This is a genomic window from Mesorhizobium sp. J18, assembly GCF_007829525.1.
In the GTDB taxonomy this organism is placed as follows: Bacteria; Pseudomonadota; Alphaproteobacteria; order Rhizobiales; family Rhizobiaceae; genus VLJP01.
On sequence record NZ_VLJP01000014.1, the window covers coordinates 2,266 to 59,936 of the forward strand.

Genomic DNA, 57,671 nt, shown 5'->3' on the forward strand with positions numbered 1-57,671 from the left:
GGCGCTCCTGCGCCGCATCGCCGACGGGCTGGCCGCTCGGCGCGAGGAACTGGCTTATATCCTGACCATGGAAATGGGCGCGCCCATCTCCCGCACGCTTAACTACCAGGCCGCCACCGCCATTGCCCATATCGAGGAGGCGATCCGCGTCCTCGACGACTACCCGTTCGAGCAGGTGCGCGGCGGCACTCGCATCCTGCGCGAACCCGTAGGCGTGTGCGCGCTCATCACGCCGTGGAATGCGCCGATCATGCAGATCGTGTCCAAGGTCGCGCCGGCACTCGCCACCGGCTGCACCATGGTGCTCAAACCAAGCGAGGAGTCGCCACTCAGCGCGATCCTGTTTGCCGAGATTCTGCAAGAGGCGGGCACGCCGGCGGGCGTGTTCAACCTGATCCACGGCGAGGGGCCCGTGGTCGGCAGCGCCCTGTCGCAGCACCCGCTCGTGCGGATGGTGTCTTTCACCGGCTCCACCCGCGCCGGCATCGAGGTCGCCCGCGCGGCGGCGGCGGGTGTTAAACGGGTTCATCAGGAGCTTGGTGGCAAGTCTGCGAACATCCTTCTCGACGATGTCGATCTCGAAGAGGCCGTGAGCCGCGGCGTCCTCGGCTGCTACGGCAATAGCGGCCAGTCCTGCGTCGCGCCGGACCGGATGCTGGTCCCGGCCCATCTGTACGAGCAGGCGGTGGAGATCGCCGCGCGCACGGCGTCGGCCATCGTCGTTGGCGATCCCTCCTCCTTCGACACCCAGATGGGTCCGCTGGTCAACCAGGCGCAGTTCGACAAGGTGCAGGCCCTCATCGCCACGGGAATCGGGGAAGGCGCGCGAATCGTCGGCGGCGGCCCCGGCCGTCCTGAAAACTGCCCCGTCGGCTATTTCGTCCGTCCCACCGTTTTTGCCGACGTGCGCCCGGACATGACCATCGCCTGCGAGGAGATTTTTGGCCCGGTCCTCTCGCTCATCCCCTACCAGGACGAGGAAGAGGCTATCTGCATCGCCAACGGCACCGAATACGGGCTAGCCGCCTATGTGCAGTCGGCTGATCCGGCGCGCGCGACGCGCATCGCGCGACGCCTGCAGGCCGGCTATATCTATGCCAACTACGCGCCCCCTGACTATTCCGCGCCCTTCGGCGGCTACAAGCAGTCCGGTAACGGGCGCGAATATGGCGCGTGGGGCTTCGAGGCCTTTGTCGAGATGAAGACCATCGTGGGCGGGGGCGACGACCGCTGAGCGGCTCTCATGGCGCAATCATTCTGGAGCAGGATGATTTTGGGCTGCATCAAGGTGGTCCGGCTGAGGCACCCAATCTGATTCATCGTGCCGAGGGTGAAGGAGCGGGCATGGATGAGCAGACCATATTGAGACGATCTCGGCATCTGGCTGTTGCTTCGGCTGAGCAGAAGGGCTTTCGCGGACGGCAGACGGCGCCGTGCTTCTAGTTAGCATCGGAACGGTAATCCGGTGGGTTGAGCGCCGCATGTCGACGCGTCTCCAGCGCAAAACGCCGTCGCCACTCCACATGACAATTGACAACTAGAAATTATAATGAAAACGTTATCATGAAAACGTTATCATTATCTGAATAGGTCGGAACCTGTCATGACGGCCCATTAAAATGGAGACGCATTTGAGTTCACCTCTGCCGCTTATCGTCGATGCGCTCGAATATCCCGAGCCGGACCGCCGCTGGTTCGAGGAGTGGCGCCAGGGCAACGTGTCCTGCGTGCATGTGACAATTGCGGTCTGGGAAACGGCGCGCGAAACGCTGGACCGGATCGGCCTCTGGCGCCGCAAGCTACGCGAGAATGCTGATCTCGTTCGCCTCAGCACAACGGGTGCCGACATTCACAAGAATGCGGCCGAAGGTCTGACGACCGTCATTTTCGGTTTCCAGAACACGGCGCCTATCGAGCATGACATCGAGCTCATCGAGACTTTCCGGCAGCTCGGCGTCTGCGTGATGCAGTTGACCTACAATCTCCAGAACTACATCGGCTCCGGCTATTGGGAGGCCGAAGACACCGGAATTTCCTCGCGCTTCGGAAAGCTCGCCATTGAGGAGATGAACCGCGTCGGCGTTCTGATCGATCTCTCCCATTGCGGCGAACGTACGACACGCGAGGCCATCGACCTCTCCTCGCGCCCCGTGGCCATCACCCATTCCAACCCGCGTGAATATCACGCGAAAGTGGGTTTCGGAGAAAAGCGCCTGAAGGAAACCGAGGCTATCCGTGCACTGGCCGAACGTGGCGGAATGTTCGGGCTGTGCCCGAACCGGTTCATGATGGAAAACGGCGTCCAGACAACTTTGGAGCAGTTCTGCGACCTGGTCGCATGGACGGCTGATCTGATCGGAGCTCGGTCAATCGGGCTTGGCACCGACTATTGCCCTGGCCATCCTCCATCCGTCCGGACATGGTGGCGCTATGCCAAATGGTCCCGCGAGAGCGCGCCGCACACCACGCAGGCTCCCCATGAAGGATGGCAGGACTGGCTGCGCAATCCCTCTGATCTCAACAACATTCGTGATGGCCTTTTGCGCCGCGGTTTCTCGACACAGGAGGCCGATATGATAATGGGCAAAAACTGGGCACGGTTCTTTACCGAATCCTTCCGACCTCAGGATGCCGGCTTGGCCGAAATGCCTGCGCAAGCTGAGAGGGTGGCATCGTGACAGTAGCTGCGGAGCGTCTAGACGCGCCCGCCACAAGCGGTGAAATCGTCCTGCGGCGGATGGAGAAGGTATATGAAGGCACGCAGGGCGCTGTCCGCGCGCTGCTGCCGGTGGATCTTGACATCCAAGCGGGTCAGAATGTCAGCATTGTCGGGCCGAGTGGCTGCGGCAAGAGCACGCTCATGCGCATGCTGGCGGGGCTCGAATCCATCACTTCCGGCACCGCCCATATCGACGGACACAGGGTCTCCGGCCCGATCCCGGATGTTGGCATCGTGTTCCAGCGCGACCTGCTGCTCGACTGGCGAACCGTCATAGACAATGTCATGCTGCCGGCCGAATTTCGGCCCAGCCCCCATGGCACGCGCGAACGCGCGCGTCAGTTGCTGGAGCAGCTGGGGGTCGGTGGATTCGAGGATTCCTATCCCTACCAGCTGTCCGGCGGCATGCGGCAGCGAGTGTCCATCGCCCGCGCCCTTCTGTGCAAGCCGTCGATGCTGTTTCTGGATGAGCCGTTCAGCGCGCTGGACGCCCTGACGCGGGATCAGATGAACGTTCTTTTCCAGGAGGTTCAGGGAGAACAGAACGTCTCAACCCTTCTGATCACCCACTCCATTGCCGAAGCAATCTTCTTGGCCGACCGTGTAATCGTGATGTCGGGGCGCCCCGGTTCCGTTCTCGACGACATCGAGATCAATTTTCCCAGTCCCCGCACGCTGGCATTGCGCGAGACTCCGGAGTTCACGACGATCGTCAGCCGCATTCGTACCCAATTCGAGAAAGCAGGGGTGTTCGCGGCATGACCATGGAGCATCAGCACACTGCGGTAGCCACCCACCTGCCGCGCAGCCGTAGAATGCCGCCCTGGGTCGGTGCCGTCATGACACCCGTCCTCAGCGGCATCGGCGGCATTCTACTGTGGGAGCTCGTCGTCCAGCTACGCGGGATTCCGCCCTATCTCTTGCCGGCGCCGTCCCTGGTTTTTTTCGAGATCGTCGAAAACTGGTCGCGGCTGATGCGGCAGCTCGGCTTCACCGCCTTTGCCTCGCTCATCGGCTTCGTGGTGGCGCTGGTGCTTGGCATCGGGCTTGGCGCTCTCTTCACCTCTTCGCGAATCGTTGAGCGGGTCGTTTATCCGTGGCTCGTGATCTTCCATGCCATCCCGAAGGTGGTCATCGCGCCGCTTTTCCTGGTGTGGATCGGCTTCGGCATGAAATCGGAAACGATTTTCGTGGTGATCTTCACGATTTTCCCGATCCTCGTGAACACGGTGACGGGGCTGAAGGCGGCCGATCCAGATCTGCTCCAGCTCGCCCGTTCCATGGGCGCGACACGTGCTGGCGCGCTCTGGAAGATCCGCGTGCCGGCCGCCCTGCCAACCATCATGGCAGGCGTCAAGATTTCCGCCACCATGGCCCCTGTCGGAGCAGTGATCGGCGAATTCGTCGCCTCGAATGTCGGTCTGGGACATCTTCTCATCCAGGCGGTCGGTTCCCTGGAGACGCCGCTGGCATTCGCCGCGGTCGTGGTGATCTCGGTCTTCGGCATCGCGATCTGGTATCTGGCCGAACTGGTCGAGCGCTGGCTTCTGCCCTGGCATTCGAGTGTTCGAAACACCGCTGGCTTCTGATCTCCAGAAAGAAAGTTTCGGGTTGCGGGGTCCTTTCCCGCGCCTCGGGTGAAATGCACGACAAGAAAAACTCAACCAGAGGGAATTCAGATGAATATCCTACGCAGCTTCTCAAGCTTTCTTCTTGCAGCAGGTTTTGGCGTTCTCTGCGCGGCCCCGACCGTGGCTCAGGAGCAACAGACCGTCAACGTGATTCTCGACTGGGCTTGGAGGCCGCATCACGCTCCTTTTGCCGTGGGTATCCAGCGCGGCTTCTTTGCGGATGAGGGCATTGACCTGAAGGTGGAGCAGGGGCGCGGTTCCGCCACGGCTGCTACCCTCCTCGGCCAGGGTCAGTTCGACATCGCCCACATCAATGTCACCAACGCCGCGCAGGCGATCTCGAAGGGCGTGCCGATAAAGTCGATCGCCGTCTATCAGACGCGCAGCGCCGCAGCCTTCATCGGCGTGAAGGGGCGAGTGCAACTCGACAGCGTCGAGGCGTTGCGACCGCTACGGATCGGATCGACTCCGGGTGGTTCGGACGGGCTGAGCCTCAGCGTATTCGCGCGTGCCAACGGTCTCACCGTGCAGGATTTCAATGTCGTGGGGATGGAGGGCAGCGGAAAAACTACCGCTCTTCTGCAGGATCAGGTGGATGTGGTCAGCGGCGATAGCTACGCCTATGACGCGCTGGTTCGCGCAGCTGGTGAAAAGCCCGAGATCATGCTGCTGGCGGATTTTGGCGTGCCGCTCATGGGCTTCGGTTTCGCCACCAACGAAACCTTCGCCGCGGAGCATCCCGACATCATTCCCGGTTTCCTGCGCGCTGCTCACCGCAGCTATGCCGCTGCTGTGGAGGATCCCGAAGGGGCGTGCGAAATCCTGCGCACCACCTATGAGGTACCGGGCACGAACGAGGCCTGCGTCGCCTACTTCATGAATCTCGTGGATCTCTCGCAGTCGCCCGACGACCCGCAATGGGGCGTGCAGTCCGCCGAGGCGTGGGACGCGCTGGTGGGGGCGCTTCAGGAAGTCGGCGAAATCGGAGCGGACCTCTCCCCGGCAGATTTCTGGACGAACGACTTCCAGCCGACGGAAAACTGAAACCACTCAGGAGCGAAATGCCATGCGGCGCTTCGATGTTATCGTGATTGGCGGCGGACATAACGGATTGGTCGCCGCCGGCTATCTCGGCCGGGCCGGACTGAAGACGCTGGTGCTCGAATCAAGCCCCCGCATCGGAGGGCCGGCCGCCAAGGTCGAATGGATGCCCGGATATTCGAGCGCCGTAACCAATTCGCCCGGTTCGCTTGAGCCAAAAATCGTCAACGAACTGGAGCTTGCGTCCCATGGCCTGAGCTTCACGCGGCCGGATCCGACGCTCGTGCATCCATTCGACGACGGCAGCCTCTTTGTCGGCTATCGCGACCCGGCCCGCTCCGCCGAGCAGCTCGAGAGCTTTCGGAAGGGCGAGGCCGCACGCTACCAGTCGTTGTTCGAGTATCTGCAGAATTTCGCGAACCGGCTGGGCATTTCGATGTTCAGCCGGCCGCCCACGCTTCAGGAACTGGTCCGCAACCTGACCCGGCCCGAAGATCAGGAGGCGTTCTCCCGCGTCTTCTTTGGAAGCGTGCGCGATCTGCTCGATGATTTCCTTCGCTCCGAAAAGGCGAAGACCGTGGTGGCACCCCTGGGCGTGGTGAGCGGCCAGGCAGCTCCTTCCACGCCGGGGACGCCGATCAACCTGATGATGCGCCCCCTCTCGCTCGCGTCCGTGCGGCTCGACGCCGGTTACGATCCTCGGCGGATGCCGCTGCGAGGCTCCACCGGACTTCCCATAGGCGGCATGAACGCCGTCATCCAGGCCATGGCAGCCAGCGCACGTTCCGTTGGTGCTGAAATCCGTACCGAGGCGCGTGTCAGGCGGATCCGCATCAGGGACGGAGCCGTGCAGGGCATCGTTCTCGACAATGGCGAGGAAATCGAGGCGGGGATCGTCATCTCGGCGATCAATCCTCGCACGACCGTCCTCGACCTCGTTCCGGAAGGCGAGGATGGCTGGACGGAGATTCAGGAGAAGATGTTGACGCGCAAGATGCGGGGCAAGGCCTACAAGCTGGTTCTCGCGCTCGACGACATGCCGCGCTACGCTGCTGCCCGGGATGACGAGGAGGCCCGTGCCCTTGCCAGTGCGCAGTTCCGCATAGCGCCGAATCTCGATTATCTGGAGGAGGCTCACGCGGACATGGTGCTCGGCCGCACCCCAGTCAATCCGGTCATCTGGGGCCTGTGCCCGTCCATGACGTCTCCGGGCCATGCGCCTGAGGGAAAGCACATTCTCAGCCTCAACATTGCCAATGCGCCTTACGAGCTCAAGGATGGCAACTGGGCGGAGGAGGGGGACCGGCTGGCCAAGCGATGCATCGAGGCGGTGGCGCGCTGGATGCCAAACGTGCCGGACATCATCAACGGCTATCGCTTCATCGGCCCACAGGAGTTCGAGCGCGATTTCGGCCTGGTCGAGGCCAACATCACACATGGCGACGCACTGCCCTGGAACCAGTTCTGGATGAGGCCCGCACCGGGCCTTTCCGATTACCGGACACCGACGCGCGGCCTGTATCTGAGCGGAGCGGGCACATGGCCCGGCAATTTCGTGTCCGGCATTCCCGGGCACAACACGAGCCAGGTTGTTCTGGAAGATCTGCGTGGCGAGGCGAATGGACTTGCGCCCGCCACCGCAATTGCCCATTGATCGACAACATAAAGGAGAGGCATCTTGGAATTCCTGATCAATATCTCTTTCCAATGGAGCCCTGACGTTCCGGAAGAAGAGCGCGAAAGGCTCAGGGTGGAAGAGCGCGCCCATGCCGCGAAGCTTGCCGAAAAGGGCCACCTCGTGCGCATGTGGAGGGTTCCAGGCCGTCGTGAGAACTGGGGGCTTTGGCGAGCCAAGGACGCCACCGAAATGCACGAGATCCTGACCTCGCTGCCGATCTGGCCCTGGATGAACGTCAAAGTTCTTCCGCTCGCCGACCATCCTGTCGATCCTCTGAAAAGAGCGGCGAAGGAATAGTGGATTGGTGACACTGCGGGAAGTTGCGCGGGAGACCGGGCTGTCACCGGCGACAGTGTCGCGGGTGCTGCGAGACAGCGGCCCCGTGTCGGCCAAGACGCGCAACCTGGTTCTCAGCACGGTGGAGAGGCTGGGCTACCGGCCCAACTCCCTGGCCCAGGGGCTGCGCACGGGGCGCAGCACCGCGGTCGCATTGGTGGTCAGTGATATCGAGCAGGGCTGGCATGCTTCGCTGACAAAGCACCTTCAGGTCTCGCTCGAGGAAATAGGCATCGATCTGATCCTCATGAATCTCGGCCATGAGCTCCGCCGCCTCGACATGGTGGTTGAGCGCGTGCAGGCCATGCGGCTGCGGGGGGTCATCCTGGCGGCGTCCGATCGCATTCCCCCGAAGCAGGTCAAACGTGTCGTCGGTAATCTAGACAAGGAGGTCCTGATCGCCTCCATCGGCCAGCGGCTCGATCGTTACGGCATTCCCTCCTTCGTCCATTCGGATACCGAAGCAGCAGAAGCAGCGGTGGAATATTTGCTGCAAAAGGGCTGCTCGCCCGTGGCCTTCTGCAGCCGCATTCGCACCTCGACGATGGGTAAGGAACGTTTTCAGGGTTACCTGAACGCGATCGAGCGGGCCGGGCTGGCAATCGACGAGAATCTGGTGTGGGATTATTCCGACACCTCTTTCTTCCGCCAGGCTGCCGGCTACAAGATGCTAAATGACGCGCTCGATCGTGGCGTGAAGTTCAAGTCCGTCCTGGCTGGCAGCGACGAGATTGCATTGGGCGCCATGGCCGCCGTGCTGGATCGTGGTCTGCGGATCCCCGACGATATTGCGATCATCGGCTTCGGCGGGCTGGATTGGGGCGTCAGCGTACGGCCCAGATTGACAACCCTGACCAGCGATCTTGCCGGGCTCAGCGAAAGCGTGCGGGAATTCTTCCTCCAGCAGAAGAACGGCGCGGGTGGAAAGCCACAGATGCTGACCGTTTTCCGGCGGGAGCTTGCCCTGCGGGCCTCGGCCTGAAATCTCTCGCCCTCCAACCGCCGCCATCCCTTGGCGGTGAAGTCGTTGCAGCGGCAACAAACAGCAGTCGAAAGATATGAGCATGAACGAGCATAAATTCTACATAGATGGCGCCTGGGTCGATCCTCTGGAGGATGGGACTGAGAATGTCGTCAATCCTGCCAACAACGAGACAATCGCCACCATTGCTGTCGGCAGCGCGGCGGATGTCGATCGTGCGGTGAAGGCAGCCCGCGCTGCCTTCGACACTTTCAGCCGCACTCCGGTTGCCGAACGGATCGCACTGTTGCGGCGCATCGCACAATTGTTGCAGGATCGACGTGAGGAGATGGCGCAGGCGATAAGCCGCGAAATGGGCGCGCCCATCACCATGGCGCGCGGGCCGCAATCGGGTGCCGGTCCCACCCAGTTCTCGCATTATGCGGACGTTCTGGAAAACTATTCCTTCGAGGAAGCGACCGGCCGTTCGGTCGTGGTGCGCGAGCCAATCGGCGTTTGCGCCCTCATCACTCCGTGGAACTGGCCGCTGCATCAGGCGGCGCTCAAGATTGCGCCTGCGCTGGCTGCGGGCTGCACGGTCGTGTTGAAACCGAGCGAGATTTCCCCGTTCAGTGCCCTGCTGCTCGCCGAGATCATGGACGAGGCAGGCGTGCCGGCCGGCGTGTTCAATCTCGTGAACGGCACCGGCACGGTCGCCGGCGCTGCTCTCTCCTCGCATCCGGAAGTGGACATGGTCTCCTTCACGGGATCGACGCGCGGCGGCGTTGCCGTTGCGAAGGCTGCCGCGGACACAGTCAAGCGCGTGGCGCAGGAACTCGGAGGCAAATCGCCCAATGTGCTGCTCCCCGATGCCGATTTCCCCACGGCAGTGCGCCTTGGCGTCAATACCTGCTTCAACAATTGCGGCCAGTCCTGCAGCTCGCCGACACGCATGATCGTTCCCGCCGAAAGGCTCGAGGAGGTGATAGGCCTTGCCCGCGAGGCCGCCGAGGCTCTGAAGGTGGGCAATCCGGCGGACAAGGAAACGCAGATCGGCCCGCTCGTCAGCCGGACCCAGTGGGAGCGCGTGCAGGGCTATATCAAGCTCGGCGTCGAGGAAGGGGCCACCCTGGTCACCGGCGGCCCGGGCCACCCGGAGGGCCTAGAACAGGGCAACTTCGTCCGACCCACAGTTTTCGCCCATGTCGATCCGCAGATGCGGATCGCACGGGAAGAGATCTTCGGCCCGGTGCTGTGCCTTTTCACCTACAATGATGTCGAGGAAGCGGTCCGACTGGCAAACGACACCGAGTATGGTCTCGTCGCTCATGTGCAGTCGCAAAGCCGTGAGAACGCCCGCAAGGTGGCCATGCGCCTGCGTGCAGGACGCGTGATCATCAACGGCACGGCAGCCMCTCCCGACCTGCCCTTCGGAGGCTACAAGCAATCGGGCAACGGACGGGAATTCGGAATCTACGGACTGGAAGAATTCCTCGAAGTCAAGGCGGTGATCGGGGTGACAGAGTGATGAGGCCTGTGCGCGCAAAGCGCGAATATATAGGCGGAGCGCCAACACACCGCTTACTGTCGCCGGCAACACGGCCCGTCTCGCCGATGAGGTAGGCATGTCCTCATTCCTTAGACAGGTCGAACGTCTCCAGTCGGTCGAGCAGAACCTGCGTACCGGGCGGTTGGCCATTGCGGTGAACCCAGGCACGACGATGCGAAAGCCGTCGGAACCGATTGACGATCTGCTGGCCCGTCGATCTCGAGAACTGCGCAGCCTTCGCATTTGTCTCAGTTCTCTCCAGCACGGGAAGGATGGCTGGAGGGCAGATCTCGTCCCTGCAGAACACGTACCAGTCCGCACCGGGATTAATCACCGTGCGACCACGCGGTCTTGTGCGTATCATATCTCCCGCTCGCGCGCGTCGCGCCAATTCGGCGCCGGCGTGTTTCCATAAAGCATGACAGCCGATCGAAGGACGCCCCGCTGCTCTGTCCAATTTTCGGATTGTATAGTCGCGCCGGCCTGTCCCGCGTCCCGCCTTCCGGCAAGGGGACCGCCAGCACCAGCGCCTGACCGGTGCGTAGTCCAGCGACTCCAAGTCACCAGTGAAGATCACGCGCGGTATGCGCGGTGTCACATCGAATGCCTCCATAACCATTAGACCCCACCGGCATTTCTCATCGCGGACGCGCCTTGGGACCTGGACCTGCTTCTATCGTGGTCATTGCTGCCTCCTGCTCAGGACAGGACGAGGGACTGGCTTGCCATTCCCTTGTTGAAGCCGATCAGGGTGGTCAGATAACGGCTGCTGCCCTGCCCGACATGACGCAGGAAGCCTTCGTCCCGCGGCAGGTGATCGGCGTTGTCTGTGATGACAAACGCGCCCGGCCGCAACCGGTCCTCAAGCATTTTCAGGATCTCGATATAGAGGTCCTTCGCACCATCGAGGAACAGAAGGTCGATCGGCCCCTCGACAGTACGAAGCGTCTCCCGTGCGTCGCCCACACGGATGTCGGCCCGTGCGGACAGGCCGGCATCTGCGAGATTGGAGCGGGCCTTCTCAGCCTTGTTCGCATGATACTCGGAACCCGTCACCTTGCCGCCAGTGTCGGTCGCAGCAGCGGCAAGGTACAACGTGGATACGCCGAAGGAGGTTCCGAATTCCACGATGTTGCGGGCTCCGATTGCCCGCACGCTGTTGTACAGAAATCTCCCCATGCGCGGCCCGATCGAGAGATACTGCGTGCGGTGTGCCTCGGACGTGCGAAAGTCCATCTTATGGGTCTCTGGGCGGCCCTCGCCGCAGGATTGAATCCTGCGTGCCTCACGCATGGCTTTCGCGGCCGCATGCTCACGCGCAAGTGTGGCGGCAACGTCAGGACGAAGCAGGGTGCAGCTCATGGATTTTTCCTTGGCTATGTGGTCAGAACAACCGGGCATCCGCGCACCGGATGTTCCAGAATGCGCACCGCCTGCCGGTAGACGCGCTCTATGAGATCTTGCGTCAACACTTCCCAGGGATCACCGTCCGCCGCGACCTTTCCGTTGGCCAGCAGTACCACCTTGTCCGCATAGGCGGCGGCGAGATTGAGATCGTGAAGAACGGCGACGACGGTCGCACCGGTGCGCGCCATGTCCCTTGCCCTGGCGAGAACGCGTTCCTGGTGGCGCAGATCGAGTGCGGCAGTCGGTTCGTCGAGCAGCACGATCGGCGTCGCCTGCACGACGACCCGGGCGAAGGTGGTGCGCGCCTGCTCCCCGCCCGACAAGGTTTGTGCGTTGCGGAAGGCCATGTGCTCGACCTCGGTGGAGATCATGGCATCCAGCACAGCCTCGTCGTCACCGCCCGGCGGCAGATCCCGAAAGGCCCGTCCCATCGCAATGACCTCTTCGACGGTGTAGCCGAAGCGAATGACTGACCCTTGCGGGAATACTGAACGTATCTGCGCGAGATCCCGAACCGAGTGCCGGGTGACGTCCTTGCCATGGAGCTTAACGGTGCCGCGATAGCTTGTTCGGTCCCCGGCGATGACGGCAAGCAGGGTCGACTTGCCCGCTCCGTTCGGTCCGACCAGTGCAGTGAGCGAACCCGGATGGCAGGTGGTCGACACATCGTCTAGAAGATTTCGCCCGCCAAGGGTAACCGTCACGTTCCGGATCTCGATCATGTCGGCGTAATCCCAAACTTGCGGCTGCGATAGATCATCCAGAGGAAGAAGGGACCGCCAAGCGAACCCATGATGACGCCGATAGGTATTTCCGAGGGAGGATCCAGTGTGCGCGCAGCAAGGTCGGCCAGCATCACCAAGAGCGCGCCGCCCGCTGCGCAAAAGGGGATCAGCAGGCGGTGGGCAGGCCCGATCATCAGACGGAAAAGATGGGGAACCACCAGGCCGACGAAGCCGATAGTCCCGTTGAACGAGACAGCGGCGGCGACCAGCAATGCCGTTACGAAGATGAGCTTGCGGCGTAGGAACTTGACGTCAACACCGAGATGCCGGGCCTGCCTCTCCCCCAGAGCGAGCAGATCGAGCGGGCGGGCCCAGCGGTAGAGAAGGCCGATGCCGAGAATGGTCGGCGGCACTGAGATAGCGACCGTGATCCATCTTGCGCTCGACAGCGAACCCATCGACCAAAAGGTAAGGCTCTGCAGTTGCTCCGCGGTCGCCATATAGGTGAGGAACCCCGCGAACGCTCCGCCGATCGCATTGACGGCAATGCCGACCAGGAGGAGCTTGGAGTTATCGCCGCCTTCCTGCCCAGGCCGCGCCAACGCGTAGATGATAAATGTTGTCCCGGTACCCGCCAGAAACGCGCCGACCGGCAGTGTCCATATGCCGAAGGTCGAAATCTGGAGGACGACGACCATGATCGCGCCCAGTGAGGCGCCGCTGGACACGCCCACGATTCCAGGATCCGCCAGAGGATTGCCGAACAGGCCCTGCATGGCGGCGCCACATGTCGCCAAGCTTGCGCCGACAATGATGCCGGAGAGCACACGCGCAAGGCGCAGGTCCCAAACCACCGCGGCGTTCAGCGTTTCGTCAGCCGTAAGCGGCTGTGAGGAGAACCGGCTGCCGATCGCACTGAGAACGTCCGCCACGGAGAGTGAGACTGCGCCGATGGCGATCGAAGCAACAAAGGTCACGACGACACAGGCCACAAGTGCGGCGGCAATCCAGGGTGTGCGATCGGCCGGCCTTTCCAGCGGCCGAGCTGACGTGATGGTCATTCGAACATCTCATGCAGCGCCTGCGACAGAGTCTTTGCCGCGATGCCGCTCGATGCTGCGTCGGCACGCACATGCAAATCGCGCATGATAATGATGTTGCGTGCGCGTCCCGCCGGAGTGAGTCCAATGCCTGGATAATCCTCCCACAGACCGTCCAGGTTGCCGAATGCGGGCAGTTCGCTTTCCGCGATCAGCACCACGTCGGGCGCCATCAGGACCATTCCTTCGGGCGTGACCGGCCGGTAACGGTCCCGGCCAATCTCGGCAAAGGCATTCAATGCGCCGACCCGCAAAATGAGATTGTGCACCGCCGTCTCTGCCCCGCCGGCGGTAAAGTTCGTTCCCGCACCCATTTTCGATGCATGAACGATACGAAGCTTCCGCCCGTCGATCTCCACGGGGCGCACTTCGGCATAATCAGCTTCGATGGCCTCGATCAATTCTACCCCACGCTCTTCAAGGCCCAGTAGTGCCGAAAGCCGGGCTACCTTTTCGGTAGCGGGAAGCGTCCGATCGATAAGATCAGTCTGGATGCCGACCGCACTCAACCCGTCCAGCAGTCTGCGGTTGATCACACTTGAGCCGACCACGATTTGGGGCCGGAGCGCCAGGACACCTTCGACGCCGGCCCACTCGCGAACCTGATGCGGGGTGTTTTCGATCCCCGGAAGATCGATGTCCGCTGGCCGCGCCAGAATGTGGTCGGCCGCGCCCAGAGCAACCGCGATCTCGACGAGGTCGGCGCCGAGAAGCACGAGTCCCGGCCCATCCGGCGGCGGGCCGGCATCGTCCGGGCGGTAAAGAGCGGGGTAAGGTGTCGCCCCGGAGATATCCAGGACCTTCGCCGAAGCCGGCCCTGCGAATGCGGCGGAAAGCAGCAGGATAAACAGCAATATGCGTATCATAACAGTTCTCAGCCAGATAGACATTGACGAGCCCGTCTTTGGTAACGGGCGGAGACGGATCGATCTGCGACCCCGGCGAATGAACCCCGCTCTCAGAAACGGCTGGTCATGCCGGCATAGAAGCGCCGTCCGTCCAGGTAGTCGTTGTCGAAGGTCTTGTTTGCGATGTTGTAGACAGCGAAATTCGCCTGCACATGCTCGTTGAAGTCATAGTTCGCACCAATGTCGAAGACGACATGCTGCGGAACATGTCCTGTGCCGGCATCATGGGTCTCGCTGCGATACTGGGCCCTTCCCCAGACGTTCAGCGCATCGGATGCACTCCAGTCGAGTATTAGGTTGGCGACATGCTCGGGCAGGTCGTTAAAGCGCTCGCCGACATTCTCGCCCTTGGTAATCTTGCTGTCGGAAAAGGTGTAATTCAGCGAAACGTTCACATCGCCGACGGGAAAATCCAGCGTGGCCTCGATGCCGTTGAGTTCCGCCGCGTCGCGATTCACATATTGCCGGATCGACTCCCGGCCACGGCAGCTCAGGCCAACGGGGTCATAGCAGATCTCCTGCCGGTCGATCTTGTTCTTGAACTGGGTGTGATAGGCAGTCAGTCCGAACTGAAAGCCAAGCTCGCTGGTCCAGATCATGCCAACTTCAAAATTAGTGCTTTCCTCGGGCTTCAGGCTGGTATTGCCTTGATCCCACGCCCTGCCGCGGGCTGCCGGCTCAAAGATGCCGTTATCCGCCTCCTTCAAACGCGGAACTTTATAGCCGCCACTCACGCCGCCTTTCAGGACCAACGAGGGAGTCACGTCCCAAACTCCATAAAGGCGGGGAGTGAAATGCGCACCATAGCGTTCGTTGTAATCGTATCGTGCCCCCAGTGTCGCCGTGAAATTGTCGAAGACGCGCCAGTTGTCCTCACCGAACGCCGCAAAGTTCCAGCGAGTCATCAGAGGATCGACGTCGTCGGGTAGTCGGGCCGGCTCATGCCGCGTTTCTTCAGCGCGATAGTCGACGCCGAAGGTGAGGTCGTGCGTGTGCCAGCCAAGAGCTGTCTTCGAGTTGAAGTTCAGCTGATTGTAACCCGAATTGTTTTGACCATTGTCGAACTCCAGATCTTCGTAATTCAGATATGAAACGGTTTCATACCCGTCACCCCAATCCAGATTGTGGGTCAGGCTGTAGTTCATCCGTTCGGCAAAAACGTCGCCTGAATTGGAGCCCGGTCCAATGGTATCGATGTCCGTGGTGTTCCTCGCAACTTCCAAAGCCAGCCTGTTGCTGTCGTTGACATTCCAGGTCAGCCGTCCGCCGAGGCTGTCGCGGCCGATGGAGTTCTCATTGCCGTCGGAGAGGATGTGATCGAGCCGTTCGTGGAGTGAGCCATAAATCGACAGTCCAAGGACATCCTGTATCAGAGGACCGCTCGCATAGAAGCGCCCTTCGTAGGATTTTCCGAATCTGCTGTCTTCATAGATCGTCGTGCCGGCGGTAACGGTCCCGGTCCATGCATCCGCAACCGGCTTGGTGATAACATTGATGACGCCACCAAGCGCTGCGGTGCCATACAGCGACGACATCGGACCGCGGATTACCTCGATCCGCTCGATAGCTGACGGAGGCGGAAGATAACCACTGTCAAGGCCAGAACCCCAGCCGTTGTAGGTTGCTTCAACGGAATTGCCCAGCGGCCTGCCGTCGACCATCATCAATACATATGTTTGCCCCAATCCACGCATGGATATTCCGCCGGTGCCTGTCTTTGTCGACGGGGTATCGATAACGACGCCTGGCACATCACGAAGGACGTCGTTTACACTTGCATACGATCGGGAATTGATCTGCTCGCCATCGATCAATGTGACTGTTGCAGGGGCCTCAGCAACCGTCTGCGCGGATCCCGTAGCTGTGACGGTGATGGCTTCAAGTACGGTCGAACCCTCAGCAACGACACTCCCAGCATTCGACGTTGAACCAGCTTCGAGAATGGTGACGGTATCTGCATCGGTAAAACTGTAATGTAGTCCCGATTCCGAAAGCAGTTGCGCTAGCGCTTGCTCCGCCGACATTGTGCCGGAGACGACCGGGGCCATTGCGCCGGCTGCGACCGAAGTCTGATAGGCGATTTGAATGCCGGTCTGATCGGCGAAAGAGCGTAGCGCCCGGCTCAGGGGCTGGCTGGCAATGTTGAAGCTATACGTGCGTGTCGCTTGCGCGGCGGCTTGCAGGATCGGCATGACATTCGGAAGAGCGCCCAGGCAAAGCGCTGTGCTCATCATAAGCGCCGTCAGCAGCCGGCTGCTAGCCCGTCGAGAAGTATTCTGTCCTGCACTATCGTCGTTCATCGAACCCCAAACCCTCTCAGAAAAATGGCCCAGGCGGCCATCGATTGAAGGGGCGTGGGTAGTGCTTTGCCTGGTCCCTTCGCTACATTGACGCGTGAGAGGGCAATTTGCCTAAAGATAGAATTGCTATTTTTGAAAAAGTTTCGTGGGTGGTCAGGTGATGAGGATCATCACGCCGGGAATCCGGCGCGCCACAAGGCCCTGCGTCTTCGCCAGCGCCTGCACTGCATCGAGCGCGTCCCGGACCGAGAAAATCGCGCTGACCGGCACATTGGGGCTCGCGCCCGGCCCCAGTACGATGCGTTCGGGCACATAGCGGCCGAGCTCGGCTATCGCTGCCGAGAACGGCCGGCCCTCGAAAATCACCCTGCCATTGCGCCAGGCCATGACGACATCGGCGTCGACGACCGAAGCGGGCAAGGGCCGCTTGCCGGCGACATAGCTTGTCTGCTGATTCGCGACGAGTTCGACCTTGTCGGCCATGATTTCGGTGAGATCAGTCGGCGCAGCCGATCCCGTGACATGCACATGGCCTTCCTGCACCGTAATCGTCGCCACATCCTCGATCGACTTCACCGAGAATGTCGTGCTGAGCGCATCGCTGTTGCCGCCCAGCGTGGCAACCCGGAACAGTGAGGATGGATCGGGACGGACCTTGAACTCGGCCTCCCCTTTCAGAAGTCGGACAAGACGTAGCGGCGGCGAGAAATCCATAGCGATCGCGCTGTCGGTGTTGAGGGTAGCGACCGAGCCGTCAGGTAATGGAATCTCGGCCTGCTCGCCCACAGCGGTCGCGAAATCTGCGTTCCACAGCAACTGCAGCCGCGGCGTTGCCATTATCGCGGCGGTGGCAGCGGCTGCAGCGCCCCCGCCAATCAGGAAACCGCGACGACCGATCAACCCACGTCTTTGTTGTGGCGGCCGCCAGAGGGGCGGCATACCGTCAGACTTGCCGTCGAGGACCTGCAACTGTTGCCAGAATACCCGTTCGCGCTCGAAGGCGCGCTTGTGCTCCGTTGAAAGGTCGCGCCACACTTTGAAGCGGTGGAGATCCCCATCACTGACATGACCGGAGGTAAGCCGTACGATCCAGTCGCGCGCTTCCAGAGCAATCCGTCGGTCTATGTCGGGGCGTTTCTCGGACTCTTCCATCCACTCGGCACAATTAGGTTCAAATGGCAGATACGCTCGATGCGAGCGTTTCTACCCTATAGACGCGTGACAGCGTTCTTTGCCTAAAGATATTGCAGAAAGAATCAGTCGACCAGTTCGTCGCGAAGTTCGGCGAGTTGCTCCAGCGCCCGGCGTATATGGTAGTAGACGGCCTCGTCACTGATACCGAGTATCTCGGCGATCCGCCGATGCGGGATCTGCTCGATCCGGTTCATCAGGAAAATGCGCTGCGTTTTCGCTGGCAGTTCGCTAAGCGCAGCGCAGATCAAGCAGAGGTTCTCCTGGCCGATCAGCACGCGTTCGGGCGATGCTTCATCAACGCTCTCCCACAACAGCCCGCACACTTCTGCATTGATCTCGGCACGGCGCCTCTCCTTCCGGAGATGCCCCGTGATCGTCGTGTTTGCGACCTGGGTGATGAAGCCACCGGGATTGTTGACCTCGCCATTGAAGCTCGTGTTCTCCAGCTTCAGCCAAACGTCCTGGATCAGATCCTCGGCCATCGCCCGGCACCCGGTGCGCGACTGCGCGACTGCTTCGAGGCGTGGTCGCATCTTACCGAAAGCACCAATCAGTTTTGCGAGTTTCAGCCTGTCCACGAGAACCACAACAGCAGGAAATGACAAAACGCCCTCATCGACCGAAGGACAGACGCTAGCTAAGAGATTAGGAAAATCGTCGCAACAGCAATGATTTAGAGTGGTTCCAGCGTGAAGCAAAATATTGAGTAATTCTATCATGTTTAGTGATTGATTTTATTGGCTGCCTGTGCGCTGGCCCGGTGCGGGCTAGTGGACAAAGGCTCCGAGCGACTGAGACCCTTTTGCACAGGTGTGTTGCACATATGCAACAATCATTATGGTCATGTTATTTGGTTCTTCCTCATTTGAGTGGAGCGGTGGCAACCTTCGTGCCCTCAGCAGTTCAGGCCTGCCCACGTACATCGCGCGATTGAGGGTTTGAGGCGGCAGCTCGATGGCATTGTTGACGACATCGACACGGGCAAACCGGAGGATCGGAATGAGTTCGAGTCGACGGCATCGTCGATCCACACGTCCAATGGTGCCGAGTTCTTGCCGCGAAGGGTGCCGTTGAAGCGCATCACCAGGCGTTGCATCCCGGCGAACGCCTCAGAGTCAGTTTCGAAAGTCATAATGAACGGGCCAATCGGCGAATGAGGATCATGGCGGAGCAACGTAGAGGAATGCGGCCGCGAATCTGACGGCCGCTTCGAAGTCTTTGGCAAGCCCTCTTGCGATTTATCCAGGCGAAGAAGCGTTCAGTCGGCGACGCTCCAGTGGGAAGGTGCCCAGTCAACTCGAATTGGAGATGACATGAGCGAAGTTGATCCAAGACCCTATCGCGCGGTCGTTCGGCAGACAGCATGAGCGACAAATGACACCTGGATATGTGCGCTGTTTTCATCAGCGGCAACCGGTTGGCGGTCGTAGCTTTGCTTGTCCCGAGCGGCTAGCGGATGCCCGCTACCTCAGGCCCTGCGCATTGACATAGATCGCGCGCAGCGTCGTGGTGGAGCAGATGAAAAGCCGGTTGCGCTTCGGACCGCCGAAACAGACATTGGCGACCACTTCCCCAATCAGGATCTTGCCGAGAAGCGTTCCGTCCAGCGTGAAACAATGAACGCCGTCACCCGCCGAGCACCAGATGTTTCCGGCGGTATCCACGCGGAAGCCATCGAACAGGCCGGCCTCACAGAACACGAAATCCTCGCCCGATGCGACCGAAGTTCCGTCGGCTGCTACGGGGTATCTGCGGATTTTCGGCTCGCAATCGGGGAAATGCGTCCGGCCGGTATCGGCGACATAGAGAAAGGACTCGTCGGGTGAAAAGGCCAGCCCATTGGGCTGCTTCATGTCGTCAATAACCCGCGTGATCCCACCTGTGGGATCTATACGGTAGACATGCCGGCCGTCCTGTTCCATCGGGGACGCGTCGCCCTCGTAATCGCTGTCGATGCCGTAGGACGGATCGGTGAACCATATCGATCCGTCGGATTTCACAACGACGTCATTGGGTGAATTGAGACGCCTGCCTTGATAGCTGTCGGCCAGGATCGTCCTCGAACCGTCGATCTCGTAGCGGCTCACGCAGCGACCACGATGCTCGCAGGCGATCAGCCTTCCCTGCCGGTCGACAGTATGGCCATTCTGGTTACGGCAGGGCTCCTCGAAGATGGAGACGGCTCCACTCATCTCGTCCCAACGCATGATGCGGTCGTTGGGAATGTCCGACCATATGAGATAGCGTCCAGCCGCCAGATAGGCTGGGCCCTCGGTCCAACGTCCGCCCGTCCACAATATATCAATACTGGCATTGGAGTGGATGAGCCTGGCGAAGCGTTCATCGCGGATTTCGTAATGCTCACCGGGCATTGGCGTTTCTCCTCAGGACGTAACGCGCTGGCTTCGACCATAGGCGAGCAGCATGCCGATGATGACGCATCCGTAAATGATCTGACGGCCGGCCTCAGGCATTTGCATGATCGACAGCACTGAATTCAAAAGCACGATCAGGATAACCCCGACTAGGGTGCCGGCATAGCGCCCGCGCCCGCCGAGGATATGCGTGCCGCCCAGCACGACGGCCGCGATCGCCGGCAGCAGGAACACGTTGCCCATGCCCTGATAGGCCTTGGCCGAATAGCCGGCCAGAAGCACGCCTGCTGTCGCCGCGCATAGGCTAGACGTCACGAAGGCGCCCATGATCACGAGCCGGGTGCGGATGCCGGAGAGATAGGCCGCCGCCTCGCGCGACCCGGTCGCGTAGACGGAGCGGCCGAACCCGGTTCTCGTCAGCATGACCGCGATTATCGCCGAGACGCCGGCCCACATGAAGATCGCAACTGGAATGCCCAGGATACGGTCCTTGGCCAGGAACAGCATCAGGGGTGTGGCGGAATCCTGCGGGGCGAAGCCCCCTGTTTGCGCGACCATCAATCCGCGCAAGACGGTATCGACACCGAGCGTGAAAATCATTGAGGGGATGCGCAGGAAGGCCACTCCGAATCCGTTCAAGAGACCAACTGCAAGGCCAACGGCAAGCGCCGTGGGCAACGCCATCTCGCCACCCACGGCAGTTGCCGTCATGGCGGCGGCAGTTAGCGTCCAGGGCATCGAAAGGTCGATATGGCCGAGCAGGATGACCATCATCATGCCGGCGGTGCAAATGCCGAGAAAGGACCCGGTTTGCAATTGCTGCAGAAGATAACCGGGCGACAGGAGCGGCGCCGTACCGGTGGTCGATAAGGTATAAGCCGTGCCAGCCAGCAGGATGACAATGACGAACAGCGACGCCACCATGATCGGCCGGTTTTCGGGAGAGACGGAAAAGAGCATGGCATTACCTGAACAGATCGAGCTGATTCTTGACCCTCAGCGTGCGGATTGCGCCGAAGGAAACAGCAATCAAAAGGATGAGGCCCTCGATGAGCGGTTGGAGCAGCGGGTCGATGTCAAGGATGCGGAAGTAGAATGAGATGACGCGCAGGATCATGGCGCCGATAATGCTCCCGATTGCACTGCCGACGCCGCCAAGCAACGACGTACCGCCGAGAACGACAGCCGCGATGGAGTTCAGCGTATAGGCGCCGGCCTGCTGGATGTCAGCATTGCCGGACGACGTCTGGATGGCAAGGTAGAGCCCTCCGCATGCAGCCAGAAATCCGCCAAGGGTGAAGGCGGTTATCTTGGCGCGGGCGATCGGCAGCCCGGTCATGAAGGCCGCACCTTCCGCCGACCCGATGGCATAGACAGTGCGCCCGGTCACCGAGCGCCGGAACGGCAGCCAGACAAGGCAAGCGACGCCGGCGAGGAGAATGAGGGGAACCGGAATATCGGCAAACGGGCGGAGCCACCAGGCATTTCCCGAATCGGCAAGCCCATAGGTCTCGGCAAAATCGAAGACCGCGTTGGTCAGGGCCCAACTGAGATCTTCGTCGACATCGCCGCCCGGCTTGGGACGCACGAGCAGCGCCAAACCGATAGCCACCGCGCCTGTTGCGAGCGTGGCAATGATGGGCTGGATGCGGCCATAGACAACGATCAGCCCGTTCGCCAGCCCAAAGGCCGCGCCTGCAAGCAACGTGACGACCATGCCAAGCAGAATCTGGAGAGGCGAGCCGTTGAGCAATTCGGAAGCGATGCAATTGGTCAGCGTCATCACCGCGCCGACCGAAAGATCCAAGCCGCCGAGCAGGACAGGAAGCGTCTGAGCCATTGCGACAAAGGCGATCGCAACGGTCTCATTGGCGTTCTGGATCGCCACCGCCGAGGAAAAGCCGCGCGGATGAATGAGATTGTAGGCGAAATAAAGTACGGCAAGCAGCAACAGCGCGACGGCAAAGCCGGTGTTCTGCATCAGCCATCTTTTCCACCCTGCCTGACGCATTATGCAGCCTCCACATCGACGTTGAGAGAGGCAGCGACCAGGCTCTCCTCGGTTATTTCCTCGCCCACCTGCTCGCTGACCACGCGCCCGCCATAGAACACCGACACGCGGTCGCAGCATCCGATCAGTTCCGCATAGTCCGAGGAGTAGAACAGGATTGCCTTGCCGGCATTGGCGAGTTCGCGCATCAGCCGGTAAATCTCCTGCTTCGTGCCCACATCGATGCCACGGGTGGGGTCGTTGAGCAGAATGATGTCGGGATCGATCGCCAGCCATTTGGCGATAACCACCTTCTGCTGGTTTCCGCCGGACAGCGTCATCACCGGATCGGCTGTCGAGCCGAGCTTGATCCGCAGCTTCTCGACACCGTCACTGGCCGTCTTGCCGGCAAGCGCCAAGTCGATGAAGGGACCGCGCGAGATCTTCCCATAGGAGGCTGCCAGAAGGTTATCGGCGATGGGCATGCCCAGCATGAGGCCCTGGGTCTTGCGGTCTTCCGGCACGAGGGCAAGACGCGTGCGTGCGGATTTGGCCGCGGCGGGAGAGGCAGGGATGCCCTTCCTGCCGCCGATGACGACCTCTCCTTCGACGCCGCGCAGCACGCCGAAGAGCGCCAGCAGCAATTCGTTCTGGCCCTGGCCGTCAAGACCGCCGAGCCCGACGATCTCGCCACGGCGGACAGCGATATCGATGCCGTTCAGCCGGTTTTCCCATTTCAGGCCTTTGACCTGCAGCACGGGCTCGTCGCGTTCGGCGGCGGGGCGCAGCGGGGGCTTGGGCGGGAACTGCGCTTCAACGTCGCGGCCAATCATCAGCCGGACGATCTCGCGGTCGGTTTTCTCGCCCTTGGCGAAGGTTTCTATGTGCTGGCCGTTGCGGAAAACGGAAAGTGTGTCGCACAGGGTCTCGACCTCCTGCATGCGGTGCGAGATGAAAAGCAGCGACACGTCCTTGGCCTTCAGATCGGCAAGCAGGTCATAGACTGTCTGCACGTCGTGCGAGGTCAGGGCCGAGGTCGCCTCATCCAGGATGAGCACCTTGGGGTCGCGGCCCAGCGCCTTGGCGATCTCCACCATCTGACGGCGCGACAGAGAAAGCTCGCGCACCAACGCATTCGGATCAACGTCCTCGCAGCGCACGCGGGCGAGCAGTGCTTCCGCCCGCCGGACCTGCTCGCGACGGTCGATGAAGCCGAAGCGGCGCGGGGGATGCGTGATGGAAATGTTATCGGCGACCGAAAGGTCGGGAACGAGCGACAGTTCCTGAAACATGCAGATGATGCCGGCCTCGCTGGCCGCCTGCGGCCCTGAAAAGACGACCGGATTCCCGTCGAGCAGCATTTCCCCGGCATCAGGCTGGAGCACGCCCGCCATGATCTTGATCAGGGTGGATTTGCCGGCGCCGTTTTCGCCCAATATGCCGTGGATCGAACCGGCGTGGCAGGAAAAGTCGACATTCTCCAGCGCCCGTATCCCGGCGAAGTGTTTGGAAATGCAGCGATATTCGACAATGGCCCGGCACATGCACCCTCCCCGCCTTTTCGCAACGCGCTTCGGAATGGCCCCGGTCCAACGCCGAAGCCACACCTTCAGCGTTGCATGGCTATTTCACATCCGCTTCGGATTCGGCCATGATCGCGGGGCCCGAGATGTTGACTCCGCAGGGCGGGAACTCGTTCACGGTGAAGAAATTGTCGGGCAGATCCGACCAGTAGTTCTTGCCGTCTTCGAGTTCCGTGTAATCGGCTACCGGCAGCGGCACCGATATGAGCTGCGGCATGGGATGGCCTTCAAGAGCGGAGATGGCTGCCTTCATGGAGATCGCCACGAGGCCCGGCGACTGGCCGATGGAGATGCCCTTCAGGCCTTCCCCTGCGTGCTTGGCGACCAGCTTGCGGAAGCCGTTCTCGGATTCGCCGGCAATCGGCACAAGAGGATGACCCGCATCCATCATCGCCTGGACAACGCCGGTCGTGCCGCCTTGCACGGCGATGGCATCGAATTTGCCATGTACGGCTATGGCGTCCGCCGTCACTTTTTGCGCGGTCCCGTCGTCCCAATTGCCAACCACCTGAACGATCTCCCAATCGCCGCCAGAGGCATCGAACACCTCATGAATGCCGGTTGAGCGGTCCCGGTCTACCGAATTGCCCGGCAGGCCTCGAACTTCAAGGATCTTGCCTGAGGTCTTGCCTTGGGCCTTCAGTTCCTTCAACAGGAACTCGGCCCAGGTCTTACCCATGGCGAGTTGATCCTCGTTCACCTGCATAACCTTGTCGGTGTCGAGCACGTTGTCGAAGGGCACCAGAACCACGTCGTTTCTGTCCGCCAGGCGGATGACACGGTCAAAGCCGTCGGGCGAAACGGCGATCGTGATGATCGCATCGAAGCCCTGGTTGATGAAGTCCTCAATGGCGCCGAGTTGTGCCGGCGCATCCGTGCCGGTAGAGACGACCTTGAATTCGGCGATCTTGTCCTTGATCGCGGAATCCTGCGCATAGGCCTTAGCCGTCTTGATCATCTGAATGCGCCAAGTGTTACCTACGAAACCATTCACCACTGCGATCCGGTAGGGGCCTTCGCGCGCTTCCCATTGCAGATACTTCGTGTCCGTGGACCATGGCGCAAAGCATTCGGGGTCGGCACCGGGGCCGGATACGATTTCCGGACCTGCAACCGCCATCTGCGCCGACAGCGCGAGCCCCGCCAACGCTGATGAGTATTTCAATAGTATATTCATAACGCTTTCCTCCCTTGTATGCGCCATTTCATGGCTATGTTTACGGGCTGGCGCCGGCCCGCTCCGCAATTTTCCCGCCGTCACCGCTCTGCTCCAAGTCTTCATTGAAGTGCTTGAAGCCGGTCATCAGATGGCTACGCAGCCTGTATTGGAAGGCGATGCGGTCGCGGGCGGCAAGCGCCTCGATCACGCCTTCATGCTCGCGATAGGTCTCGGTCTTGAAGGTGCGCCGCGTCTTTCCTGTTCGCATGATGCGCAGGATGACAGGCTTCATGACCTTGTAGACGTCAAGAATGGCGTCATTGTTGAGGATCGAAATCAGCCGCAAATGGAGGGAGAAATCAACCTCCGAGGCTTCCTCGATATCGTGAATATCGGCCAGGCGGCGATTGATCTGGTGGAGGTCGTAGATATCGCTCGCCGCGAGGCGCTCGAATATCTGTTCAGCCGAACCAACCTCAAGCAGGTCGCGGAACGCCTGCACATCGCTGAAAGTCTTGCGGGAAATCTCCATGGTGTTGAAGGAGAACAGCTCAAAGGCGCGTGACATGCGGTTGTCGGTAATTGTTGCGCCGACCTTCGGGCGCACCTCCACAAGGCCGTAAGCCTTCAGAATGCGCATGGCTTCGCGCACCGTGTTGCGGCTCGCATTGAACTGTGCGCAAAGCTCGCGCTCCGTGGGGAGGCTGTCACCTACCTTCAGCCCGCCACCTGCGATCAGCCCGCGGATCTGCAGCAAGACGGCGTCGACGGCGGACGCACGCTCAGACAAATCCCGTTGCCGTGTAGCAGCACCAAACTCCATTGCCATACCGTTGCCGAGGCAGATTAACATTAGCCATTTGTTGGACCAATGATCCCTAGCCTTTGCCCAATATCGTGTCAACATAGCGTATTCTGTGGGATTGAAATAGGCCATCTCTCATAAAGACGGATGAATGCTGGTAGATACCTAACTGCGGTACCATTTATTTGTCAGACCACAAGTTTTGGAATGCTGCCTATCGTCTTGTTCGGATCGTTGGACGTATTGCGTCATCGACGCCATGGACGATACGGTCGAGTTCTTCTTCAGCGAGAACGCATGCCATACGACAGATCAACAGTGCCTGTATCCGGCATCAGAGATGATGCTCATTGCGCTGACATGGCCTTGGGACCAGATCTGGTCAGTGGCTTGCGGGGTTGGTTTACACTGGCAGCGAATCCAGGGGCCCAGCCAATCTTCCTGCAAGTTATTGAAGTTTAATCAGAAATCTGTTTCTGAGAATCTTTCCCACGCTGCCTTGCCGCAAATGTGCTTGCCGTCAGGGACATCAAGGAGACGGTCAATGGTTGGGCGATCGACATTCGCCCAACGACTTCCGCACAGTGAAGAACGTCTAGTCCATGCGACGACTGCCGGTGCCCGATGAGGTTCTGCGCCTCGGATTCGTGCCATACGTAGCCCTGGTACCGTGTCAGGAGCCGCGTTCGCGCTGGACGATGAAGGCGTTGTTCCGGCGCATGGAGGGGTGGGCGCGGTCATACTGGACAGGATAATAGACCTGCGCACCGAGGCTTTCGGCGGCTTGCCAGGGCCAGCGCGGATTGTAGAGCATTGCCCGGCCCAACGCGACGAGGTCGGCCTTGCCCTCGGCCACGACACTTTCGGCCTGCTCGGGCTCGTTGATCAGTCCGACTGCCATCGTGGCCGCGCCGGTCTCGCGCCGGATCGACTCCGCGAAACGCACTTGGTAAAGTGGTCCGACCGGGATTTGCTGTTCGGGCGACACGCCCCCGGTCGAGGCGCAGATATAGTCGCAGCCGAGCGCCTTCAGCCGACTGGAGAACTCGATCGTCTCTTCGAGCGTCCAGCCGCCATCGATCCAGTCTGTGGCCGAGACCCTGACGCCGACAACCTTGTCGGCGGGAAACGCGTCGCGCACGGCACTGAAAACCTCGAGACCGAAGCGCATGCGGTTCTCAAGCGAGCCGCCATAGGCGTCCGTGCGCTTGTTGAGGAGCGGCGTGAGGAAACCATGGATCAGATAGCCGTGCGCGGCATGGATCTCGATCACGTCGAAGCCTGCAGCATCGGCGCGTCGTGCGGCGTCGGCGAACTGCCGTGTTGTTTGGCCGATGGTCGCAAGGTCAATCTCGGTCGGCGTCTTACGGTCCGGATAGGCGATGGGTGAGGCATTGACGATCTCCCAGCCGCCCTCTGCCTCAGAGAGGGTCTTTTGCCCGAACCAGGATTGTGACACCGAGCCCTTGCGGCCGGAATGGCCGAGCTGGATACCCATCCTCGTCTGGCCATAGGTGCGGGCGAAGTCGATAACACGGCGGTAGCCCGCGATGTGCTCATCGGACCAGATGCCGAGGCAGCCAGGGCTGATGCGCCCGCGCGGCTCAACGGCAACCGCTTCAGTGATCAAAAGGCCCGCCCCAGAGACCGCCAGTTGCCCGAGATGAGCGAGATGCCAGTCATTAACATGGCCACCCACGGCGGAATGTTGCCCCATCGGCGACACGACGATGCGATTGTCGAGCCGCAGACCGCGAAGGTTGAAAGGCGAAAAGAGCCCGGGCGACATCAATGCGGAAGCCTTCCTGTCAATCCGAATCGGCAACGGCGTAACGGGCCTCGAGGCGCTTGAATTCCGCCATGCCCACGAGGCGCTGCCGTTCCGCGAAGGTCGCAACCAGGCCGTCGTTCTCGGTCAGGACGCCATGGTCGTGAAGGTGTGACAACGCGTTGTGCATGCCCTGGATCGCGCCCTGCAGGGACGCGTTTGCATAGAGCACCAGGCCGACACCGAGGGCACGGAAGTCGTCAAGGCCGACGCTCGGGGTCTGGCCGCCGATGACCATGTTCACGAGCTGCGGCACCGGCAGAGTGTTGACCACGAGACGAATGTCTTCGATCCGCCGCGGTGCCTCGACGAAGGTGATGTCGGCACCAGCCTCGATGAACCTCCGAGCCCGGGTCAACGCTTCCTCAAGACCGTGTGTCGCATAGGCGTCGGTGCGCGCGATGATCAGGAAATCCGGGGACAGCCTTGCCTCGGCGGCGGCCCGCACCTTCTCCGCCATCTCGGCTGCCGAGATCACTGCCTTGCCGTCAAAATGGCCGCACCGCTTGGGAAATACCTGGTCCTCGATCTGGATCGCATTGGCGCCTGAGCGTTCGAAGCTGCGTACGGTATGCCAGACGTTGACGGCATTACCGAAGCCGGTGTCGCCGTCGACGATAAGCGGCAGGTCGGTGATGTTGCGCACGCAGGCGATGGTGTCGGCCATCTGCGTCGGGCTGATCAATCCGACGTCAGGCAGCCCGAGCAGCGCGTTGGTCACGCCGGCGCCGGTGATGTAGAGCGCCTCATAGCCGAGATCATCGGCAATGCGGGCTGCAAGGGCGTTCATTACACCGGGAACAAGCAGCGCGCGCCGCTCCTCAATCATCTGCCGAAGCCGTTTGCCTGCCGACATGGCCATCCATTCGATTCCTCTTCGTTGGTGTGGAACAATAGGTACCGGCCGATAATGCGTCAACTGTTGACAGTTTTCTATGAGCTGTGCAGAGATTGCACCGATAAGCCTCGCGGCTGCTCTAGAGAGCGAAGGTTCATAGGGGTGGCATGAAGTTTGATTTGATCCTAAGCGGTGCCGATGTCGTCATTCCTAGAAAAGGGGTTGTCGAGGCGGACATCCTGATTACCGGTGGGCGCATCGCGGGCATCGTCGAACGTGGGACCGCTGTCGATGCCACTGAGCGGGTCGACCTTACGGGCCTGACGATCTTCCCAGGCGCGGTCGACGTCCATCTCCACCTCGGCCACGGCAATGACATCTCGCGGCCGCGCGTCCCGTCGGACGCAGCTAGCGAGACCGCAGCGGCGCTCCTGGGCGGTGTCACCAGCTTCATCCCCTATGTGATGAGCGCAGAGCCCTACGAGAATTTCTTCGAAGAACTGAAGCGAGTCACCGAGGCGGGCGCCCGCATCGATTTCGGCTTTCACTTCATCATCGCGAGCGAAGCGCAGCTCGACTCCCTGCCGCGCTATATCCAGGAGTTCGGCGTTCCCACCGCCAAGCTCTTCATGAATATCCGCGGCGACGAGGGCAAGCGGCTGGGATTGCCGGGCATCGATGACGGCTTCATGTTCCGCCTGCTCGAAAAGCTCGGCAAGCTCGGCGGCATGTTGTGCCCGCACCCCGAGAACATCGAAATCGGTTGGGCGCTGACGGCGCGTATGCGGGAAGAGGACTCCGAAGGTGCAGGCGGACTGAAGACATGGAACGCAGCTCGTCCGCCCTTCATCGAGGCGGAAGCGATCCGGCGCGCAGCCTATCTCGGTCGGATCACTGGGACGCCCGTCTATTGCGTCCATACCTCGTCGCGGGAGGCGCTCGACGCCGCTTTCGCCATGCGCCGCGAAGGATGTCCGGTCCTTATCGAAACCTGCAATCACTACCTGACCCACGATGTGAATTCCTCCATCGGGCTTGCTGGCAAGATCAACCCGCCGCTGCGAACAGCGGATGATCGCGAGGCACTTTGGCAGGGCATTGCCAGCGGCACCATCGACACGATTGGCACGGACCATGTCCACCGGACGATGGCGTCAAAGCAGGGCGGTATCTGGGGTGCGTCGCCGGGCTGCCCAGGCCTCGACACCTTCCTTCCAGTTCTCCTCACCGAAGGCTATCATCGGCGCGGCATATCGCTGGAACGCATCGCCGCGCTGACTGCAGCCAATCCTGCGCAGATCATGGGTTTCGGCGGGCGCAAGGGCGATATCGCCATCGGCCTCGACGCTGACCTCGCCATCGTTGACCTTGAGGCGGACTATGTCGTCGGTCCGGAGACCCGCGCTACGGATGCCGGCTTTTCTATCTATGACGGCATGTCCCTGAAGGCGCCCGTGCTCCATGCGCTATCGCGCGGCCGTTTCGCCCTTCGCGACCATCAACTGATTGATGATGCTGTCGGGACCGGCCGCTACCTTGCGCGTCGCCTTCCGCCCTGCTCCCCCGCGACCAATAAACAATGAAAGAGGTTGGAACATGACACTACTGAGAACAATCGCCGCCGGCGTCGTCGCCGCCGTCATCAGCTTCACCGCGCAAGCACAGGAATTTACCTGGAACCTCGCCAACCACTACCCGGCGACTGAGTTCCAGAGCGAAGCGATGCAGATATTCGCCGACACGCTGCGCGAACGTACCAATGGCCGCCTCGACATTACCACGCATCATGGCGGATCGCTGTTCGCCAACCCGGTTGTGCTTGAATCCACTCGCAATGGGCTGGTCGAAATGGGCGCCGAACTGATGACGAACCTGGGGCGCGAGAACCCGCTCTGGGAGCTCGACGGCATTCCGTTCCTCGTCACCTCCTACGAGCAGGCCAAGATCCTCTGGGACGTGACCCGCGAGCCGCTGACCAATGAGTTGGCAAAGAGCGGCGTTCGTCTCCTCTATGCCGTGCCATGGCCGTCGCAGGGCTTCTTCTTCGACCGCGAGATCAAGTCACTGGCCGACGTGAAGGGCCTCTCTATGCGCGCCTACAATCCCTCCACGACGCGCCTTGCGGAATTGATGGGCGCTGTCCCGACGACCGTTCAGATCACGGAGATGCAGCAGGCTTTCGCGACGGGGCTGATCTCCAGCTTCAACACAGCCCCGACTTCGGGGGTCGTATACAAGGCCTGGGAATACACCAACTACTACTACAAGACGGATGCCTGGCTGCCCAAACTGATGGTTTTCGTGCGCGAGGACGTCTACCAGTCGCTGCCCGACGACATCAAGGAGATGGTTCAGCAGGCGGCGCTTGAAGCCGAAGCCTGGGGGTGGGAGCAGAGCGCGGCAAAGGTGACCGAAGCCGAGAAGATCCTCGCGGACAACGGCATGACGGTCGCTCCGCCCTCCGATAAGCTGAAGGCCGAGCTTGGCGAGGTCGGCAAGACTATGGTCGAAGAATGGCTTCAGAAGGCCGGCCCCGAGGGTGAGGCGGTGGTTGCGGAGTTCCGCAAGCAGACCGGCGGCAACTGATCGCAGCCGAAGAATCATCGGGTACCCGCTGCTCTGGCTGCGGGTACCCGCTTAAAACAGGCAGTTTCCACATGGCAGGTCAAGAAAGCCCTACCGCCTCTGTCCTCGGCAGGATCCTCGACTTGACCGCGAGGATATCGATGTTCCTGGCGTGCCTGAGCCTTGCCGCGCTCACGGCCCTTTTCGTAGCCATCATCGCACTACGCTTCGCGGGCATCTCCATTCCATCCGCTGACGAGATCGCAGGCATCCTGCTGGGCGGGACGCTGGCGCTAGGATTTGCTGCGGCGGTGCCGAAGGACCAGCACATTGCAGTCGACTTCTTCGTCGACAAGCTCGGCACGAAGGGAGCGGCCGCGGCGAGGGCGCTGGCGGCGGTCATCATGATCGCCATCATCTTCTACCTGCTGATCGGATTCTCGCGCATGTGGTACACGGCGTGGCTTTCGGGCATCACCATGCTCGGCCACCTGCCTATCCCGCGCTGGGTGCCCATGGGTGTGGTGCTGCTCGGGCTCATCATGCTTGAGATCTCGCTGGTGCTGCGCTTCCTGCAGCGGGTGATCTCAGAAGGCTTCGGTCCCGCGAAGCACGATTTCCTGGAAGGCGAACTGTAAGATGGATCGTGACCTACTTGCACTGGGGTTCGTCGTCGGCCTGTTCCTGCTCCTTTTCCTCGGCATCCCGATCGCTGCAGCCATCCTGCTGCTCTCGGTGATCGGCATCATGCTGGTGGTAAAGATCGATCCGGCGCTGGCGCTGGCGACCGCCTTCCACGGACAGATGACCAACTGGGGCCTGACCGCGCTCCCGCTCTTCGTCCTGATGGGCGAGTTGCTCTCGCGGGCCAAGATCGCGCAGAAGCTCTTCGACGCCTTCGCCATCCTCGTCGGGCGAATGCCGGGTGGCCTGATCCAGGTGAACGTGTTTGCGAGCACCCTGTTCAGCGCGTTGTCGGGCTCCTCGACGGCCACTGTGGCGACCATCGGCAAGTTGAGCGTGGCACCCCTGCGGGCCCGCAAGTATCCGGACGGACTGATCCTCGGCTCGCTCGGCGGCGCGGGAACGCTCGGTATCCTCATTCCGCCGTCGGTCGCGCTGATCCTCTACGGCTTCGCCTTCAACGTCTCGATCGGCGACCTCTTCCTCGCGGGCATCCTGCCCGGCCTGCTTTTGGCCGCGATGTTCTGCATCTACGTCATGCTGCGCCATCGCGTGGTCGGCGAGGAACAATTGCCTGGTGACGGCAGCAAGATCGGCGCCCTGATCTCATTGGTGCCTCTCGTCATCCTGATCGGCATCGTCTTCGGGGCGATCTATGGCGGCTTCGCCACCCCCACCGAGGCGGCGGTTATCGGCGTCGTGGGTGCGCTGGTGCTCGGCTGGATGGATGGGGAGCTCAGCGCTGGGGTCATCGTCGACTCGCTGAAAGCCGCGGTGATGTTCTGCGCCACGATTGGCATCATTCTCGGCGCCTCGGCAGGCCTACAGGTGGCTATGGCCTATACTGGCGTTCCACGCACGATTGTGACGTGGATCCAGAACGCCGAACTAAGCTACTATGGACTGCTGCTCATGATCGCGATCATCCTCATTGTGCTCGGATGCTTCATGGACGGGCTGTCGATGATCGTGCTCACCAGCTCTGTCCTGCATCCGATCGCGCAGAGCGCTGGATTCGACCTGATCTGGTTTGGCATTTTTGTAGTCGTCCTGGTCGAGATCGGCCTGATCACCCCACCGATCGGCTTTAACCTGTTCGTGCTGCAACGGGTTTCGGGACGACAGTTGCCGTTTATCGCCGTGGCCTGCTTCCCTTTTCTGCTGATCATGCTGCTGGCATTGGTGATCTTCACCATCTTCCCGTCCATCGTGACTATCCTGCCGGATATCCTGTGAGGACGTCGTGACCGCCGGGGAGAAGGCCATTTCGATTGCCCTGGTCCTTCCTGGACCTGATGGAGCACCGGCAGCTCGGCAAAGCGCACGCTGCTGGTACCCAAGTTGCAGGCGGTCTATCCTGGTGACCGCCGATTAAACCTATGGGGTCGGGCAGCAAGGTCTATCTTGGCGTTCGCAAGCAGCACGAGTTGACGTTTTACGTGCCTGCCGGCGCCAAGGGCATCGAGACGGTGATCTTCTACGGCACGCTCAAGGGAACCGGGGTGGATAGCAATCCCTTCAAAGGCATCCGGTTCATGGACCGGTTTCGCCTGCCCGGCTCGCTTCTCATCGAGCAGCAGGTCTGGAACGACATCGGACAGGACCGCCTTCCGTCTCGCGCGCATCAAATAGGCCACACCTCACGGCACCACCATATGAAAACGCCCGGTCCGCGCCGGGCGTTCTCGTATCCGTTGATGTTCTCGTTCAGGCCTTCAAGGCGGCTAGCGCCTGCAGAGTCTCGTCGGCGCTCAGCACATCGGCGTATTTGTGGGCGATGTCGAACAGGTTGACCGCGTGCGAGACCTGGCTGCGGTCGTAGACGGCGTCGTAAGGGACGGTGACCCGCCAGTTGTAGGAGAAGCCGTCAACGACGCTGCCACGCACGCATCCAGACGTTGTACAGCCGGTGATGACCAGCGTGTCTACGCCGAGGTCGACCAGATAGCTTGCCAGTGGCGTGCCGTAGAAGGCGCTCGGATGCTTCTTCGGCAGGAGGATGTCCTTTTCCTCCGGCGCAACCTCGGCAACAAAGTCATAGCCGCTGCGCTTGACCGTCATCAGCGCGGGCACCTTTTCGGCAAGGCGGCCGGCGTCGAAGCTCTCCTTAGGTGCCACATAAGGGTAGAGGACTGGCCAGCCGTTCTGGCGGAATACCTTCAGGAGCCGCGCGATGTTGGCCACCGCGTCCCAGCCGGTCTGTCCGCAGGAGGTGGGGAATTCCTTGATCGACTCCCAGAACGGCAGCGGCGTCGTGCCCACCGTGCGGTACTGCACGTCGATGATCAGCAACGCCGGCCGTTTTCCCATTCCCGTTGGCTTGCCAAAGCCGGCCGCTGCGTAGGCACGCTGCTCTTCTTCGGGAATGATGCCATTCCAAGGTTTCAAGTCGTTCTCCTGTCTCTGTCGTCGTCGCCAACCCGATTGACCGCGGCGGCGATAGCATTGCGAATATGGGTGCGCATCACCGCCTCGGCCGCCTCGGGATTGCGGCTCGCGATCGCCTTGACGATCTCACGATGCTCCTCGAGCGCCTTCTGCGCGCGCCCGGGATTGCTGCTGATGCGATAGCGATAGAGCTTCAGCTTGTAGTACAGCTCGTTCAGCAGCATCACTTCGAGCTGTTCGTTGCGTGCGATGCGTACGATGCGGAAGTGGAAGTCGTCGTCGTTAGCGGCCTGGTAATAGCCGGCACCGGAGGCGACATCCGGATGGCCGCCGTGCTGCTCCAGCAATTCGTTGAGTTCCTCGATCTCCGATCCCCGGACGCGCTCCGCCGCCAGTCGGGCGGCCATGCCTTCCAGCGCCTCGCGGACTGCGAACAGGTCGAGCAGCATTTCTGGCGAAAGATCGATGACGCTGACGCCCACGCGCGGCATACGGGTGACCAGCTTGCCCTCAAGCCGGCCAAGTGCCTCGCGGATCGGTCCGCGGCTGATACCGAAGCGGCGTGCCAGTTCGGCTTCCGACAGGCGCTCGCCGGGCGCGAACTCGCCGGACAGGATCGCCTGCGTCAACTTGTTGAAGGCCTCGTTGGCAATCGATGAAACCGCAATGGGTTCGAGGTAGCTCATGGGGTCCCCGGGAAGTGCCTCGGCAGGAAAAAACCCGCCGACAGCCTCGGCGTCATGTACATTGTCGCTCAATGGTCTGGTCGTAAATAGCCTCGATGCTCTTGTGTTGGAAGAGTTCTATCAGATGGTCGGGGTAGGACGGGCTGCCGCCCGTCGAAATGTGGATGAGATCCTCGAAACGAATGCGCTCGGCCAGTACGTCGCGCGGTTCACCCGCGGCGATGCCGTCTGCTACCTGGCCAATCAGGTCCTCCATCTTCTGGCGGAATACCGCTACGTCGCGCGGCCTCGATACCTTGCCGTGGCCCGGGATGATCCACTCGGCATCGACGGTCCCGAGGAAGCGGGCGGCCTCCAGCCATTCATAGACATGCGCCTCGACGAAGGCCGGGAGTCCAATTTCACAGAACAGGTCGCCCGAAAACAGCACGCCCAGCGACTTGAGCTCGATGTAGATGCTGTTCGGCGTGTGTCCCGGCCGGTGCGTCAGGTCGAAGCGCAGGCCGCCGACATCGAGCGCCATTCGCTCCACGAAGGTGACGGTAGGGGGGCGGACCTGGTAGTCCCGGATCAGCGGCAGGCCCTCGGGGTCGATAACCGTGATGAGATCCTCGACATAGGCCTTGCTGGGGGCGTGGTTGACCAGACGGTCTCGGGTGATCTCGTGCGAGACAACTGTGCCGGGCAGGAAGTAATTGCCCATTGTGTGGTCGATGTGGTGATCGGTGTTGATCAGGAACGCGACCTCGCCCATTGCCGCCGCCGTCCGGCGCCAGCGCATCGCGTCGGTCGGACGGTGTGGCGAATCAATCAGGACAAGACCATCTCGAGTCGAGACGATCGAGTTGTTGGAGCCAAGATGCTCGGTCTCGACGAAGACACCGGGGGCGATTTCCTGCAGCGCCATTAGAACACCTTCCCCACGAAGCCAATTAGGTTCTGGATGCGCATCGGCGCAAAGATCTCGATCAGTTCGACCTCGCCCTCGATCGTCTCAAAGGAATGCGGCGTGCCAATCGGCAGGACGCAGATGTCGCCAGGGGAGACTTCGTGTCGCTGGTTGTCGATGTGGATGTACATGCGCCCCTTCAGCATCAACACGGTCTGTTCCGAATCTTCATGCTGATGACGCGGCGTCGCGGAAGGATGGACAATTCGGATGCGGTTCACACCGCATTGCAGCCCTGCGGCTGACTTGCGAAAATTGTTCGGCAGGATCTCCACCTCGGGGAGATCATTCCAGTTCACAACGTAGCTCACGAAGAACCTTGTTCCCTAAGTCTTGCTCATACGAAGCCTAAGTCTGCTAACTGTCATCTGTCAACAGCTTGCATCGAGTTGTTTCTCTTCCAAATGTGTCGTTGCAGGACACTGTCGCTCTTTATGGACACATTGATAGGAAGAACGTCGCAGAGCCGTTGAATAGCGACACTCTCGCCTTGAGACCTTCGCCGCCAACTGGCAGCTAAAGTGCCTTATGCTGGAAGAACTGCAGGAACAATTCCCGTTCAGTGGTAATGTCGAGTTTGTCGTAGATGCGCCGGCGATGATTTTTCACCGTCCCGATGGCGATGTTCATTTGCTCGGCGATGGCTGCTGTCGGGTGTCCGGCCAAAATGAGTTGAACCAGCTCTCGCTCCCTAGGACTCAACTCGGGCCAAATATCAGCGGAAATGATCGGTTCGCGTCTTGGAGAATCGCCAACCACCGACGCTGTTGAGGTGCGTCGGAAATCAGCAGACCGAGTCCGGAGATCGGTTTCGTGCAACGCCTGGAATACCGGAAATCGAGTCTGAAGAATCCGAATTTCGGTTTCTCGAAAGAAACGGCTCGTGCGATCGAGAAATATACCCAGACACCAATCTTCCCCGTCCGCCAACATGATTCCTATCTCGTCGCAAATACGCGATTGAGCGAGAAATTCTGCCATGTATTTGCCGCGCTTGAGTTCGGTGCTTGCAAGTTGCCGCAGCGGTAGAATCCCCGGGCGTCTTTCCTGCCGCCAATAGGCATAAAAGGGATCGTAGACGTAATAGTCGTCCAGATAGCGGCGCACCATTTCGTCGGAAAATCGACGATGCTTGACGAACTCCGGTTTACTGCTCGCCGAGTACCGCGTCACGGTAATAAGATCATGCGGCACGAAGGCACTGATGCTGTCGATCAAGCGATCAATATGCTGGTTGGTGCCGGTGGCCGCAATCGCGTCAGCCAATGGCTGCCAGAAATTGATCTCTGTCATCGGCAAACCTGCTTCACCTCGTTGAGCTATTAGTCCTTTAGGCACATAGCCGATCCGGCACATCCCCGCTTAGCATTCCGGTCAATGGACCAAGCAGGAGGTTACAGGGCCGTGAACACCCCAATCGTCATTGGTATCGACGCAGGCGGCACCATGACCGACACGATCCTCGTCGACCGCAACGGACATTTCAAGATCGGCAAGGCGGCGACCACCCCGCACAACGAGGCGGAGGGTTTCATAGCCTCGGCGGAGGATGCCGCCGACGCGTGGGGGATTTCACTTGAGGATCTCTTTTCGCATCTGGATGTAGTGCTCTATTCGGGCACCGGCATGCTCAACACACTGCTGTCACGCACAGGCAGGCGGCTTGGCCTGATCACCACCAAGGGCATGGAAGATATGGTTCTGATGGGGCGCGGTCTGCAGGCCTGGGCCGATTATTCCTATTCGGACCGGCTGCATGCCGTCACTCACCAGCATCCCGATCCGCTGGTTCCCCGCCGTCGCACGCATGGTGTGACGGAGCGTATCGACCAGTTCGGCGACGTGATCATCCCACTCTACGAGCATGAGGTTGCGGCAGCGGCCCGCAAGCTGATCGATGACAAGGTGGACGCGATCTGCATCATGACCATCTTTTCGCACGTCAATCCGGCGCATGAAAAACGGATCGCGGAAATCTGCCGCCAGGAGATCGCCGGCGCGGGCGCCGATATCAATGTCCTGACCAGCCACGAGGTCCGCCCGGTCATCCGCGAGCAGTCGCGCCTGAATAGCATCCTGATCGAAGCCTACGCCACCTCGCGCGGCCGCAAGCAGTTGCGCGGAATTGAGGACGCTTCGAAGAAATACGGTTTTCGCTACGGCGTGCAGACGCTGCTGTCCTTCGGCGGCCTCACCTCGATCAACCATCCTCGCCTGCACGAGACGATGATCTCCGGCCCTATCGGCGGTATCCTCGGGGCCGCCTATGTCGGCAAGCTGATCGGCAACGATTCACTCATCTGCTCCGACATGGGGGGCACCTCCTTCGACATGGGCGTGATCACGCGCGGCCAGACGCGGATCGAGAACGAACCGCTGATGGACCGCTTCAAGCTCAACGTCCCGACGCTGCATCTCGACACAATCGGCGCCGGCGCCGGCATGATCCTCAAAGTCGATCCGCTGACGAAAAAGGTCAGCCTGGGCCCCGAGAGCGCTGGCTCCGATCCCGGTCCGATCTGCTTTGACCGTGGCGGGACCGAACCGACAATCGCCGATTGCGACGCCATTCTCGGCCGGCTCAACCCCGATTATTTCCTGGGCGGCAAGGTCAAGCTGCAGGTGGAAAAGGCAAGGCTCGCCTTCAAAGAGAAATGCGCTGACGTTCTCGGCGTTTCCGTGGAGGAGGCGGCGGAAGGCATGATCGACATGCTGGAAGGTGACGCCAATAACGCGCTGCGCCGGGTGATTTCCGGTCAGGGCATCCATCCGTCGGAATACACATTGCTTTCCTATGGCGGCTCGGGGCCGCTTCATCTTGCCGGCTGCTCGAAGGGCATAGGCTTCCGTGACGTCCTCACCTTTCAGTTCGCGGCCGGTTTTTCGGCTTTCGGCTGCACAACAGCCGATTATATGCGCCGGCACTCCGTTTCCATACAGATCGATATCGGAGCCAGAGCCGACAATTCCGAACTGACGGAAACGGCGAACCGCATCGACAGAGTATGGCGGGATTTGGAGAGGGCCGCCGTCGAGGAGATGCTGGCGGACGGACATGCGCGGGAGAAGGTGCGCACCGTGCCCTTCCTCATGATGCGCTATACCGGCCAGCTTGAGGATGTCGAAGTGATGTCCCCTATCCCGGCCGCAACCAATGCCGACGATATGCGGAAGGTCATAGACCAGTTCGAGACTGTCTATGCCAAGATCAACCACCGCGTTTCCCGCTACGGTGAAGCAGGCTTTACCATCACCGAGCTCGGCGTCATCGCCACTGCGGACAAGGTGAAGCCGCTGCTGGTAAAGCGTCCGCTTGGCCCTTCCAATCCGGCCGCAGCACACAAGGGCACGCGCGAAGCCTATATCGGCGGGCGCTGGCATAAGGCCGACCTTTACGAGATGGATCTTCTTGAGCCCGGCCATGAGATCTCCGGTCCGGCGATTGTCGAGCATCCGGCCACCACTCTTGTCATCGATCCGCAGGACCGCGTCTTCATCGACGAATGGACGCTCCTTCACTACGAACATGCTTGAGGAAGGGACCGGAATGTTGAACAGGCCTTCTTCCCCCCAGCTCCTTCGCCAAAGGCTGATCGAATCCGAGCGACTGATGGAGGAGACCGGATGCTACGACGGCATCACGGAGCTTTCGCTGCGCGCCGAGGACCCGCTGAAATTCGAGACCTTGCACACAAAGCTGCGGGCCTATTGCGTCTCCGCCCGCGAGATGGCGCGGCGCATCTCCGCTTCGCCCGGCGTGCGCGAGGTGGGCGAAATGGTGGTCGCCATTTATACGCCAGAAGGCGACGCCATAGCCCTTTCCAACGGCATCATGGTCCATGTCCACACGATGAGCCGCTTCATCAAGTGGATGATCCGCAACGGATACGAGGACAATCCCGGCATTCGCGACGGCGACATCTTCGCCAACAATGATGCGTTCATCGGTACGGTGCAGGTGCCCGATGTCATGGATGTCATGCCCATCTATCATGAAGGCATGCTGGTCGGCTGGGCCGGTGCTGTCTGCCATGAACTGGAAGCCGGCGGCATCACGCCCGGCGGCGACGTCGCCCTGGCGCAGGAGCGTTTCACGGAGGGGCTTTTCGTCTGTGCCGAGAAAGTGGGCGAGAACGACGAGCTCAGGCGCGACTACATCATCCGCTGCGAGCGTAATCTCCGTATGCCGATCTACTGGGTGCTCGATGAAAAAGCCAAGGTCGCATCCTGCATCGACATACGCGAGAGCGTCAAAGACCTGATCGAGGAGATCGGCCTCGACTACTGGATGAAGGTCTCCAAGGAATTCATCGAGGAAGGTCGCAGGGCACAGCTTGCCCGCACGCGCCAGCTAACCGTGCCCGGCAAATATCGCGGTCATACCTTCTATGGCCATGTGACGGAGGGAAAGCCGGGCTTCCAGCCGCTTGGCGATCCCAACTGGCTCTACAACATTCCGATCGAGATGGAGATCTCGGTCGACGGCAAGATTACCATGGATTTCGAAGGCACCCAGCCCTGGGGGTTCCATTCCATGAACTGCACACCCGCCGGCATGGATGGCGGCATGTTTGTCACGCTGACCCAGCACATGAATTTCGAAGGGTTGGTCAATGACGGCGCATGGATGGCGACCGAACTGAAACTGCCGGAAGGCACATGGACCAATCCGGATAGCGAAATGGCCGCCACCGCGACTTCCTGGGCGCTGCTTCTGCCGGCCTATGGCGTCTTCCAGAGGCTCCTGTCGCGCGGCTTCCTGGCACGAGGTTTCGTAGAGGAAGTGTTCGTCGGCCAAGTCAACAGCCCGATGATCGAGATGGGTGGGAAGAGCCAATACGGCACCCAGTTCGGCATGGCGCATTTCGAATGCGCCGCCGCGGGCTCGGGAGCGCTGGCGATCAAGGACGGCCTCGACACGGCCTATGTCGGCTGGAACCCTGAATCCGACATGGGCAATATCGAGATCTGGGAACAGAACATGCCCATGATCTATCTCGGCCGTGCCATCGTTCCGAATTCAGGCGGCGCCGGCAAATATCGTGGCGGTTGTTCCTTCATTTCGACCTGGCTCGTCAACAAGACGGACCATCTCCGGCTGGTGACTTCGGAACATTCGTCCCGCGTTTTCGACAATGGCGGCATGTGCGGCGGCTATCCCGCTCCCACTTGCCAGAAGCATCGCGCTGTCCGCAATTCGAATATTCGGGAACTGGCGGCGGCAGGAAAGCCACTGGCGCACACGACGGGCATCGATCCGGACCGTTCCGACCTTGAAAAGGCATTCGAAGGCACCCACGAGATCGTGGAGGGGCCGTATATCACCGCACCGCATAAGGAAGGCGACATCTTCACCCATTCCTACAATGGTGGCGGCGGCTTCGGCGACGTTCTGGAGCGCGATCCCGTCAAGACGGCATGGGACGTCGAAAACGGCTTCCTGACCCGCGAGGCGGCAGAGAAGGTCTTCGGCGTAGTTCTCACCGAGGATGAGGACGGCATGCCGGTTCCCGATCTGGAGGCTACCAATGTCCGCCGCGAAACAATGCGCGTCGAGCGCCTCAGGAATGCGGTACCGGTCTCGGAATGGATGAAACAGCAGCGTAAGCGCATCGAGCGGGCTGATTTCGTTCCCGAGGTGCGCAAGATGTACGCGAGCGCGATGAAGCTGTCACCGCGCTTCGCCAGAGAGTTCCGCACGTTTTGGAATCTGGACGATGAATTTACCTTCGAAGCGGAGAAGCAAGCATGACGAGCTATACGAAGGAAGTCATCAGCGATCTGATTGCCGGCCAGCTCCCCTGGCCGCAGACACGCCGGATCATGAGCACCTACAAGGATGAGGATCGGTTCTTCAAGGTTATAGAGGTGCTTCAGGAGCGTGTCCCATGGGATGATCCGATCTTGCTTCCTATCTCGGATCACCTCTTCATCTGCCAGAGCGGGAGCGAGCGCGTCACCAAATGCGAATGTGGGCATTCTTTCGGCGACTACCGCCGGAACTGGAAGCTGCAGGCGCTGATCAATGTGCGCTGCACGGAGGCGTCGTTGCGCGAGATTTATCCAAACAACGACATTCCCGATCCCGACTGGATGGAAATCCGCGAATTCATCTGCCCGGACTGTTCGACGATCCACGAAGTAGAAGCTGCCGCGCCCGGCTATCCGATCGTCCATGACTTCGAACCGGATCTCGAGGGCTTCTATCGCGAGTGGTTGAAGAAGCCGCTGCCGGAGGGACCATCTTGATGAGGCGAAACTGATGATCCCTCCGCTCACCGGAAAATCCGCCGTCATTACCGGTGGCCTGACCGGCCAGGGCCTGGCCATCGCGCATGCTCTCGCCGGCATTGGAGCCAATGTTGCGGTCGGTTCCTTTGTCAGCGAAGCCGCGGGCCGTTGCGGCGATGCGGCGGCCTATCCGGATCCGGAACAGATCAGCCAGGTCCGCACCGCATTGCAGGCCCGTGGCGGCAAGGTTTTCGCCGCTCATCTCGACGTGCGAGACGCCGCCAGCATCGAGGCTTTTCTGAAGGCTGCGGAGACCGAATGCGGGCCGGCGGACATCCTCGTCAATGCCGCAGGCACCACGGCCGAGCAGCCGGTCTCGGGCCATTCGGACGAGCTCTGGCTCAAGATCATCGACACGAACTTGAACGGTGCCTTCCGCATGACCCGCAGCCTGTTGCCGGGCATGATCGACCGAGGCTGGGGGCGGATCATCAATATCGGATCGACGGCCGCCACCGTCGGCTGGAAAGACAATCCTGCCTACTGCGCCTCCAAATCCGGGCTGCTCGGCCTGACACGCTGCGTGGCACTGGAAGGTGCACCGCATGGTGTCACCTGCGTGATGATCAGCCCTACCTGGGTCGAAACGGACCTGATGCGTCGAAATGTGGATCAGGTGGTCGAACGTGAGGGCAAGGTGCGCAGCCTTGAAGAAGCGATGGCGGAGATCGCGGACCAGAATCCGCAACGACGCATCATCCAGCCGGAGGAAGTCGCGGCATTGGCGGCCTTCCTCTGTCGGGAGGAAGCCAAGGGCATAACAATGGAGAACATACAGATTACGGGCGGCGCACTCTGGTGAGCCGACCTCATCGCAAGAAGGGAACCAATGGGAGAATGATCATGCGCAAATTCACTATTCCCGCCCTGCTCGCCGGCGCCATCTTTGTTTCCGGCCAGGCGCTCGCGGAAGAGGACGCGGCCTGCAAGACCGTGCGCTTCTCGGACGTCGGCTGGACGGACATTACCGCCACCACCGCCACCGCTTCGGTTATCCTGGAGGCGCTCGGTTATGAGCCGACCACGCAGATCCTGTCGATTCCTGTCACCTATGCCAGCATGAAGAACAAGGATATCGACGTCTATCTGGGTGACTGGCAGCCGAGCATGGAGGCCGACCGCAAGCCGTATCTCGAAGACAAGTCGATCGAGGTGGTCGGCACAAACCTAACCGGAGCCAAATACACTTTCGCCGTTCCCGATTATGTCGCCGCCGAAGGCGTCAGGGACTTTGCCGACCTGGAAAAGCATGCCGACAAGTTCGACAGTAAGATCTACGGCATCGAGCCAGGCAACAACGGCAATCGCATGATCCTGGACATGATCGAGAAGGGCGACTTTGGTCTTTCCGGGTGGGAATTGGTGGAGTCCTCCGAACAGGGGATGCTGGCCGAAGTGGACCGTGCAATTCGCTCCGAAAAATGGATTGTCTTTCTCGGCTGGGCACCGCATCCCATGAATACACGCTACAAGATCGAATATCTGGCGGGAGGGGATGAATATTTTGGCCCGAATTATGGCGGTGCTGAAGTGATGACGAATATCCGCACCGGCTATGCCGAGGAATGTCCGAACGTGGCTAAGTTCGTCTCAAACCTGCGGTTCACGCTGGATATGGAAAACGAACTTATGGGTGCCATCCTGGAGGATGGGAAAGATCCCAAGGTTGCTGCAACCGAGTGGCTGCGCGAGCATCCGGATAGTGTCAAGCCGTGGCTTGAAGGCGTTACCACATTCGACGGCGGCGATGCAGGCAAAGCCATCCAGGAAGAATTGAACCTGTAAGGCTGAGGCAGAATTCTCTCGACGCTCCCGCGCGACCCCCACGTGGTAGTAGGCTGAACATAAAGACGCACGGCCTCATCACCGAGTTCGACGTCATAGTCTGTTTTGTCGTCGAGCCTGATGTCTTCGCGCGCCGGTCGCGTCATTCCAGGAACTTGCCACGGGTGTGCCGGTCGCCAAGAGCAAAAGGCGGAAAGTCACCGAATTCCTTTTCCATGTCCTTTATCAATCCCGACCTCTTGCCCCGGATTTGTTCCGGCGCTGGTATCGGAGAGCCCTTCGAAAATCAGGTTCCGAAGCCGGATCGCCAGCGGACTCATGGCCTGGTTCTTCAGCGAAATCAGGTGGTACGGATTTACGATGATCGGCTCCTCGAGATCGAGCGCGGCGAGCCTGCTTTCCTCTCCAGCGGGCGCGACCAGGTCTGCCACCTCGCGCGAGATCGGAGCGATTGCATCGGTCGAGTTAAGATAGGCAATCATCACCAGGAGAGAGGTCGTGTTGACGATTTCGCCAGGTAACGGAATCCCGTAAGAGAAGAATGCTTCCTCGACGGCCTGGCGCATCGGCGTGTGTGGCGCCTGAATGACCCATTCGTGGCCGACCAGTTGCTCCGGTTTCAGCGGCCCGCGGCCGACCAGGGGATGGCTCCGGCGCACCAGGAAGCGGATGACTTCGACCCGGCCGCGCCGCACCGCGAACTGCCGTGCATCGGTTCCGGGCGGAATGCGCGACAGGACGAAATCATAGTCACCGCGCAGGAGCCCGGCGATCAGAATGTCGCTTGGCGCGACATCGATATGGATGTCGGCTTCGGGCGCGGTTTTCTTCAATCGCCGGATGGCAGGAACAACGAAGCCGACCGCGCCGCCGGTGACGGACCCGACACGCACCGTCCCTGCCCGACCCGAAATCGCTGCTTCGGTTTCCTGCAACGTTTGTTCCAGGCTTCGCAGCAGGCCGTTAGCGTTGCGTGCCAATGTCTCGCCGATCGGCGTCGGCGTCATGCCTTTCGGATGACGGGCGAAAAGAGGCACCCCAGCCAGACGTTCGATGCCAGCCAGCATGCGGGACGCCGCCGGTTGGCTCACGGAAAGCCGTTCAGCTGCGAGCGCCAGCTGGCCCGTCTCTGCGATCGCCTGGATCAGCCGATAATCTTTCAGTTGCAGCCGATTCAGAAGATCAAGCATTTGATTGCATATCAATTCTGATAAGCAGATTGTCAATCTAATTAATTGAAAGACATTCTCCCAAACCATAATCGTTCGCGCAGGGTCCCGATCGGGGACCTGATTTGGTTGTCGCTGGCTGGGAGGAACGGCCGGTGGTGGTGCGACTTCTCTGGGAGGATTTCATGAGAAAACTGATTTCTCTGCTGGCCGCGCTGGCCTTTGGCGCAGGTCTGGTTGCAGCGCCGGCATTGGCGCAGGACAAGGGGACGATCGGCATCGCCATGCCCACGAAATCGTCTGCGCGCTGGATTTCCGACGGCAATTCCATGGTCGAACAGTTCAAGGAGGCGGGCTACGCCACCGACCTGCAATATGCCGAGGATGACATTCCCAACCAGCTCGCGCAGATCGAGAACATGATCACAAAGGGCGTCGACGTGCTGGTGATTGCGGCGATCGACGGCACGACGCTGTCGAACGCGCTCGCCAATGCTGCCGCTTCCGGCATCAAGGTGATCGCATACGATCGCCTGATCCGAGATAGCGAGGACGTCGACTATTACGCCACCTTCGACAACTTCAAGGTGGGTGTCCAGCAGGCCAATTCGCTGGTCAAGGGGCTGGAGGAGCGTTTTCCCGATGTGTCCCCCTGGAATGTCGAGCTGTTCGGCGGCTCGCCGGACGACAACAACGCCTATTTCTTCTACGATGGCGCCATGAGCGTCCTGCAGCCGCTCATCGATTCGGGCAAGATCAAGATCGTCTCCGGCCAGATGGGCATGGACACGGTCGGCACCTTGCGCTGGGACGGCGCGGTGGCGCAGGCCCGCATGGATAACCTGCTCTCTGCCCACTATTCCGACGAGCGCGTGCACGGCGTGCTGTCGCCCTATGACGGCCTGTCGATCGGCATCCTGTCGTCGCTCAAGGGCGTCGGCTATGGTTCGGGCGATCTGGAGATGCCGATCGTGACGGGCCAGGACGCCGAGGTCCCCTCGGTGAAGTCGATCCTTGCCGGCGAGCAATATTCGACGGTGTTCAAGGACACCCGCGAGCTGGCCCGCGTGACCGTCGGCATGGTCGACGCGCTGCTGGCGGGCGGCGAACCCGAAATCAACGATACCGAAACCTATGACAACGGCGTCAAGGTCGTACCTTCCTATCTGCTCGAGCCCGTCTCGGTCGATGCTTCGAACTGGGAAGAGATCCTAATCGGAAGCGGATATTACACCAAGGACCAGGTACAATAGGCAGGTAGCCTCCTTGCCGCCGGCGTCGCAGCGCGCCGGCGGAGCCGGTTCAGGCATGGAAGTTGTCTCATGGATACGATTCTGGAAATGCGCGGCATCTCTAAGCGCTTTCCTGGCGTGAAGGCGCTTGACAATGTGACCTTCAAGGTCCGTCGCGGCGAAATCCATGCGCTGGTCGGCGAGAACGGCGCCGGCAAGTCCACACTCATGAAGGTTCTGTCAGGCGTTTATCCGCATGGCGAGTATGAAGGCGAGATCGTCTATGAAGGCGAGCCGGTGGCGTTTCGCGACATCACGGACAGCGAACGCGCCGGCATCATCATCATCCATCAGGAACTGGCGCTCATCCCGCAGCTCTCGATTGCCGAGAACATCTTTCTCGGCAATGAGCGGGGTCGGCGCGGCATCATCGATTGGCGTGAGGCCAACCGCCGGACCGAGGAACTGCTGGCCAAGGTCGGACTCAAGGAGCCGCCCACGACGCTTGTCGATACCATCGGCGTCGGAAAACAGCAGCTTGTCGAGATAGCAAAGGCGTTGTCCAAGGACGTCAAGCTGCTGATCCTTGACGAGCCGACGGCTGCCTTGCAGGAAACGGACAGCCGCAAGCTCCTCGACCTCATGCTGGAACTGAAGTCGCATGGCGTGACCTCGATCCTCATCTCGCACAAGCTGGGCGAGGTGCGCTATGTCGCCGACACGGTCACCGTCCTCCGAGACGGTATGACCGTCTCGACACGCGACGCAAAAGCGGGCCTGAGCGAGGACATCATCGTGCGCGACATGGTCGGCCGCGACATGACCCATCGCTTCCCCGAGCACAACCGTTTACCCGCCGAGGTGCTCTTGGAGGTCGAGGACTGGTCCGTCTGGCACCCGGAGCATACCGACCGCAAGGTCATAAAGGATGCCAGCTTCACGGTTCGCGCGGGCGAGGTCGTCGGCATTGCCGGCCTGATGGGCTCCGGCCGTACCGAACTGGCCATGTCAATCTTCGGCCGTGCATGGGGACACCGCGTCTCGGGAACCGTGAAGCTGAGGGGCAAGCCGATAGACGTCTCTACCATCCCGCGCGCGATCGAAGCGGGCCTCTCCTATGTCACCGAGGACCGCAAGTCGCTCGGGCTGGTACTCGACGAGACAATCCGCTTCAACACCACCCTGGCCAATCTCGATGGGGTATCGAGGCGCGGCGTGCTCAAGCGCAACGAAGAGACCCGCATTGCCGAGCGCTATCGTGACGCGCTCGCCACCCGCACCCCTTCCGTATTCCAGAAAACAGTGAACCTGTCCGGCGGAAACCAGCAGAAGGTCGTGCTTGCGAAGTGGCTCTTCACCGCGCCGGACGTGCTGATACTCGATGAGCCGACGCGCGGCATAGATGTCGGCGCGAAATATGAGATCTACACGATCATCAACCAACTGGCGGAAGAAGGCAGGGGCATCGTTCTGATCTCCTCGGAGATGCACGAACTGCTCGGCATGTGCGACCGCATTTACGTGATGAGCAAGGGGGCGTTGGTGGGCGAGCTCACCGCTGCCGAAGCCAGCCAGGAGCGCATCATGTCGCTCATCGTGAGCAATTAAAGTCGATGGAGGAACGGCACATGGCTGTGGTCGACGATGTCGACAGGGCGGAGGAAAAGGTCCCTGCAAAGGGCATAGCCGCCTACCTCGCCTCGCATCTGCGCGAATACGGACTGCTGCTCGCGCTGATCGTGGTGATGGTCTTCTTCCAGATAGTGACGGACGGCACGCTGCTGCGCGCGGTGAACGTCACCAATCTCCTGCTGCAGAACAGCTACATTGTCATCATGGCGCTCGGCATGCTGATCGTCATCGTGTCGGGAAATATCGATCTTTCAGTCGGCTCGGTGATGGGCTTCATCGGCGCACTGGCGGCCGTGCTGATGGTGCATCACGGACAATCCGTTCTGGTCACCACTCTCGTATGTCTCGGCATCGGCGGTCTGATCGGAGCCGCGCAGGGTTATTGGGTGGCCTACTGGAAGATCCCGTCCTTCATCGTGACGCTGGCCGGCATGCTTGTGTTCCGCGGTCTGTCGCTATGGCTTTTGGAGGGGCAGTCGGTCGGGCCGTTTCCGCGGGAATTCCAGGTCATTGCCAATGGCTTTGTTCCGGACATATTCCCGGAAGGCATCGGCGCGGCGCTCACCGGTCTGTTTGACGTGCGGCAGGTCAACCTGCTTACGCTTGCGGCAGGCATTGCCACCACCGTCGCGATCGTCTGGTTGGGCATGAGGCAGCGCTCGCGTAACAAGGTCTACGGCATCGAGGACGAACCGTTCAGCTTTTTCGTCGCGCGCAACGCCATCATCGCCGCAGCGCTGATCTTCATAACCTTCAAGCTGGCGACCTTCCGGGGTCTGCCCAATGTTCTGATCACCATGTCGGTTCTGACGGTGATCTATGCCTTCATCACCTCGAGCACCGTCATCGGACGGCGGATCTATGCCCTGGGCGGAAATGCGAAGGCGGCAAAGCTCTCGGGCATCAAGACCGAGCGCCTGACATTCCTCGCCTTCACCAATATGGGAGTGCTGGCGGCAGCGGCGGGCCTCGTCTTTGCCGCGCGCCTCAACACGGCGACACCCAAGGCCGGCTTTGCGCTTGAACTCGACGTGATCGCCGCCGTCTTCATCGGTGGCGCATCGATGTCGGGCGGCGTCGGTACCATCATCGGCGCGGTTGTCGGAGCGTTCCTTATGGGCGTGCTCAACAATGGCATGTCGATCATGGGAATCGGTATCGATTACCAGCAGATGATCAAGGGACTGGTGCTGCTCGCGGCCGTGATCTTCGACGTCTACAACAAAACAAAGCGGGGCTGACCGGCATGCATCGACCCGGCGCAAGCAGAGATTCACACTGATGACGATGAAGGTTGCCATTGTTGGTGTCGGCAAGATCGCACGCGACCAGCATGTGCCGGCGATCGCGGCGTCTGCGGACTGGGAACTCGCCGCGACCGTCTCACGCAATGGCGTCGTCGAAGGCGTGGAGGCATTCGCGGATCTTCACTCGCTGCTCTCGTCCCGGCAGGACGTGGAAGTGATCTCGCTGTGTCTTCCGCCGGTCCCGCGCTTCGCCTATGCGACGGCCGCCTTGCAAGCCGGCCGGCATGTCATGCTGGAGAAACCGCCGGGTGCGACGCTTTCCGAATGCCACACCTTGGAGAGGATGGCACGCGAAGCAGGCGTTTCAATCTATGCCACCTGGCACTCGCGCGAGGCCGCGCAGGTCGCCAAGGCAAGAGCGTGGCTGAAAGACAAGCGCCTTCGCTCCCTGAAAGTCGTCTGGAAGGAGGACGTGCGCCGCTGGCATCCGGGACAGGAATGGATCTGGCAGGCCGGCGGCCTCGGTGTCTTCGATCCCGGCATCAATGCCCTGTCCATCGTCACGGAAATCCTACCCGACCCCTTTCATCTGACGGCAGCCACGCTGGAATTTCCTGAAAACCGGCAGACGCCGATTGCGGCCTCGCTGACCTTCGCGCACCCGCACGGTGCTGAAATGTCGGCGGTCTTCGATTGGCGCCAGGATGGCGACCAGACATGGACCATCCAAGCCGAAACTAACGGAGGTTTCCTGCTGCTTTCCGAAGGCGGTGCAAAGCTCGCCATCGAGGGCGAAATCCAGGCCGAGACCGAAACCGAGGACAATCCGCTCCAGGGTGAATATCCGCGCCTATACGCGAAGATGGCCAAGCTGGTGCGGTCGCGTGGAATCGACATGGACCTCACGCCGCTGACTCACGTGGCCGATGCTTTCCTGCTTGGCCAACGCGTCATCGTCGAACCGTTCAACGAATGACAGGCTTGGCCGGGAAAATATCTGTCACCCGGACTGAATTGGATTGCCGCCAACCGGGCATCAATGATTGCAGGAGGAGTAATATGAAAGAAGCGCTTGCGGGCATCTTGCCGGTAGCACCGACGCCGTTTCACATCGATGGCCGGGTCGATGAGGACGGCATGCGCCGGGTTATCGACTGCATGGTCGATCAGGGTGTCGACGCGATCTGCATCCTTGCCAATTATTCCGAACAGTTCCTGCTTTCAGACGAGGAACGCGCGCTGCTAATGCGCCTCAGCCTCGAACATGCCGCCGGCCGCGTGCCGGTCATCGTGACGGTCAGTCATTTCTCGACCGATCTTGTCGTGCGCCGCGCCAGGGACGCGCAGGCGATGGGCGCTGCGATGGTGATGATGATGCCGCCCTATCACGGCGTCGGCCTCGTCCCTGCACCACAGGGGATCTATGAGCATTTCGAGGCGGTCAACAATGCGATCTCGATCCCGATCATGGTTCAGGATGCCCCGATCTCCGGCATCTCGCTTTCGGTCGATCTGCTGGCACGGATGGCGCGCGAGCTGGAAAATGTCAGCTACTTCAAGATCGAATGTCCGTTCGCTGCTGACAAGCTGGCGGCGCTGATCGACGCGGCCGGCGACCATGTCGTAGGACCATTTGACGGCGAGGAGGCAGTCACCCTGCTGGCAGATCTTGATGCGGGCGCGACCGGGACCATGACATCGGCCCTGTTCCCCGAGAAGATACGCCCCATCGTTACCGAATACCGTGCCGGCAACCTCGATGCGGCACTGGCGCAATGGAAGCTCTGCCTTCCGCTGATCAATCACGAGAACCGTCAGTGCGGCCTGCGCGCCGCCAAGACAGTATTCATGGAGGGCGGCGTGATCGGCAGCGATTTCGTCCGCCACCCCCTCAAACCGATGTCGCAACGCACGAAAGACCGCCTGTTGCATCTTGCGCGCGAACTCGATGTTCTGGCGCTGGGCTGGGGCAAGTAGCAGGTGTTCCGGCTGTGACAATGACCAAGGCGGCAACGCGGAAACTGTCTGCCGAGCGTAGCGAACTTGGCGAAGGCCCGCACTACGATCTGTGGAACGATACGGTCTGGTGGTTCGACATAGTCGGCCTCAAGCTGTTTGAACATCGCTTCGAGACGGCCGAAACGATCTCACATTCCTTGCCGCGCATGGCTTCCGTCATCGCACGGATCGACGACAAACGGCAATTGCTCGCAATGGAAGACGGGCTTTACCAGCGTAACATATCCAATGGCCAGCTCGCGCTTATGTCGCCGCTTGAGGCGGACAATCCGGCTACCCGCTCCAATGACGGCCGCGTTCACCCATCGGGCCGTTTGTGGATCGGCACCATGGGCAAGAACGCCGAATGGCAGGCCGGCTCGATATACTGGTTCGACGGTGTCGCGCCCCGCGCCTTGTTCCGCAAGATCACCATTCCAAACTCCATCTGCTTTTCGCCGGATGGCCGCACAGCCTATTTTGCCGACACGGCCGTCAATGCGGTATGGCGTGTCGCCCTCGACGCGGCGACCGGGCTGCCTACCGGTGAACCGGAGCCCTTTCTGACCCAGACGGATCTGCCGCTGGGCGGCTATTTCGATGGTTCGGTGACGGATGCCGACGGCAATCTATGGAACGCGGCATGGGGAGGCGGTTCGGTTTCGGGCTACTCACCCGATGGCCAGCTCATCCGAACCTTCGAGATTCCGGCCGCACAGACCAGCTGCCCCGCCTTTGTCGGCAAGCACCTCGACAAGCTTCTGGTCACCACGGCATGGCAAGGCTACGACAAAGCAGCGCGTGTTTCCGATCCGGGCGCCGGATATACCTATGTGATCGAAGCCGGCTTTGCAGGTAGCACCGAACCGGCCTTTCGTTTGCCGGCGGGAACTTGGACGGATGGGAGAAATGAACAAGGGTGAATTGTCCCGCGATCGCATGTTTACAAAAATCATATAGTATGATTTTTTCCGAGCGCGGGCCTGATGCCCAAATCTCGTGGAGGAGAATATGATCCGGAAATTGATATTCGGCGCGGGCCTGCTCGCGTCCGCTAGCTTTCTTTCGTCTGCGGCCCTCGCGCAGACGGTCGGATTCTCACAGATCGGCTCGGAATCGGGCTGGCGCGCGGCCGAAACGACCTTGACACGCCAGGAAGCCGAAAAACGTGGCATCGATCTCAGATTCTCGGACGCCCAGCAACGTCAGGAAAACCAGATAAAGGCCGTGCGTTCATTCATCGCGCAAGGCGTGGACGCGATCCTGCTTGCGCCGGTCGTCGCCACCGGGTGGGATTCTGTACTCGAGGAAGCCAAGGAAGCAGAGATTCCCGTCGTGCTTCTCGATCGTATGGTCGATTCCAGCGACGACCTTTACCTGACGGCGGTCGGCTCAGACCTCGTTCACGAGGGCCGTGTCGCCGGCGAGTGGCTCGTCGGCGAAGTGGGTGACGCCGAATGCAACGTGGTCGAGCTTCAGGGCACCACCGGTTCGTCGCCGGCTATCGATCGCAAGAAGGGCTTCGAGGAAGCCATTGCCGGCCACGACAACATCAAGATCGTGCGCAGCCAGACTGGCGACTTTACCCGCGCGAAAGGCAAGGAAGTCATGGAGAGCTTCCTCAAGGCCGAATCGAGCGGCTCGATCTGCGCACTCTATGCACATAATGACGACATGGCTGTCGGAGCCATCCAGGCGGTCAAGGAAGCCGGACTCAAACCCGGCACCGATATCAAGATCGTGTCGATCGACGCCGTGCCCGACATCTTCCTCGCAATGGCGGCGGGCGAGGCGAATGCGACCGTGGAGCTGACGCCGAACATGGCCGGCCCCGCCTTTGATGCTCTCGAGGCGTTCTGGAAAGACGGCACCGTACCGCCCAAGTTCATCCAGACCGAATCGAAGCTCTTTACCCAGGCGGATGATCCGAAAGCGATCTACGAAGAGAAGAAGGGTCTCGGCTATTAGGCCCGAGAACCGGCTGACGGCGTGGGTACACGCCGTCAGCATGCTTCCGTCGATGCCACCTGCAAGGATGAGCCATGGCTGAATCGCCCTCCGGCCGCGATCCGCTTTTGCGTGCGGTCGCAATCTCGAAAAGCTTTCCCGGTACGAAAGCGCTCGATCGGGTCGATTTCACGTTGCAGGCAGGAGAGGTACACGCCCTTCTCGGCGAAAACGGGGCTGGCAAGTCGACACTGATCAAATGTCTGACCGGCGCCTATCGCCGCGACAGCGGCGACATCCTGCTCGAGGAGCGCGCCATTGACCCGCGCGATACCATCGACGCCCAGCGCCTTGGCATCGGCACCGTTTATCAGGAAGTCAACCTGCTGCCCAATCTCTCCGTCGCGGAAAATCTGTTTCTGGGCCATGAACCGGTGCGCTTCGGTCTGGTCCGATCCTCGCAAAGAGCCCGGAACGCGCGCACCCTTCTTTCCGAATACGGGCTGGACATAGACGTGAATGGTACCCTGGCCAGCTATTCGGTCGCAGTCCAGCAGATCGTTGCCATCGCGCGCGCTGTCAGTCTTTCGGGTAAGGTACTGATCCTAGACGAACCGACCGCGAGCCTCGACCGGCACGAAGTCGAGATGCTGTTCTCAATCATCCGCCGACTGAAAGAGCGTGGCTTGGGCATCGTCTTTATCTCGCATTTTCTGGAACAGGTATTTCGCGTCTGCGACCGCGTAACTGTGCTGCGCAACGGCCGCCTTGTCGGCTCCGACGACACGGCAGCGATCGACCGGGTGGATCTGGTCAACATGATGCTGGGCCGCGAGCTTGCCGAGGAAACACGCGAAACCGGCAAGCCGCTGGTCGCGCGCACACAAACGCCCCGCGTCTCGTTTTCGGGTTTCGGACGCCGCGGCCTTGTCGAGCCGTTCGACCTCGCCGTCTATCGCGGCGAGGTGATTGGAATGGCCGGACTTCTGGGGTCCGGGAGGACGGAGACGGCAGAGGTGATTTTCGGCGTACGCCCGGCCGATTCGGGCGAAGCGGCCAAGGACGGTCAGCCCATTCGCATCGGTTCGACGCGTGCGGCCGTGGCGGCGGGTTTCGGATTCCTGCCGGAGGACCGCAAGACCGAAGGCATCATCGGCGAACTGTCCGTCGGCGAAAACATTGCGCTCGCCCTACAGGCGCGGATGGGCTGGTCACGGCCGCTGTCGGCCAGACGCCAGAAGGCGATGGCGGAGGATTTCATACGCCGGCTCGACATCCGCACCTCCGGCGCGGAAAAGCCGGTCGGTGAGCTTTCGGGCGGCAACCAGCAGAAGGTCCTCCTGGCACGCTGGCTCGCAACCAACCCCGATTTCCTGATCCTCGATGAACCGACACGCGGCATCGACGTCGGCGCGCATGCGGAGATCATCCGCCTGATCGAGGAATTGTGCGAGGCCGGCATGTCGCTGCTCGTCATCTCCTCCGAACTGGAGGAACTGGTTGCCTACAGCCATCGCGTGATCGTTGTCAGGGATCGGCAGCACGTGGCCGAACTGGTGGGGGAGGAGATCACGGCTGAGCGCATTGTCTCAGCCATCGCCGGCCGGCGAGAGGAAGGACGCGCATGACGGGGGCTCACCGTATCGTCAGCCGTCTTCTGCCGCAGTTCGTCACGCTTGCGGCTGTCCTGGCATTGATTGCCGCCGTTTATCCTGGCTTCTTTGATGTTTCCGTCGCCAATGGTCGCCTATACGGCAGCCTGATCGACATCCTCAACCGCGGGGCACCAGTGGCGCTGCTGGCCATCGGCATGACGCTCGTCATCGCCACGCGCGGCATCGACCTGTCGGTAGGCGCTGTCATGGCGATATGCGGCGCGGTGGCGGCATGGGCGATAAGAGAAGATTACAGCCTCGGCGCCGCGCTGGCGCTCAGCCTGTCGGCCGGTCTGGGCTGCGGGCTGTGGAACGGCCTTCTCGTCGCGGTGCTGAAGATCCAACCAATCGTCGCAACCCTCATCCTCATGGTGGCAGGACGCGGCATCGCCCAACTCGTCACCGAAGGTGCGATCCTGACATTCAACCATCCCGGCCTGATCTTCATAGGCGCGGGCTCTTTCCTCGGCCTGCCGATGCCGGTCGTCATATGGCTGACGGTGGGAACACTGGTCACGCTGCTTGTGAGGCGCAGCGCGCTTGGCCTCCTCATCGAAGCGGTGGGCGTGAACCAGCGTGCCAGCAAACTTGCGGGCGTCAACGCGCGCGTATTGCTCGTCGCCGTCTATGCGACATCCGGCCTGTGCGCGGCGCTCGCCGGCATCATCGTAGCTGCCGACATCCGTGGCGCCGATGCGAACAATGCGGGGTTGTGGCTGGAACTTGACGCGATCCTGGCCGTGGTCATCGGAGGCACGTCGCTGCTGGGCGGCCGCTTTTCCATCATCGCGTCGCTGCTTGGCGCCATGATCATTCAATCGGTCAATACAGGGATACTCATTTCCGGCTTTCCGCCCGAATTCAATCTCGTCATCAAGGCTGTGATCATCCTTGTGATCCTTGTCGTGCAATCGCCTGCGATGCGACTCGTACTGACCTATCTCAAGCCATGGCGGAGCGGACAATGAACGAACGTCTTCTGCCGCTGGCGGCCACTGTCGTGATCTTTATCGTCGCCTACGCGATCTGCTACGCCCAGTTTCCGGCGATGCTGTCGACGCGTGTCATCGGCAATCTTCTGACGGACAATGCCTTCCTCGGGATAGTCGCGGTCGGAATGACCTTCGTCATCCTTTCAGGTGGCATCGATCTGTCCGTGGGATCCGTGATCGCGTTCTCCGGCGTTTTCATCGCCGTGCTCCTTCGCGACACCGGCCTTCCTCCGCTTGTGGTCCTTGCCCTTCTTCTGACCATCACCACGCTGTTTGGCGCGGCCATGGGCGCGACCGTCCACTATCTCGAAATGCCGCCCTTCATCGTGACCCTGGCCGGCATGTTCCTCGCGCGCGGCATGGCCTATGTGCTGTCGATCGACAGCGTTCCCATAGACGACGAGACAATACAAGCCCTGCAGCGGCTCTACTGGCGCCTGCCGGGTGGAGGGCGCCTCACCTTCATCGGTGTGCTTATGCTGATCGTCGCCGTCGTCGGGATCCTGATCGCCCATCGAACGCGTTTCGGCATGAACGTCTACGCACTTGGGGGCGGGGTGCAGACGGCACGTCTCATGGGCGTTCCGGTTGCCCGCACAACGATTGGCGTCTATGCGCTGTCCGGCCTTCTCGCAGGCCTGTCGGGAATCGTTTTCACGATCTACACGTCAGCCGGTTACTCTCTGGCCACGGTCGGCGTCGAACTCGACGCCATTGCCGCTGTGGTCATCGGAGGCACGTTGCTGTCGGGCGGCAGCGGCTTTGTTGCCGGAACGTTGATCGGGGTGCTCATCATGGGGCTGATCCAGACATATATCGTCTTTGACGGCACGCTTTCCAGCTGGTGGACAAAAATCGCCATCGGCCTTCTTCTGCTCGCCTTCATCGCACTGCAACGGGGGCTTGTCTGGGCGGGTGATCGTCGGCGGGGACATGGCCATGCGTCCGAGTAAAGGAAAACGGCCGTGCTGAAGAGCGCTATTTCCGGCAGTGTGCCGCGCAACAGCCATTCGCGCGTGGTCAATGAACTTGGCCGCGCCATAGTTGGCGGAATTTATGGCAACGGCGCCTTGCTTCCCGGTGACACCGAGCTTGCGCAGCGATTCGAAGTCTCGCGCACCGTATTGCGGGAGGCAATGAAAACGCTGTCTGCCAAAGGCATGGTGGTTCCCAAGGCAAAGATCGGCACGCGCGTCACCGCCCCCACAAGCTGGAACCTGTTCGATGCCGATGTTTTAAACTGGCATCTGGAGAATGGAGTCAATCCGGACTTCCTCCAGCATTTGTCGGAAATGCGGCTCTCCTTCGAGCCATTCGCCGCACGACTTGCCGCCGAACGAGCCTCAGAAGAGAAGATAGCAACGCTTTACGAGCGCGTGCGAGCCATGGAGGAAGCCAATTCGATGGAGAGCTTTGCGCTGGCTGACCTCGACTTCCATATGGCGCTTCTCGACGCATCGAAGAATCCCTTCATGTATTCCGTGGGTGCGCTGATCGAGGCGGCGCTTGCAACGAGCTTCCGGCTGAGTTCACCATTCGGCGACCCGGAAAGGCATCGCGCGATATGCGGCGCTCATCGAAGGATTGCGGACGCCATTGCCGAACATGATGCGGATACGGCGGCAGAAGGAATGCGCGGCGTCATCCTCCACGGACGCGATCGGATTTTGGAGTCAGGACTGGATCGGGAATAAACGTCCCGGCCGTGCATCTATGGCTTGCAGACACCTTGAGGTTGGGGCGCCCGAAATGAGCCGTCTCCCGATGCACATTGACAGTGCACCCATTTGCTTGCAGGCTGGCGGACGAGGCACCCAGTTCGATGCATTGCATTGTGGGAGATGGCATGAAGCAGCCGCTACTGAAGGGAATGTCCGCCGCCTTTGGCGGGATTTTCTGATAGGCCGAGGCATATGCCGTCATGTCGGCCAATCTGACGGATCGGCCCTCGTCCCATCACAAGCCGAGGTTCTCCGGCAGGCGCATAGCTGATGCAGGATTCTCCCGTTCGCCTGCGATGTCGCGGCGGGACGTCTTGCTCGGAGGATTCTGCCTTTGCTGCATACCTCAGCTCGGCTTCGCCGCCGCTGAAACGACGGGCCTGGAGGAGATTGCTTCCGGCGTCTTCGTCCGTCGCGGACCAGATGTGGAAGCAAGTCCCGGCAACCGCAATGGCATCGCCAATATCGGCTTCATCGTCGGACGGGATGCTGTTCTTGTCACCGATCCCGGCGGCAGCCTTGCCGATGGACGCTGGTTACGGTCGGAGATCAGGAAACATACCGAGAAGCCGATCAGGCATGTCGTGGTAACCCATATGCATC

At 60.8% G+C, this 57,671-nt stretch carries 52 protein-coding genes and 1 pseudogene (1 of these 53 running past the window's edge); 30 read left to right on the plus strand and 23 right to left on the minus strand.

Going from position 1 to position 57,671, the window contains the following annotated elements; genetic code table 11:
• The 9 genes from L598_RS07610 to L598_RS07650 all read left to right on the plus strand — a co-directional run.
• Nucleotides 1–1,234 (plus strand): aldehyde dehydrogenase family protein (locus L598_RS07610; protein WP_144861426.1); only part of this gene is annotated, 1,234 nt, incomplete at its 5' end.
• A 397-nt stretch (nucleotides 1,235–1,631) separates the two neighbouring features.
• A complete protein-coding gene (locus tag L598_RS07615; RefSeq protein ID WP_246658670.1) occupies nucleotides 1,632–2,678 on the plus strand; it encodes a membrane dipeptidase in 1,047 nt (348 codons plus the stop codon).
• Nucleotides 2,675–3,481, plus strand: a complete 807-nt coding sequence (locus tag L598_RS07620) for an ABC transporter ATP-binding protein (protein ID WP_246658671.1) — start codon at nucleotides 2,675–2,677, stop codon at nucleotides 3,479–3,481. The genes L598_RS07615 and L598_RS07620 overlap by 4 nt, the downstream gene beginning before the upstream one ends.
• Complete coding sequence (locus L598_RS07625; protein ID WP_144861380.1) at nucleotides 3,478–4,308, plus strand: ABC transporter permease; 831 nt, start codon at nucleotides 3,478–3,480, stop codon at nucleotides 4,306–4,308. Before L598_RS07620 ends, L598_RS07625 begins: the two co-directional genes overlap by 4 nt.
• A 48-nt stretch (nucleotides 4,309–4,356) precedes the next feature.
• Nucleotides 4,357–5,394, plus strand: a complete 1,038-nt coding sequence (locus tag L598_RS07630; protein ID WP_186444953.1) for an ABC transporter substrate-binding protein — start codon at nucleotides 4,357–4,359, stop codon at nucleotides 5,392–5,394.
• Nucleotides 5,395–5,416: 22 nt separating this feature from the next.
• Nucleotides 5,417–7,045: an NAD(P)/FAD-dependent oxidoreductase gene (locus L598_RS07635; RefSeq protein ID WP_144861382.1), complete on the plus strand. Its 1,629-nt coding sequence runs from the start codon at nucleotides 5,417–5,419 to the stop codon at nucleotides 7,043–7,045.
• Between the two features lie 24 nt (nucleotides 7,046–7,069).
• Nucleotides 7,070–7,366, plus strand: a complete 297-nt coding sequence (locus tag L598_RS07640; RefSeq protein ID WP_144861383.1) for a muconolactone Delta-isomerase family protein — start codon at nucleotides 7,070–7,072, stop codon at nucleotides 7,364–7,366.
• 7 nt (nucleotides 7,367–7,373) lie between these two features.
• Nucleotides 7,374–8,387, plus strand: a complete 1,014-nt coding sequence (locus tag L598_RS07645) for a LacI family DNA-binding transcriptional regulator (RefSeq protein WP_186444954.1) — start codon at nucleotides 7,374–7,376, stop codon at nucleotides 8,385–8,387.
• 82 nt (nucleotides 8,388–8,469) lie between these two features.
• Entirely contained in the window at nucleotides 8,470–9,894 is a 1,425-nt protein-coding gene (locus L598_RS07650; protein ID WP_144861385.1) for an aldehyde dehydrogenase family protein, read from the plus strand.
• 103 nt (nucleotides 9,895–9,997) lie between these two features.
• Here the strand turns inward: L598_RS07650 and L598_RS07655 are convergent, their stop codons facing one another.
• The 17 genes and pseudogenes from L598_RS07655 to L598_RS07735 form a co-directional block, all read right to left on the minus strand.
• Nucleotides 9,998–10,279, minus strand: coding sequence for a hypothetical protein (locus tag L598_RS07655; RefSeq protein ID WP_144861386.1), 282 nt, complete (start codon nucleotides 10,277–10,279; stop codon nucleotides 9,998–10,000).
• A 335-nt stretch (nucleotides 10,280–10,614) separates the two neighbouring features.
• A complete protein-coding gene (locus L598_RS07660; RefSeq protein ID WP_144861387.1) occupies nucleotides 10,615–11,277 on the minus strand; it encodes a class I SAM-dependent methyltransferase in 663 nt (220 codons plus the stop codon).
• A gap of 14 nt (nucleotides 11,278–11,291) precedes the next feature.
• Complete coding sequence (locus L598_RS07665) at nucleotides 11,292–12,044, minus strand: heme ABC transporter ATP-binding protein (protein WP_144861388.1); 753 nt, start codon at nucleotides 12,042–12,044, stop codon at nucleotides 11,292–11,294.
• Entirely contained in the window at nucleotides 12,041–13,108 is a 1,068-nt protein-coding gene (locus L598_RS07670) for an iron ABC transporter permease (RefSeq protein WP_144861389.1), read from the minus strand. The genes L598_RS07665 and L598_RS07670 overlap by 4 nt, the downstream gene beginning before the upstream one ends.
• The gene (locus tag L598_RS07675; RefSeq protein ID WP_186444955.1) at nucleotides 13,105–14,013 is read right to left on the minus strand and encodes an ABC transporter substrate-binding protein; all 909 of its coding nucleotides are present in this window, start codon (nucleotides 14,011–14,013) and stop codon (nucleotides 13,105–13,107) included. Before L598_RS07675 ends, L598_RS07670 begins: the two co-directional genes overlap by 4 nt.
• 92 nt (nucleotides 14,014–14,105) lie before the next feature.
• The gene (locus tag L598_RS07680; RefSeq protein WP_246658672.1) at nucleotides 14,106–16,286 is read right to left on the minus strand and encodes a TonB-dependent receptor; all 2,181 of its coding nucleotides are present in this window, start codon (nucleotides 16,284–16,286) and stop codon (nucleotides 14,106–14,108) included.
• A gap of 222 nt (nucleotides 16,287–16,508) precedes the next feature.
• On the minus strand, nucleotides 16,509–17,507 hold the full coding sequence (locus L598_RS07685) for a FecR domain-containing protein (protein ID WP_144861392.1): 999 nt from the start codon (nucleotides 17,505–17,507) through the stop codon (nucleotides 16,509–16,511).
• Between the two features lie 104 nt (nucleotides 17,508–17,611).
• On the minus strand, nucleotides 17,612–18,154 hold the full coding sequence (locus L598_RS07690; RefSeq protein ID WP_186444956.1) for a sigma-70 family RNA polymerase sigma factor: 543 nt from the start codon (nucleotides 18,152–18,154) through the stop codon (nucleotides 17,612–17,614).
• Between the two features lie 261 nt (nucleotides 18,155–18,415).
• A pseudogene (locus tag L598_RS07695) lies at nucleotides 18,416–18,663 on the minus strand (ISL3 family transposase); the annotation flags it as partial.
• Between the two features lie 349 nt (nucleotides 18,664–19,012).
• Complete coding sequence (locus L598_RS07700) at nucleotides 19,013–19,921, minus strand: SMP-30/gluconolactonase/LRE family protein (protein WP_144861394.1); 909 nt, start codon at nucleotides 19,919–19,921, stop codon at nucleotides 19,013–19,015.
• A 12-nt stretch (nucleotides 19,922–19,933) separates the two neighbouring features.
• The gene (locus L598_RS07705) at nucleotides 19,934–20,884 is read right to left on the minus strand and encodes an ABC transporter permease (protein WP_144861395.1); all 951 of its coding nucleotides are present in this window, start codon (nucleotides 20,882–20,884) and stop codon (nucleotides 19,934–19,936) included.
• 4 nt (nucleotides 20,885–20,888) lie between these two features.
• Nucleotides 20,889–21,905 (minus strand): ABC transporter permease, encoded by a 1,017-nt coding sequence (locus L598_RS07710; RefSeq protein ID WP_246658673.1) that lies wholly within the window; start codon nucleotides 21,903–21,905, stop codon nucleotides 20,889–20,891.
• A gap of 29 nt (nucleotides 21,906–21,934) precedes the next feature.
• Entirely contained in the window at nucleotides 21,935–23,458 is a 1,524-nt protein-coding gene (locus L598_RS07715; protein WP_144861397.1) for a sugar ABC transporter ATP-binding protein, read from the minus strand.
• A 79-nt stretch (nucleotides 23,459–23,537) separates the two neighbouring features.
• On the minus strand, nucleotides 23,538–24,674 hold the full coding sequence (locus L598_RS07720; protein WP_144861398.1) for a sugar ABC transporter substrate-binding protein: 1,137 nt from the start codon (nucleotides 24,672–24,674) through the stop codon (nucleotides 23,538–23,540).
• 40 nt (nucleotides 24,675–24,714) lie between these two features.
• Nucleotides 24,715–25,446: a GntR family transcriptional regulator gene (locus L598_RS07725; RefSeq protein ID WP_186444957.1), complete on the minus strand. Its 732-nt coding sequence runs from the start codon at nucleotides 25,444–25,446 to the stop codon at nucleotides 24,715–24,717.
• A 688-nt stretch (nucleotides 25,447–26,134) separates the two neighbouring features.
• Nucleotides 26,135–27,250, minus strand: coding sequence for an NADH:flavin oxidoreductase/NADH oxidase (locus tag L598_RS07730; protein WP_144861400.1), 1,116 nt, complete (start codon nucleotides 27,248–27,250; stop codon nucleotides 26,135–26,137).
• Nucleotides 27,251–27,269: 19 nt separating this feature from the next.
• A complete protein-coding gene (locus tag L598_RS07735) occupies nucleotides 27,270–28,151 on the minus strand; it encodes an isocitrate lyase/PEP mutase family protein (protein WP_246658674.1) in 882 nt (293 codons plus the stop codon).
• 143 nt (nucleotides 28,152–28,294) lie between these two features.
• Between L598_RS07735 and L598_RS07740 the strand changes: the two genes are divergently transcribed.
• The 4 genes from L598_RS07740 (at nucleotide 28,295) to L598_RS07755 (ending at nucleotide 32,612) form a co-directional block, all read left to right on the plus strand.
• Complete coding sequence (locus L598_RS07740) at nucleotides 28,295–29,710, plus strand: dihydroorotase family protein (RefSeq protein ID WP_144861401.1); 1,416 nt, start codon at nucleotides 28,295–28,297, stop codon at nucleotides 29,708–29,710.
• A 13-nt stretch (nucleotides 29,711–29,723) separates the two neighbouring features.
• Nucleotides 29,724–30,713: a TRAP transporter substrate-binding protein gene (locus L598_RS07745; RefSeq protein ID WP_186444958.1), complete on the plus strand. Its 990-nt coding sequence runs from the start codon at nucleotides 29,724–29,726 to the stop codon at nucleotides 30,711–30,713.
• A 122-nt stretch (nucleotides 30,714–30,835) separates the two neighbouring features.
• Nucleotides 30,836–31,330 carry a TRAP transporter small permease subunit gene (locus L598_RS07750; RefSeq protein ID WP_186444959.1) on the plus strand — a complete coding sequence of 165 codons (495 nt, stop codon included), beginning with the start codon at nucleotides 30,836–30,838 and terminating at the stop codon, nucleotides 31,328–31,330.
• A gap of 1 nt (nucleotide 31,331) precedes the next feature.
• On the plus strand, nucleotides 31,332–32,612 hold the full coding sequence (locus L598_RS07755; RefSeq protein WP_144861404.1) for a TRAP transporter large permease subunit: 1,281 nt from the start codon (nucleotides 31,332–31,334) through the stop codon (nucleotides 32,610–32,612).
• A 471-nt stretch (nucleotides 32,613–33,083) separates the two neighbouring features.
• Here L598_RS07755 and L598_RS07760 read toward each other — a convergent pair whose 3' ends face one another.
• The 5 genes from L598_RS07760 to L598_RS07780 form a co-directional block, all read right to left on the minus strand.
• A complete protein-coding gene (locus tag L598_RS07760; protein WP_246658675.1) occupies nucleotides 33,084–33,764 on the minus strand; it encodes an isochorismatase family protein in 681 nt (226 codons plus the stop codon).
• Entirely contained in the window at nucleotides 33,761–34,450 is a 690-nt protein-coding gene (locus L598_RS07765) for a GntR family transcriptional regulator (protein WP_144861405.1), read from the minus strand. Before L598_RS07765 ends, L598_RS07760 begins: the two co-directional genes overlap by 4 nt.
• A gap of 52 nt (nucleotides 34,451–34,502) precedes the next feature.
• Entirely contained in the window at nucleotides 34,503–35,357 is an 855-nt protein-coding gene (locus L598_RS07770) for an MBL fold metallo-hydrolase (RefSeq protein WP_144861406.1), read from the minus strand.
• A complete protein-coding gene (locus L598_RS07775) occupies nucleotides 35,357–35,710 on the minus strand; it encodes a cupin domain-containing protein (RefSeq protein ID WP_144861407.1) in 354 nt (117 codons plus the stop codon). The genes L598_RS07770 and L598_RS07775 overlap by 1 nt, the downstream gene beginning before the upstream one ends.
• Nucleotides 35,711–35,915: 205 nt before the next feature.
• Nucleotides 35,916–36,692: a helix-turn-helix transcriptional regulator gene (locus L598_RS07780; protein WP_144861408.1), complete on the minus strand. Its 777-nt coding sequence runs from the start codon at nucleotides 36,690–36,692 to the stop codon at nucleotides 35,916–35,918.
• A 111-nt stretch (nucleotides 36,693–36,803) separates the two neighbouring features.
• Between L598_RS07780 and L598_RS07785 the strand changes: the two genes are divergently transcribed.
• From L598_RS07785 to L598_RS07805, 5 genes are read left to right on the plus strand one after another with little or no spacing between them, the layout of a single operon-like run.
• Complete coding sequence (locus L598_RS07785; protein WP_186444960.1) at nucleotides 36,804–38,933, plus strand: hydantoinase/oxoprolinase family protein; 2,130 nt, start codon at nucleotides 36,804–36,806, stop codon at nucleotides 38,931–38,933.
• Nucleotides 38,934–38,946: 13 nt separating this feature from the next.
• The gene (locus L598_RS07790) at nucleotides 38,947–41,151 is read left to right on the plus strand and encodes a hydantoinase B/oxoprolinase family protein (RefSeq protein WP_144861410.1); all 2,205 of its coding nucleotides are present in this window, start codon (nucleotides 38,947–38,949) and stop codon (nucleotides 41,149–41,151) included.
• Nucleotides 41,148–41,648 (plus strand): acetone carboxylase subunit gamma, encoded by a 501-nt coding sequence (locus L598_RS07795; protein WP_144861411.1) that lies wholly within the window; start codon nucleotides 41,148–41,150, stop codon nucleotides 41,646–41,648. The genes L598_RS07790 and L598_RS07795 overlap by 4 nt, the downstream gene beginning before the upstream one ends.
• A gap of 13 nt (nucleotides 41,649–41,661) precedes the next feature.
• Complete coding sequence (locus L598_RS07800; RefSeq protein WP_144861412.1) at nucleotides 41,662–42,492, plus strand: SDR family NAD(P)-dependent oxidoreductase; 831 nt, start codon at nucleotides 41,662–41,664, stop codon at nucleotides 42,490–42,492.
• Nucleotides 42,493–42,533: 41 nt separating this feature from the next.
• Entirely contained in the window at nucleotides 42,534–43,475 is a 942-nt protein-coding gene (locus L598_RS07805; protein WP_144861413.1) for a choline ABC transporter substrate-binding protein, read from the plus strand.
• A gap of 197 nt (nucleotides 43,476–43,672) precedes the next feature.
• Here the strand turns inward: L598_RS07805 and L598_RS07810 are convergent, their stop codons facing one another.
• The gene (locus tag L598_RS07810; RefSeq protein ID WP_144861414.1) at nucleotides 43,673–44,665 is read right to left on the minus strand and encodes a LysR family transcriptional regulator; all 993 of its coding nucleotides are present in this window, start codon (nucleotides 44,663–44,665) and stop codon (nucleotides 43,673–43,675) included.
• A gap of 164 nt (nucleotides 44,666–44,829) precedes the next feature.
• Between L598_RS07810 and chvE the strand changes: the two genes are divergently transcribed.
• The 12 genes from chvE to L598_RS07870 form a co-directional block, all read left to right on the plus strand.
• Complete coding sequence (gene chvE, locus L598_RS07815; protein ID WP_144861415.1) at nucleotides 44,830–45,897, plus strand: multiple monosaccharide ABC transporter substrate-binding protein; 1,068 nt, start codon at nucleotides 44,830–44,832, stop codon at nucleotides 45,895–45,897.
• Nucleotides 45,898–45,966: 69 nt separating this feature from the next.
• Nucleotides 45,967–47,484, plus strand: coding sequence for a multiple monosaccharide ABC transporter ATP-binding protein (gene mmsA, locus L598_RS07820; RefSeq protein ID WP_144861416.1), 1,518 nt, complete (start codon nucleotides 45,967–45,969; stop codon nucleotides 47,482–47,484).
• 20 nt (nucleotides 47,485–47,504) lie between these two features.
• Nucleotides 47,505–48,749 carry a multiple monosaccharide ABC transporter permease gene (gene mmsB / locus L598_RS07825; RefSeq protein ID WP_144861417.1) on the plus strand — a complete coding sequence of 415 codons (1,245 nt, stop codon included), beginning with the start codon at nucleotides 47,505–47,507 and terminating at the stop codon, nucleotides 48,747–48,749.
• A gap of 40 nt (nucleotides 48,750–48,789) precedes the next feature.
• Nucleotides 48,790–49,731: a Gfo/Idh/MocA family oxidoreductase gene (locus tag L598_RS07830; RefSeq protein WP_210244974.1), complete on the plus strand. Its 942-nt coding sequence runs from the start codon at nucleotides 48,790–48,792 to the stop codon at nucleotides 49,729–49,731.
• 83 nt (nucleotides 49,732–49,814) lie between these two features.
• Entirely contained in the window at nucleotides 49,815–50,732 is a 918-nt protein-coding gene (locus tag L598_RS07835; protein WP_144861418.1) for a dihydrodipicolinate synthase family protein, read from the plus strand.
• A 20-nt stretch (nucleotides 50,733–50,752) separates the two neighbouring features.
• The gene (locus L598_RS07840; RefSeq protein WP_144861419.1) at nucleotides 50,753–51,676 is read left to right on the plus strand and encodes an SMP-30/gluconolactonase/LRE family protein; all 924 of its coding nucleotides are present in this window, start codon (nucleotides 50,753–50,755) and stop codon (nucleotides 51,674–51,676) included.
• A gap of 88 nt (nucleotides 51,677–51,764) precedes the next feature.
• Nucleotides 51,765–52,721, plus strand: a complete 957-nt coding sequence (gene ytfQ / locus L598_RS07845) for a galactofuranose ABC transporter, galactofuranose-binding protein YtfQ (protein ID WP_144861420.1) — start codon at nucleotides 51,765–51,767, stop codon at nucleotides 52,719–52,721.
• 74 nt (nucleotides 52,722–52,795) lie between these two features.
• Nucleotides 52,796–54,328, plus strand: coding sequence for a sugar ABC transporter ATP-binding protein (locus L598_RS07850; protein ID WP_144861421.1), 1,533 nt, complete (start codon nucleotides 52,796–52,798; stop codon nucleotides 54,326–54,328).
• A complete protein-coding gene (locus L598_RS07855; RefSeq protein ID WP_144861422.1) occupies nucleotides 54,325–55,323 on the plus strand; it encodes an ABC transporter permease in 999 nt (332 codons plus the stop codon). Before L598_RS07850 ends, L598_RS07855 begins: the two co-directional genes overlap by 4 nt.
• The gene (gene yjfF / locus L598_RS07860) at nucleotides 55,320–56,300 is read left to right on the plus strand and encodes a galactofuranose ABC transporter, permease protein YjfF (protein ID WP_144861423.1); all 981 of its coding nucleotides are present in this window, start codon (nucleotides 55,320–55,322) and stop codon (nucleotides 56,298–56,300) included. The genes L598_RS07855 and yjfF overlap by 4 nt, the downstream gene beginning before the upstream one ends.
• A 15-nt stretch (nucleotides 56,301–56,315) precedes the next feature.
• Nucleotides 56,316–57,041 (plus strand): FadR/GntR family transcriptional regulator, encoded by a 726-nt coding sequence (locus tag L598_RS07865; protein WP_144861431.1) that lies wholly within the window; start codon nucleotides 56,316–56,318, stop codon nucleotides 57,039–57,041.
• Between the two features lie 323 nt (nucleotides 57,042–57,364).
• On the plus strand, nucleotides 57,365–57,671 hold the 5' portion of the coding sequence (locus L598_RS07870; protein WP_144861432.1) for a quinoprotein relay system zinc metallohydrolase 2. 620 nt of this gene lie beyond the right edge of the window; 307 of the gene's 927 nt are visible here — the first part of the coding sequence; the start codon lies at nucleotides 57,365–57,367; its stop codon lies off the right edge, out of view.

Excerpts from the sequence above, each read along its gene's own strand:
- L598_RS07625 (WP_144861380.1), top strand. The coding sequence starts at position 3,478 with ATGACCATGGAGCATCAGCACACTGCGGTAGCCACCCACCTGCCGCGC.
- L598_RS07635 (WP_144861382.1), top strand. The coding sequence starts at position 5,417 with ATGCGGCGCTTCGATGTTATCGTGATTGGCGGCGGACATAACGGATTG.
- L598_RS07655 (WP_144861386.1), bottom strand. The coding sequence starts at position 10,279 with ATGATACGCACAAGACCGCGTGGTCGCACGGTGATTAATCCCGGTGCG.
- L598_RS07660 (WP_144861387.1), bottom strand. The coding sequence starts at position 11,277 with ATGAGCTGCACCCTGCTTCGTCCTGACGTTGCCGCCACACTTGCGCGT.
- L598_RS07665 (WP_144861388.1), bottom strand. The coding sequence starts at position 12,044 with ATGATCGAGATCCGGAACGTGACGGTTACCCTTGGCGGGCGAAATCTT.
- L598_RS07670 (WP_144861389.1), bottom strand. The coding sequence starts at position 13,108 with ATGACCATCACGTCAGCTCGGCCGCTGGAAAGGCCGGCCGATCGCACA.
- L598_RS07675 (WP_186444955.1), bottom strand. The coding sequence starts at position 14,013 with ATGATACGCATATTGCTGTTTATCCTGCTGCTTTCCGCCGCATTCGCA.
- L598_RS07680 (WP_246658672.1), bottom strand. The coding sequence starts at position 16,286 with ATGAGCACAGCGCTTTGCCTGGGCGCTCTTCCGAATGTCATGCCGATC.
- L598_RS07685 (WP_144861392.1), bottom strand. The coding sequence starts at position 17,507 with ATGGAAGAGTCCGAGAAACGCCCCGACATAGACCGACGGATTGCTCTG.
- L598_RS07700 (WP_144861394.1), bottom strand. The coding sequence starts at position 19,921 with ATGCCCGGTGAGCATTACGAAATCCGCGATGAACGCTTCGCCAGGCTC.
- L598_RS07705 (WP_144861395.1), bottom strand. The coding sequence starts at position 20,884 with ATGCTCTTTTCCGTCTCTCCCGAAAACCGGCCGATCATGGTGGCGTCG.
- L598_RS07710 (WP_246658673.1), bottom strand. The coding sequence starts at position 21,905 with ATGCAGAACACCGGCTTTGCCGTCGCGCTGTTGCTGCTTGCCGTACTT.
- L598_RS07715 (WP_144861397.1), bottom strand. The coding sequence starts at position 23,458 with ATGTGCCGGGCCATTGTCGAATATCGCTGCATTTCCAAACACTTCGCC.
- L598_RS07720 (WP_144861398.1), bottom strand. The coding sequence starts at position 24,674 with ATGAATATACTATTGAAATACTCATCAGCGTTGGCGGGGCTCGCGCTG.
- L598_RS07730 (WP_144861400.1), bottom strand. The coding sequence starts at position 27,250 with ATGTCGCCCGGGCTCTTTTCGCCTTTCAACCTTCGCGGTCTGCGGCTC.
- L598_RS07735 (WP_246658674.1), bottom strand. The coding sequence starts at position 28,151 with ATGGCCATGTCGGCAGGCAAACGGCTTCGGCAGATGATTGAGGAGCGG.
- L598_RS07740 (WP_144861401.1), top strand. The coding sequence starts at position 28,295 with ATGAAGTTTGATTTGATCCTAAGCGGTGCCGATGTCGTCATTCCTAGA.
- L598_RS07745 (WP_186444958.1), top strand. The coding sequence starts at position 29,724 with ATGACACTACTGAGAACAATCGCCGCCGGCGTCGTCGCCGCCGTCATC.
- L598_RS07755 (WP_144861404.1), top strand. The coding sequence starts at position 31,332 with ATGGATCGTGACCTACTTGCACTGGGGTTCGTCGTCGGCCTGTTCCTG.
- L598_RS07765 (WP_144861405.1), bottom strand. The coding sequence starts at position 34,450 with ATGAGCTACCTCGAACCCATTGCGGTTTCATCGATTGCCAACGAGGCC.
- L598_RS07770 (WP_144861406.1), bottom strand. The coding sequence starts at position 35,357 with ATGGCGCTGCAGGAAATCGCCCCCGGTGTCTTCGTCGAGACCGAGCAT.
- L598_RS07780 (WP_144861408.1), bottom strand. The coding sequence starts at position 36,692 with ATGACAGAGATCAATTTCTGGCAGCCATTGGCTGACGCGATTGCGGCC.
- L598_RS07790 (WP_144861410.1), top strand. The coding sequence starts at position 38,947 with ATGTTGAACAGGCCTTCTTCCCCCCAGCTCCTTCGCCAAAGGCTGATC.
- L598_RS07795 (WP_144861411.1), top strand. The coding sequence starts at position 41,148 with ATGACGAGCTATACGAAGGAAGTCATCAGCGATCTGATTGCCGGCCAG.
- L598_RS07800 (WP_144861412.1), top strand. The coding sequence starts at position 41,662 with ATGATCCCTCCGCTCACCGGAAAATCCGCCGTCATTACCGGTGGCCTG.
- L598_RS07805 (WP_144861413.1), top strand. The coding sequence starts at position 42,534 with ATGCGCAAATTCACTATTCCCGCCCTGCTCGCCGGCGCCATCTTTGTT.
- L598_RS07810 (WP_144861414.1), bottom strand. The coding sequence starts at position 44,665 with ATGCTTGATCTTCTGAATCGGCTGCAACTGAAAGATTATCGGCTGATC.
- chvE (WP_144861415.1), top strand. The coding sequence starts at position 44,830 with ATGAGAAAACTGATTTCTCTGCTGGCCGCGCTGGCCTTTGGCGCAGGT.
- mmsA (WP_144861416.1), top strand. The coding sequence starts at position 45,967 with ATGGATACGATTCTGGAAATGCGCGGCATCTCTAAGCGCTTTCCTGGC.
- mmsB (WP_144861417.1), top strand. The coding sequence starts at position 47,505 with ATGGCTGTGGTCGACGATGTCGACAGGGCGGAGGAAAAGGTCCCTGCA.
- L598_RS07830 (WP_210244974.1), top strand. The coding sequence starts at position 48,790 with ATGACGATGAAGGTTGCCATTGTTGGTGTCGGCAAGATCGCACGCGAC.
- L598_RS07835 (WP_144861418.1), top strand. The coding sequence starts at position 49,815 with ATGAAAGAAGCGCTTGCGGGCATCTTGCCGGTAGCACCGACGCCGTTT.
- L598_RS07840 (WP_144861419.1), top strand. The coding sequence starts at position 50,753 with ATGACCAAGGCGGCAACGCGGAAACTGTCTGCCGAGCGTAGCGAACTT.
- ytfQ (WP_144861420.1), top strand. The coding sequence starts at position 51,765 with ATGATCCGGAAATTGATATTCGGCGCGGGCCTGCTCGCGTCCGCTAGC.
- L598_RS07850 (WP_144861421.1), top strand. The coding sequence starts at position 52,796 with ATGGCTGAATCGCCCTCCGGCCGCGATCCGCTTTTGCGTGCGGTCGCA.
- L598_RS07855 (WP_144861422.1), top strand. The coding sequence starts at position 54,325 with ATGACGGGGGCTCACCGTATCGTCAGCCGTCTTCTGCCGCAGTTCGTC.
- yjfF (WP_144861423.1), top strand. The coding sequence starts at position 55,320 with ATGAACGAACGTCTTCTGCCGCTGGCGGCCACTGTCGTGATCTTTATC.